40 protein-coding genes are annotated in these 41,167 nt (G+C 40.2%); 21 read left to right on the forward strand and 19 right to left on the reverse strand.

Annotated features, from left to right (window positions below; all coding sequences use genetic code 11):
* A partial coding sequence (locus QZ488_RS09005; protein ID WP_293747782.1) for a DUF1353 domain-containing protein occupies window positions 1–306 on the forward strand: 306 nt, incomplete at its 5' end.
* Between the two features lie 17 nt (window positions 307–323).
* On the opposite strand, the gene QZ488_RS09010 is transcribed toward QZ488_RS09005, so the two are convergent.
* Together QZ488_RS09010 and QZ488_RS09015 are read right to left on the reverse strand one after the other, a co-directional pair.
* Window positions 324–1,001 carry a hypothetical protein gene (locus QZ488_RS09010; protein WP_293747785.1) on the reverse strand — a complete coding sequence of 226 codons (678 nt, stop codon included), beginning with the start codon at window positions 999–1,001 and terminating at the stop codon, window positions 324–326.
* Window positions 998–1,417 (reverse strand): DUF2177 family protein, encoded by a 420-nt coding sequence (locus QZ488_RS09015; protein WP_293747787.1) that lies wholly within the window; start codon window positions 1,415–1,417, stop codon window positions 998–1,000. Before QZ488_RS09015 ends, QZ488_RS09010 begins: the two co-directional genes overlap by 4 nt.
* A 288-nt stretch (window positions 1,418–1,705) precedes the next feature.
* Here QZ488_RS09015 and QZ488_RS09020 point away from each other — a divergent pair, with 288 nt between their 5' ends.
* Window positions 1,706–2,437 (forward strand): glycosyltransferase, encoded by a 732-nt coding sequence (locus QZ488_RS09020; protein ID WP_293747788.1) that lies wholly within the window; start codon window positions 1,706–1,708, stop codon window positions 2,435–2,437.
* 265 nt (window positions 2,438–2,702) lie between these two features.
* Complete coding sequence (locus QZ488_RS09025) at window positions 2,703–4,580, forward strand: diguanylate cyclase (RefSeq protein ID WP_293747789.1); 1,878 nt, start codon at window positions 2,703–2,705, stop codon at window positions 4,578–4,580.
* Window positions 4,581–4,606: 26 nt separating this feature from the next.
* Here the strand turns inward: QZ488_RS09025 and QZ488_RS09030 are convergent, their stop codons facing one another.
* The 5 genes from QZ488_RS09030 to QZ488_RS09050 all read right to left on the reverse strand — a co-directional run bounded on the left by QZ488_RS09030 (window position 4,607) and on the right by QZ488_RS09050 (window position 7,637).
* A complete protein-coding gene (locus QZ488_RS09030) occupies window positions 4,607–4,981 on the reverse strand; it encodes a hypothetical protein (RefSeq protein WP_293747791.1) in 375 nt (124 codons plus the stop codon).
* A gap of 14 nt (window positions 4,982–4,995) precedes the next feature.
* Entirely contained in the window at window positions 4,996–5,331 is a 336-nt protein-coding gene (locus tag QZ488_RS09035) for a VOC family protein (protein ID WP_293747793.1), read from the reverse strand.
* Between the two features lie 24 nt (window positions 5,332–5,355).
* The gene (locus QZ488_RS09040; protein WP_293747795.1) at window positions 5,356–5,874 is read right to left on the reverse strand and encodes a DUF4199 domain-containing protein; all 519 of its coding nucleotides are present in this window, start codon (window positions 5,872–5,874) and stop codon (window positions 5,356–5,358) included.
* Window positions 5,875–6,028: 154 nt separating this feature from the next.
* Entirely contained in the window at window positions 6,029–7,237 is a 1,209-nt protein-coding gene (locus tag QZ488_RS09045; RefSeq protein WP_293747797.1) for an ammonium transporter, read from the reverse strand.
* Between the two features lie 61 nt (window positions 7,238–7,298).
* Window positions 7,299–7,637 carry a P-II family nitrogen regulator gene (locus tag QZ488_RS09050; protein WP_293747799.1) on the reverse strand — a complete coding sequence of 113 codons (339 nt, stop codon included), beginning with the start codon at window positions 7,635–7,637 and terminating at the stop codon, window positions 7,299–7,301.
* 292 nt (window positions 7,638–7,929) lie between these two features.
* On the opposite strand from QZ488_RS09050, the gene lspA reads away from it, so the two are divergent.
* Both lspA and QZ488_RS09060 read left to right on the forward strand, forming a co-directional pair.
* Window positions 7,930–8,427 carry a signal peptidase II gene (gene lspA / locus QZ488_RS09055; protein WP_293747801.1) on the forward strand — a complete coding sequence of 166 codons (498 nt, stop codon included), beginning with the start codon at window positions 7,930–7,932 and terminating at the stop codon, window positions 8,425–8,427.
* A 4-nt stretch (window positions 8,428–8,431) separates the two neighbouring features.
* Entirely contained in the window at window positions 8,432–8,611 is a 180-nt protein-coding gene (locus QZ488_RS09060) for a hypothetical protein (protein WP_293747803.1), read from the forward strand.
* 9 nt (window positions 8,612–8,620) lie between these two features.
* Here the strand turns inward: QZ488_RS09060 and QZ488_RS09065 are convergent, their stop codons facing one another.
* Window positions 8,621–8,977, reverse strand: a complete 357-nt coding sequence (locus QZ488_RS09065; RefSeq protein WP_293747806.1) for a HopJ type III effector protein — start codon at window positions 8,975–8,977, stop codon at window positions 8,621–8,623.
* Window positions 8,974–9,186: a hypothetical protein gene (locus QZ488_RS09070; protein ID WP_293747808.1), complete on the reverse strand. Its 213-nt coding sequence runs from the start codon at window positions 9,184–9,186 to the stop codon at window positions 8,974–8,976. The genes QZ488_RS09065 and QZ488_RS09070 overlap by 4 nt, the downstream gene beginning before the upstream one ends.
* 411 nt (window positions 9,187–9,597) lie before the next feature.
* On the opposite strand from QZ488_RS09070, the gene QZ488_RS09075 reads away from it, so the two are divergent.
* On the forward strand, window positions 9,598–11,976 hold the full coding sequence (locus QZ488_RS09075) for a M28 family peptidase (protein WP_293747810.1): 2,379 nt from the start codon (window positions 9,598–9,600) through the stop codon (window positions 11,974–11,976).
* A gap of 77 nt (window positions 11,977–12,053) precedes the next feature.
* On the forward strand, window positions 12,054–12,440 hold the full coding sequence (locus tag QZ488_RS09080) for a hypothetical protein (RefSeq protein WP_293747812.1): 387 nt from the start codon (window positions 12,054–12,056) through the stop codon (window positions 12,438–12,440).
* Window positions 12,441–12,474: 34 nt separating this feature from the next.
* Here the strand turns inward: QZ488_RS09080 and QZ488_RS09085 are convergent, their stop codons facing one another.
* From QZ488_RS09085 to typA (QZ488_RS09095), 3 genes are all read right to left on the reverse strand, one after another.
* A complete protein-coding gene (locus tag QZ488_RS09085; RefSeq protein ID WP_293747814.1) occupies window positions 12,475–13,062 on the reverse strand; it encodes a tetratricopeptide repeat protein in 588 nt (195 codons plus the stop codon).
* Between the two features lie 437 nt (window positions 13,063–13,499).
* Window positions 13,500–15,338 carry a translational GTPase TypA gene (typA, locus tag QZ488_RS09090; protein ID WP_293747816.1) on the reverse strand — a complete coding sequence of 613 codons (1,839 nt, stop codon included), beginning with the start codon at window positions 15,336–15,338 and terminating at the stop codon, window positions 13,500–13,502.
* A gap of 353 nt (window positions 15,339–15,691) precedes the next feature.
* Complete coding sequence (gene typA / locus QZ488_RS09095; protein WP_293747818.1) at window positions 15,692–17,536, reverse strand: translational GTPase TypA; 1,845 nt, start codon at window positions 17,534–17,536, stop codon at window positions 15,692–15,694.
* A 422-nt stretch (window positions 17,537–17,958) separates the two neighbouring features.
* Between typA (QZ488_RS09095) and glnA the strand changes: the two genes are divergently transcribed.
* The 4 genes from glnA to glnG all read left to right on the forward strand — a co-directional run bounded on the left by glnA (window position 17,959) and on the right by glnG (window position 22,622).
* Window positions 17,959–19,368 carry a glutamate--ammonia ligase gene (glnA, locus tag QZ488_RS09100; RefSeq protein ID WP_293747820.1) on the forward strand — a complete coding sequence of 470 codons (1,410 nt, stop codon included), beginning with the start codon at window positions 17,959–17,961 and terminating at the stop codon, window positions 19,366–19,368.
* Window positions 19,369–19,520: 152 nt separating this feature from the next.
* Window positions 19,521–20,048: a DUF4124 domain-containing protein gene (locus tag QZ488_RS09105; protein WP_293747822.1), complete on the forward strand. Its 528-nt coding sequence runs from the start codon at window positions 19,521–19,523 to the stop codon at window positions 20,046–20,048.
* Window positions 20,049–20,139: 91 nt separating this feature from the next.
* On the forward strand, window positions 20,140–21,219 hold the full coding sequence (gene glnL, locus QZ488_RS09110) for a nitrogen regulation protein NR(II) (protein WP_293747824.1): 1,080 nt from the start codon (window positions 20,140–20,142) through the stop codon (window positions 21,217–21,219).
* The gene (glnG, locus tag QZ488_RS09115; RefSeq protein ID WP_293747826.1) at window positions 21,216–22,622 is read left to right on the forward strand and encodes a nitrogen regulation protein NR(I); all 1,407 of its coding nucleotides are present in this window, start codon (window positions 21,216–21,218) and stop codon (window positions 22,620–22,622) included. The genes glnL and glnG overlap by 4 nt, the downstream gene beginning before the upstream one ends.
* Before the next feature lie 7 nt (window positions 22,623–22,629).
* Here glnG and QZ488_RS09120 read toward each other — a convergent pair whose 3' ends face one another.
* Together QZ488_RS09120 and QZ488_RS09125 are read right to left on the reverse strand one after the other, a co-directional pair.
* On the reverse strand, window positions 22,630–23,430 hold the full coding sequence (locus QZ488_RS09120; RefSeq protein WP_293747828.1) for an ABC transporter substrate-binding protein: 801 nt from the start codon (window positions 23,428–23,430) through the stop codon (window positions 22,630–22,632).
* A gap of 107 nt (window positions 23,431–23,537) precedes the next feature.
* Window positions 23,538–24,689, reverse strand: coding sequence for an HD domain-containing phosphohydrolase (locus QZ488_RS09125; protein WP_293747830.1), 1,152 nt, complete (start codon window positions 24,687–24,689; stop codon window positions 23,538–23,540).
* Between the two features lie 456 nt (window positions 24,690–25,145).
* Here QZ488_RS09125 and QZ488_RS09130 point away from each other — a divergent pair, with 456 nt between their 5' ends.
* From QZ488_RS09130 to QZ488_RS09170, 10 genes are all read left to right on the forward strand, one after another.
* The gene (locus tag QZ488_RS09130) at window positions 25,146–25,856 is read left to right on the forward strand and encodes a 1-acylglycerol-3-phosphate O-acyltransferase (RefSeq protein ID WP_293747832.1); all 711 of its coding nucleotides are present in this window, start codon (window positions 25,146–25,148) and stop codon (window positions 25,854–25,856) included.
* An 18-nt stretch (window positions 25,857–25,874) separates the two neighbouring features.
* A complete protein-coding gene (rraB, locus tag QZ488_RS09135) occupies window positions 25,875–26,252 on the forward strand; it encodes a ribonuclease E inhibitor RraB (protein ID WP_293747834.1) in 378 nt (125 codons plus the stop codon).
* A gap of 235 nt (window positions 26,253–26,487) precedes the next feature.
* Window positions 26,488–28,905 (forward strand): TonB-dependent receptor, encoded by a 2,418-nt coding sequence (locus QZ488_RS09140; protein ID WP_293747836.1) that lies wholly within the window; start codon window positions 26,488–26,490, stop codon window positions 28,903–28,905.
* Between the two features lie 139 nt (window positions 28,906–29,044).
* The gene (locus tag QZ488_RS09145) at window positions 29,045–31,024 is read left to right on the forward strand and encodes a tetratricopeptide repeat-containing sulfotransferase family protein (RefSeq protein ID WP_293747837.1); all 1,980 of its coding nucleotides are present in this window, start codon (window positions 29,045–29,047) and stop codon (window positions 31,022–31,024) included.
* Window positions 31,025–31,171: 147 nt separating this feature from the next.
* A complete protein-coding gene (locus QZ488_RS09150) occupies window positions 31,172–32,182 on the forward strand; it encodes an alkaline phosphatase D family protein (protein ID WP_293747847.1) in 1,011 nt (336 codons plus the stop codon).
* A 47-nt stretch (window positions 32,183–32,229) separates the two neighbouring features.
* Window positions 32,230–32,532, forward strand: a complete 303-nt coding sequence (locus QZ488_RS21495) for a hypothetical protein (protein ID WP_366509001.1) — start codon at window positions 32,230–32,232, stop codon at window positions 32,530–32,532.
* A 24-nt stretch (window positions 32,533–32,556) separates the two neighbouring features.
* A complete protein-coding gene (locus tag QZ488_RS09155; RefSeq protein ID WP_366509002.1) occupies window positions 32,557–33,318 on the forward strand; it encodes an alpha/beta hydrolase-fold protein in 762 nt (253 codons plus the stop codon).
* Window positions 33,319–33,501: 183 nt separating this feature from the next.
* Window positions 33,502–34,311 (forward strand): hypothetical protein, encoded by an 810-nt coding sequence (locus QZ488_RS09160; RefSeq protein WP_293747838.1) that lies wholly within the window; start codon window positions 33,502–33,504, stop codon window positions 34,309–34,311.
* A 215-nt stretch (window positions 34,312–34,526) separates the two neighbouring features.
* Window positions 34,527–35,450 carry an ABC transporter ATP-binding protein gene (locus QZ488_RS09165; protein ID WP_293747839.1) on the forward strand — a complete coding sequence of 308 codons (924 nt, stop codon included), beginning with the start codon at window positions 34,527–34,529 and terminating at the stop codon, window positions 35,448–35,450.
* A complete protein-coding gene (locus tag QZ488_RS09170) occupies window positions 35,447–36,208 on the forward strand; it encodes an ABC transporter permease (RefSeq protein WP_293747840.1) in 762 nt (253 codons plus the stop codon). The genes QZ488_RS09165 and QZ488_RS09170 overlap by 4 nt, the downstream gene beginning before the upstream one ends.
* Window positions 36,209–36,216: 8 nt before the next feature.
* Here the strand turns inward: QZ488_RS09170 and QZ488_RS09175 are convergent, their stop codons facing one another.
* The 5 genes from QZ488_RS09175 to QZ488_RS09195 all read right to left on the reverse strand — a co-directional run bounded on the left by QZ488_RS09175 (window position 36,217) and on the right by QZ488_RS09195 (window position 41,009).
* On the reverse strand, window positions 36,217–36,906 hold the full coding sequence (locus QZ488_RS09175) for a LamG-like jellyroll fold domain-containing protein (protein WP_293747841.1): 690 nt from the start codon (window positions 36,904–36,906) through the stop codon (window positions 36,217–36,219).
* Entirely contained in the window at window positions 36,899–38,521 is a 1,623-nt protein-coding gene (locus QZ488_RS09180; protein ID WP_293747842.1) for a pectate lyase, read from the reverse strand. The genes QZ488_RS09175 and QZ488_RS09180 overlap by 8 nt, the downstream gene beginning before the upstream one ends.
* A gap of 82 nt (window positions 38,522–38,603) precedes the next feature.
* Window positions 38,604–38,987 carry a VOC family protein gene (locus QZ488_RS09185; protein WP_293747843.1) on the reverse strand — a complete coding sequence of 128 codons (384 nt, stop codon included), beginning with the start codon at window positions 38,985–38,987 and terminating at the stop codon, window positions 38,604–38,606.
* A 185-nt stretch (window positions 38,988–39,172) separates the two neighbouring features.
* Window positions 39,173–40,069 carry a tetrahydrodipicolinate N-succinyltransferase N-terminal domain-containing protein gene (locus QZ488_RS09190; protein ID WP_293747844.1) on the reverse strand — a complete coding sequence of 299 codons (897 nt, stop codon included), beginning with the start codon at window positions 40,067–40,069 and terminating at the stop codon, window positions 39,173–39,175.
* A 103-nt stretch (window positions 40,070–40,172) separates the two neighbouring features.
* Window positions 40,173–41,009: a hypothetical protein gene (locus tag QZ488_RS09195; protein ID WP_293747845.1), complete on the reverse strand. Its 837-nt coding sequence runs from the start codon at window positions 41,007–41,009 to the stop codon at window positions 40,173–40,175.
* Between the last annotated feature and the right edge of the window lie 158 nt (window positions 41,010–41,167).

The following is a 41,167-nucleotide window of genomic DNA, read 5'->3' on the forward strand; positions in this document are numbered from 1 at the left end:
ACAATACAAGCGCTCACCGAGCAAGGTCAATTAGTAGACAAAAAGGTATTTTGGCAGTTATGTATGCACGCCAGTCTTGTACACGATGCCCTTTACCAATATTTAGATACTATACCGTTAACCAAAGTACAAGTAGATCAACTGTTTCACGATATGTTGCTTGAAGCTGGCATGCCTAAATTAATGGCTAAAGCTTACCATTGGTCAGTAGCTAAATTTGGTGCCAACGATGTCTACCCTGACGAAGCGCAAGCTAATAGTGACTTTAGTTGTGAAAACTTTAAACAACTAAACAAACCCAATTAGATTGTAAAAAAGGGGAGTTATACATCCTCATTTACGATAGCCAATATCAATACAAAAAAGCATAACACCAGATTAAACAACGGAATTTGTAAGTTGCTTGGCATCATATAAATAAGACTAACCGCGGGGATCCAAATAATCCATGTAGTCACCACAGTAGTGGGAATTTGTACTTTGATGAGATCAGCAAACTGCATTTTTGCTTTCTGCCAATTGAACTGCTGATCCTTCCATAAAAACGCCAGAGCAATAAAGGGCCCAGTCAAAAAAGTAGAAAATACAAACTGATCAAAAGCGTTTTTTTTGACTATGGTCAGCCAGTCATTTCCGTCGCCAAACAACACTACCTGAAAATTATAAAATGCATTTATTATACTGCCTAGTAAGGCCCAAATTAGCACATAAAAAATCAGTTGTTGAATAGGCAAAAATCGGATCTTGCCACTCAAATACATATAAATAAAAGGCAGCAGACCACCAAACAATGCAGTTGAAATTGCCGCATAGACCACACCGTACTCAGCCTTTAAATCGGCAAAAAATTGAAAAGTCGGTTGTGAAGCAGGCCAATAGAAATAACTTAAGCCAATCGTTAAGGCAAACAACTGTAAACATAGGCCTGGTAATAAATTAGCCCCTATCGCACTTTTTATATTACTGATCAAGCGAGCACTACTGGATGGCTTGGATGTCATTTAGTTTTTTCCTGAATAGATATTTTTAACCACACCCGTCCGCCTGTCCAAGCGCAGCATGACGTCAATATAACTCCCCAAAGCCAGTCTTTAACCGTAATTGAAAGAGGCCAATCAACTACCAATGCATAGTTGGTTAAGTTGTAAGTACCATACGCAGCAGCGCCTAAAACAACACCTCGCCAAATGAAATGAAAACCAGTTTGTGTAGGTAATTGAACCTTAATGGCTAAAACTAAAATCGCTATTGGGTACAACAGATAGAAAGTAATCCAAGGCCAAATGATCGGCTGCTCGCGCATAATGTGCCCCATTGCCAGCTGATAACCATCCTTTGCAACCAAACCTAACCAAATACCATCAAGGATCAGTAGGCTAAGTAATATAGTGAAATAAGTCATTAAATTGGTTTTCATCTAGTTCCTATTAAGGGCTATTGATCTTTCATATGTCACCGATATTTTCCTCAAAATGTGCTTAATCAAGGCGAAATCTGTGAAGTTTGGTCACCCAAATAAACAGGTTTCAACGCCGAGTAAGTGCGTTTTGAGGAAAACCCTCGGGCTGGGCCATTTATTCGCCTACCTTCGTTGTTTACCTCTCGTTTAGAATGACTAAACTTCAAGGCAAACGCCTCGGTATCCAAATAAATGACCTCAGTCTCGAGGACGTATGAAAGATCAACAGCCCCTAGAGGAGTAAGTTTGTTAACTATTGTTATTCCCACTTTGAATGAATCCAAATCAGGTTATCTAGCTAAGATCCTTAGTGCCTATAATGGCGTTGCAGGTATAGAAATTATCTGTGTGGATGGTGGTAGTGCTGATGACACTGAATCGTTAATCAAGCAGTCAAAAGCCAAGTTAATTTGCACTGACATTTGTTCGAGGGCAGGTCGATTGAATGAGGGTATCAAACAAGCCAAATTTGATATGGTGCTGCTTCATCACCCACGCAGTATTTTAGATGTTGAGGGGATTAAAGCCTTAACGAATGAAGCATCTAAAATACCCTGGGGGGCATTTACTCATCAGTTTAATATTCAACACTCATTGTTGAAATTTACTTCTTGGTATTCAAATCGAATACGCGGTGATAGACGTGGGATCTATTATTTGGACCATTGCTTGTTTGCTCAAAAACAGTTGTTGTTTGATGTAGGGCTTATTCCAGAAATTGATATTTTCGAAGATACAGAAATCTGCTTAAAGTTGAATAAGAAAGTTAAACCGATTAGGTTGCCATATATTAGTCAAACCTCTGCCATTAGGTTTCAAACTAATGGGGTATACAGTCAGGCACTTAAAAACCAAATTCTTAAATGTATGTACTACCTAAAGCGTTCTGACAAAGAGATGAACAAAACCTATGAACAGCAACTAGAGCTCAATAGCCACTACCCAGATAACAAGGTAGCTAAAAAGCCACAAGATTAATTTAGCAATAATTCGTTTGTCAGTAGTCATTTCTAGTAGAGGGCTACCGGGCAGATTAAACTGTAATATTGTTATTTCGGCAAACATCCAAAATGAATTCGATTAGAATTAGGCCGACTCACTAATCAGTGGTGTATGGGCAACTGCAATGCAAAGGTGTTTAATTTTTTATTACTAATAGAGTATTTATTGAGTATATTGCTCATAAATCGCCTTTGAAGACGAATTTTCCTCCTAATAAGTTAATAAGGATCGCATTCATTTCATGTCAATCTTAAATCAAAGTCGGATGACCTTGTTATCAAGGTTGATGGCTGTCTTGATGTTTTTGGTTTGTGTAGCCGTTTTTATGCCTATTATTATGCACTTTGGCAACGCATTAACGCCGGTAAAAAAATCAGCGGAAAATGGACAAGTATTCCTTCAATCGACAGATTTTTCTTCAGATAACAAAGTGGCTTTATCTGATGGCTGGCTATTTTTTGAAAGTAAACTTGTTCAGCCTCAAGATGTGCAAAAGTTGCTCAATGAAGCGCGTATTGTTCGAGGTATAAGTGGCTGGCAGTTAACTGCCCAAGATGGTAACCAAGTGAATGGTTTTGGCACCTATCATATCACTGTCAACTTGCCACTTGATAAGCTCGATTTAGCCATACAAATCCCACAAATTGAATCTGCTTATCGGCTGTATATTAATGACAATCTTGTGGCAACAGGTGGCGAAGTTTCAGAATCAAAGTCCACAGCCAAGCCCGGTTATAACGCCAAGATTGTGTTAGTCCCGAATGAGCAAAATAGTTTCACGTTAACGTTGCAGGTTTCAAGCTACCACACTGCCTGGGGCGGATTGTGGTCGCCTGTTGTGATTGGTGCGGCGGACGAGATTTTTGCGACACAACGCGATTTAGTAGCACTTAGCATGTTTATTCTTGGGGTATTAACTATTACCGCCGCGTTTTACTTAATTCAATTTTACTTACGGCCTAATGAAAAACTTCCTTTGGTGTTTGGTTGTTTATGTATGTTGTTATTTCTTAAGGAATTTACGAACGAACATATGTTGTTTGTTTTACAGTTTTTAGGCATTAATTTTAGTATAGGTCTGAAAATAAATTATTTAACCTTCTACCTAGGCGTACCTACGCTGTTGTATTTTATGCAGCTTTGTTTCCCACAAACATTCAAAGCAAAAATCACTAGGGTGTGTTATCTGATTGCTGCGGTGTATTCGGTATTTGTTTTAGTTAGCCCAACACAGATAATTGGTTATTCTCTGCTGAGTTATCAAATTTTTTGTTTAATAGTCACTCTTTATCTTATAACTTGTCTAGTCATTTCCAGTGTAAAAAAATTGCCAGCGGCAAAGATGATGATTCTTGGTTGCCTTATTCTGAGTATATTTGCCATAAACGATATTCTTTTTATGTTAGATGTTGTGTCTACTGGTCGCTTTTTTAGTTTAGGTATTGTGGGATTTATCATTTGCCAAGGTTATGTCATTAATAACCATTTTAACAACGTGCGAAGTCGCAATGAATCATTATCTTTGCAACTGCAACAACGTAACCTTGAGTTACAGGAGCTCGGAGCTGGCCTTGAAACAAAAGTCGAACAGCGCACCCAAGAGTTAGAACAAGTTAACCGCGAACTGCAGACGTTAGCCGAAGTTGATAAATTAACCGGGGCGCTTAATCGCCATGGATTGCAGAAATACTTACAAACTTCCTTTGAAAGACTGCGCCGCTCAGGTCAGCCAAGCAGTATAGTGTTATTCGACTTTGATAATTTTAAGAACATTAATGACTCTTATGGACATGATAGCGGTGACAAAATATTAATGTCTGTGGTTAAAATAGTGAACGATTTGATTCGAGAACAAGATAAAATAACAAGATGGGGGGGAGAAGAGTTTTTGCTGTTGTTACCTGATACTGAAATACAGGGCGCACTAGCCATCGCAGAAAAATTACGTTTGGCAGTGAGTGAACAACTGTCTAATACTGTCGCCCCTGAAGTACCCGTTACTATTACTGCTGGGGTGGCGCAATTTCAACAAGACGAAATATTTGAGATACTGTTTAAACGAGCAGACAACGCGCTGTATAGGGGTAAACGTATGGGCCGCAACTGTATTCAGAGCTAAAGGCAATTTTTGATGCTTTAGCTGAATTAGCCATTTAATAATTCTCTTAGTTTTTTTTCAGCTAGTTCTGCAGGTGTTAATCCTAGGTCGCTAGTATCGTCCTCTGGAATAGGATCACCAAATAGCTCAGCTAATTGAGCTTTTGCTTGAGCAGATTTTTGTTTATCAGTGGGTTTGAATTCGCCGTCACTGGGTTTGAAATAATCACAAAAGTTTGCACGCTCAGTATCGCTTATATGTTCTGCTCTTTCTTCTTCACAACGGCCCCTGACATAGTACACACACATTTTGCACACATGTTGATCGGTACCACATTTATCGCACTCCTCACGCCGTGACATAGGCATAATGACGTCGACTAATGTGCTGTTACATTTCCAGCAAGAAAACTCATTAGACATAGTGTTAAGTCCCTTTAAAATTGATCGAACATAATGGAATTGCCGTCTGGATCTTTTAATACACAATGGGTTGGGCCAGATTCACCTTTAGTAGGGGTATCTATAGCAACGCCATTGTTTTTCAAGTGTTTCTCAATGGTTCTGACATCAGTTGGATTAAAGGTAAGGATATTGGACTCGAACATACCTTCAAATAAACCAATTACAGTGCTGTCTTTTTGCAAAATAAGCCATTTATCTTTGATTGAACCACACTCAGGGTGAGCTTTAAAACCTAAGGTTTCATAAAAGGCTTTTGATTTAGCGATATCTTTTACTGTAAGACTGACCGAAAACTGACCTAAATCCACGTTACTCTCCTAAAAAAATCGTTGTTATGTTCGAGGTGTACGAAGCAGTAATGCACTAATTAATGAAAATAGAAATCCGATAGAAAAGACGGTAGCAAACATGACCATAGACTGAGTAAAGTTGTTACTCATTAAATCTGCGTAGTGGGCCAACTCCTTTAGCTGTTGCTCCATCACCATAGGTTCTAAGTTGCTTGAGCGAATTTTTTGTTCGGAATATTGCACGTAAGTAGCAGTAAATGTAGGGTTGATAAATTCTAAATAAAACCAATTATACAAAGCAAATATATGTGATGCGATCAAACTAATACCCAGCCCAACACCCAAAGCACCAACGAGGCCTAGAGGCGATGGGGCGCGTTTTTGCTTAAAGTCTTTTATACCCATAATCACCGCAAATGAGCTGATGATCATCATGCTGTATCCAACAATCTCACCTTTAGTGAAATTGTCTGGGTTAGTGCCTAAAACTAAATGGGACACATAAAAACTAGTCACTAACGCTAGGCCATATATACAGCCAAAGTGAAGTATAGAGTTCATTGGGTAATCATCCGAAATTTATTGAGATACTTACTTTATGTTATTTATTCGAAAAATAAAATTTTCAGGGGAAAAACGGGTGAGAGTAACGTTTTGAACCACCAACACTGAAAAAGAGACTTCATTCCTGAAGTCTCTTGAATGCTTAATTAAGTTAGTCGTGATTAACCGAACCAATACTATGAATACTCAAATCGGCGCCTTTAAACTCCTCTTCTTCAGTGAGTCGAATGGCGGTCACTTTACTGACAAGACCATACACAAGCACACCACCTACTAGCGCAACAAGTATACCTGCAACGGTACCTATTAATTGTGCGGTGAAAGATACGCCGCCCAATCCACCTAGCGACTCAAGACCAAATATACCAGCGGCAATTCCGCCCCAAGCGCCACATACGCCATGTAATGGCCAGACACCCAATACGTCATCAATTTTCTTGGTTTGCTGCATAATGGTAAACAGTTTGACAAAAATCCAACCGGCTATGAGTCCTACAAACAATGAACCTATGGGATGCATTACATCTGAACCCGCACACACCGCGACTAAACCTGCCAGTGGTCCATTATGAATAAAACCAGGGTCATTTTTGCCGAACCACAACGCTGCTAAAATACCGCCAACCATCGCCATCAGTGAATTCATTGCGACTAATCCGCTTATTCCGTCCATGCTTTGTGCGGACATAACATTAAAGCCGAACCAACCAATACATAGGATCCAAGTACCTAAGGCCAAAAAGGGGATGTTGGAAGGAGCGAAGGCAATCAGTCTGTTGTCTTTTTCGCGGCCTTTACGTAAACCCAAGAAATATACGGCAACTAAGGCTAACCACCCACCCATTCCGTGTACTACAACAGAGCCAGCAAAGTCATGGAAACTGGCGCCTGTGGTTTTTTCTAGCCATGCTTGAAAGCCATAGTTGCCGTTCCAAATAATCCCTTCAAAGAAGGGATATACCACTGCAACAATCAACGCTGATGCAATTAAGAATGGATAAAATTTGGCTCTTTCAGCAATACCTCCTGAGATGATGGCTGGGATGGCTGCAGCGAAAGTCATTAGAAAAAAGAATTTCACTAAATCATAACCATTATTGGACGCTAGCTCTTGTGCGGAGCTAAAAAAGGTAACGTCGTATGCTATCCAATAACCCACGAAAAAATAGGCGATACATGACACTGCAAAGTCAGTGATAATTTTGACCAGCGCATTCACTTGGTTTTTGTGCCTAACGGTGCCCACTTCTAAAAAGGCAAATCCTGCATGCATGGCAAACACCATGATCGCACCTATGAGTAAAAAGTAGGTGTTGGAGCTTTGCACCAATGTTTCAACGGCGCTGTTAATATCTTGCATTTTGACTCTCAGTTTAAAATTAGAATTATGCTAGGGAAATTTGTGGTTAACAGGTTATCTGTTAAACAGCATCATCGCCTTCTTCTGCGGTGCGGATTCGTATGGCGCGTTCAACTTCAAAGACAAATATTTTGCCATCACCAATTTTCCCGGTTTTAGCTTTGGCTGTGATAACTTCAATACAGCGTTCAACTTGATCATCTTTTAGTGCTATCTCAAGTTTTACTTTGGGTAAAAAGTCTATTTTGTATTCTGCCCCACGATAGGTTTCCGTATGACCCTTTTGACGTCCGTAACCTTTTACTTCAGATACGGTGAGTCCTGAAATGCCGGCATCAGTTAAGGCTTCTCTTACATCTTCGAGCTTAAAAGGTTTAATTATGGCTTCTATTTTTTTCAATTTGATATGCTCCTGACAGTAGTTTTTGACTTCATTTTACAGAAGCTTGAGGAGCAGGCGAGGAGAGTCTTTAGAACTAAACATGATAATTAAGTCTATTTTTTTAACGCTTGATTAACATTTGCTGAATGCCTATCGCTGAGTGTATTTTTGCTGACGTCTTTTCATATCTTGATTTTCTTTTATCCGAACGTATAAACCACACTGGTCAAGATAGACTGTCACTAGAGTACGTGGAATAATTGCCGCGTATTGATAATGGCGTTACAAAATAAAGGTCAAATAAAAATAGATGAGCATACTAAAACGAGTACAAATGTTGTTGGTTATTTGTTTAATCAGTGTCGGAATTGACCAAGGTACTAAGTGGTATGCCGCTGAATATCTTCCAAAGTTTGAGATGACCAGTTACTGGGGGGATTTGTTACGTATTGGTTACGCTGAAAATACCGGGGCATTTTTAGGTTTAGGCAGTGGTATGTCAGACTCTGCTAAATTTTGGATATTCGTTTGTGCGGTAGGTTTGATCCTTTCTGCTCTGTTTATTTACATCCTAAGAACTAAGACACAAACTGCATATGCATTAGCTTCTTTGGCGCTTATTTTTTCCGGTGGTATCAGTAATTTTTACGACAGAGCTACCAATAACGGCGCAGTGATCGACTTTCTAAATCTAGGTTTTGGCTCTTTACGCACAGGCATTTTTAACGTGGCTGATATGGCAATTATGTTAGGTGTGTTCTTATTGTTGTTTGCGAAAGAGCAAAAGGTCGACACCAAGGACGTTTGATCCTATGGCAAACAGTGATAAATCAGGTATCTATCAGTCACCTTTAAGTAAACTGTTTGCCCGGCAACAACCCAAAGTAAAAGCCAAAAAGGGTATGGCTAACTTGTTGCTTGTTTATGCAGAAAATGACAGTGAGCGAATTGCGCTTTTACTTAAAAAGTGGATTGAGGAAGAAACTCAATAACCTCATTATCTACTCGTTATTCTTTAATTTAGTTAGGGCTGCGCTATCAAATTTTATCCCCTTCCACCCGTGTAACATAAAATTTCTAATATTACCGTGGTCTGTGCCAGTAGGGTTTGCCAATACATCATTGCGGTAATAGCTGCCAAATAGACTAAGCGTTTCGGATTCACTTAATTGATGTAATTGAGCAAAGTAAAAAATCTTGCAGGAACCCCCATTACTGCCTGCATGGTTCAGTAATTTGCCATTGCTAAAATCAGTTGCTGTGTAAACATAAAATTGATTAATCACCTGCATCACTTGGTTAAAGTCAATGGCCTTTGGGTCGTGACGCAGAATGCTAAGCAAATCATCAATAATCATACTATTTCCTTTATTACGTCAAATGAAAACGTTATTTGGCAGTCAATATGTTTGAGTACTTTATTAACAAAGACTGGTGTTGTAATGGTATCGGCCATATTTTTTGATGTGGCTGAAATAAGAATGTCACAGTCTTGCAAAGGTATTTGTTGGCGCACACAAAATATATTCAGGTCGTCCAAATTATCTAAACTTTCATTCAAATGCACTGTACCAACAAAACAGGCTTTTTCTGGATGCTTATCGTATGTCGTACCTGCTACTTCCCTGTTTAGGGTGATGGCTTGGAATTTGTCTATTTGTAATAAACGAAAAGTGACTTCAATAGTGATGTGGGAAACTCCTAAATGGATGAAAATAGAAATAAAAAACTTAGTCAGAGAGACAACAAGCTAGGGCGCTTATCTTTATTCTATCTTTTTGCTGCTTTGGTTGTTAACTATTTATTCGTCTTTACGCCCTTCGAATAACCTAAGCTGAGTAATCTTGTTAAAGATGCAGGGCAAATGTTTGAAAGCTCTATTTCCACGTTTTTTAGGATTTATCTGCGCTCATTTATGATTGGCATTAACGCTTAGAAAATGTAGTGTGGGTGCCTAAAAATAATATCGAGATTTGAGATGCAGTCAAACAATTCAAGTGGTTCTTCAGAGCAAAATCCACAGTTTAATATTAAACCTTTGTTGCTCACCTTATTGGTACTTGGTGTTTTAGCCGTTTTTGTTAAGTTTCAATATTCAACGACTATTTCTCCTGTCAACGCTGATGCTCCTGTTGATGTATTTTCAAGTGAACGTGCCTTTAATTTTTTACAGAATCTTACTAAAGAACAAGTGCCGCATCCGGTTGATAGCCCTGCCAATCGAATTGTAGAACAGCGTATTGTTAGTTCATTAGAAAAGATGGGATATCAAGCTGAAATTCAAGCGACATTTATATGCCACGACTCAACACTTGGCTATGCTCGATGTACTTACGTAAGAAACATTATTGTGCATATTCAAGGTTCAAGTACAGATAAAGGCATTTTATTAGCGGCTCACTATGACTCGGTTCCTGCAGGTCCTGGGGGCAGTGATGCTGGCGCAGCCGTTGGCACCTTACTTGAAACGGCACGTTTGTTGTCGTTAACCAAGCAACCAGTAAACACTATTGTTTTACTATTCAATGAAGGTGAAGAATTCGGCTTATTTGGTGCACGAGCTTTTATGGAGCAACATCCCCTTGCCAAACAATTAAAGCTTGCGATCAATGTTGAAGCGCGAGGTAGTTCCGGTAAAAGTGTGATGTTTGAAACTGGCGAAGACAGTGGTTGGCTTGTTAGTTTATATAGCAACTCAACACCAGCACCTTTAAGTAGTTCTTTATTTTATGAGGTGTATAAGTTCTTACCTAACGACACCGACCTAACCGTTTTCAAACAACATGGCTTACAAGGTTTAAACTTTGCCCATGCCGATCGTTTGGCTCATTACCATACACCCTTAGACAACCTTAAAAATCTCGACCGTGGCAGCCTGCAGCATCATGGAGATAACGTGTGGGGTGTTGTTAAACAAATTAAAGATCTCAATTTGAGTCAGGTCAATTTAGGTAATATCGTTTACAGCGATATCTTAGGTTTATTTATTGTGCAGTGGAGTGAAAGTGGCAGTTTAGTCGCTTCCATATTTTCATTAGTGTTATTTGTTTTGTTGAGTTTCTATTTTCGAAAGTTGCCACAGCTAAATCTAAAACAACAAGTTAAGAGCTTTTTCGGTCTAATTTTCGTTTTAGTTACCTCAGCTGCCGCCGGTTTCTTGGTCTTACAAAGTGTGCAATATTTCAGCGGGCATGGTTCACCGTGGCACACAAACCCTGTACCAATGCAGTTTTCTGTGTGGTTTGGTGTTCTGTTACTGGGATTAATAGCAGGCAAGTGGTTAGTCAAAAACTTGTCCGCAACAAACGTTTTGAGTTCGGCTGTGTTGCTATCGGCATTGTTAAGTCTAGTGAGCAGTATTTGGCTTACTGGAGTCAGTTTTTTATTCTTAATACCAACTGGTTGTGGGCTTGTAGGACTAGCGGTTTTGACTCAATTAGCCGCGTCGTCTAAACAACCTTCTGGTCTAGTCTACAGCTCAATATTTATAATCAATGCCGTTGTTATGGCCATTATGTTTATGCCTATTGCCTACATTTTGGAACTAATGGTTGGCTTCGGCATGTCACTAGCAATAGGTTTGATGTTAGGTTTTGTGATGGTTGCGTTATTGCCCCTGTTAAGCATAAAAACAGAGCATGCGTTTCACTTTAAACAATTAGTTTTTGGCATAGGGATTCTAACCCTAGGAATGCTAATTTGGACTAGCTTGCTGCCTGCTTATAGCGCTTGGATGCCGCAAAGATTAAATGTAAATTATGTGCAAAATGAACAAAATAAAGCTTTTATTACTTCAGGCTACAGTAATAATAAATTATCAAAGTCGCAGATTGATTTTTTGCCAGAATCGACAGCAGATTTAACCGTTTTACCTTGGAGTAGAGCGTCATTTCGTACGACTAAGGTCGCTTCACAACAACAATTTACATCTGAAATTCAAGTGAAAAATAAGCAGCTAGTTAAAAGTGAAATGCAAATTAGTGCCCATATATCGACACCACAAGTTAACGTTGAAAACGCTCAACTAAGTGACGTAAAAGTATTTGTACCAATCGAACTAGGGTTAATTTCAATAAAAGTAGGCGATGAAAGTATTCAATACCAAAATGATGAAAGTAATCGTAATGGGTTTTATGAGTACCATTGCCGGGGTGTGAGTTGTAAAAGCATCGATATAACTATGAATTTCATCTCGTTACCCAAAGTTGACAATGATAGAGACAGAAGCATTATCGTCATGGCGGCTTATCCTGGCGTACCTAAAGAATTTGACAGGTTTTTGCTAGCACGAGGTGAAACATCGGTTCCATCTCAGTCTGGCGACCAATCGTTAATTTACGCAAAATTCGAACTTTAATAATGTGCAATTATGTACTCTGATGCCATGTAAAAAATGAACTATTATTGATTGAAGTTAGAGAATTAGGAGTATATATGAACGTTGTGATTGGAAAATTTAATAATGAACCTTTTCATGCATTATCAAAAAAGGAAATTAGCCTATTACTAAAATTGGTGCCTAGCGAGTGGGAAAGCCAAGTGTCTAGCGTGGTGCTTAGTTCGAAAATAGTGAAGAAAACGAAAGTAGCAAAGCCGGTTGAATATAATGCCACAAGCAAACAGTTGACTATTTTTTCAAGAGGTTTGGTTCGCGAAGATATCGCCAGAAAGTTTTTGCTCGAGTTAGCAAGTATTAATACAGAGGAGGCCGCAAACTCTGATTTAGATGGCGACTTAGATAAAGTGATTAAACCGTATCTGGATAAATTTTTGAAGGCGAGGGTTTATACTAAACGAAGTTTGCTCAGCATATACCAATAGTTAGCGTATGTGCTGAGCTTATGTACCAATACTTTCATTTTGTCCCAGTAGCTTGTATTCTGCCAGTCTGCCCAGTATTGAGAGTAGACATCAAGTTAGCGAAATGAGTGTTTCCTATTGGCGTATTCATTATCAATTTGACGCAGCTTGTACTACCACTGCCACATCCTTTTCCTCTAATTCGTGAGCCGGTATTATTTTTGCGTCCATATCCCATCGAACTTAAGTAATCTACCAAATCAGTTAAACTAAACTTTTCTCTGGTGATTGTTATGCGTTCCACATTTTCATCATTGGCAGGCCAGAATATTTTATTTTCTTCTTCTGTTATTTTACCTTCACTACGTAATAATGTAATCGCTGGTTTATACCCAGCTTTTGCAGATTTCTTTAACCATGACTCACTCTCAACTTGGTCTTCTTTAACTGTGTGGCCTAGTTTGTATAAAATCCCTAAATCATACTGAGCAAAAGGCAGGCTATTTTTGGCGGCTCTTTTCATATATTTAAGGCTAAGTTCATTGTCGACTTCGGTGCCGTAACCACTGCGATAAAAAAGAGCTAATGCTGCTTGTGCATGTGAGCTGGCATTTTTGGCAAACTTTTTAATCTTTTTAAACAATAGATCGCAAGAATTCTCCCCACAAGCAGCGGCAACTTCTTCTGGCAGTGAATTAGCGAAAACGATATTTACATTGAATTGTTAATAAAAAAAACAACAGATAATTTCTAACGGAATCCATGAATAACTCTCCTAGTCTGTATATTTAAACAAGCCACGATGGAATTGTTTATTTATTATTCAAATCTCAGCATAAGAGGGATCGTTTAGAAAGTAGACTGAAACTCATGCAAAGTCGATTGTGCTTCTGAAACTTTTTGAACTCTGCGAGTGATATAAAAATTGCGAAGTCACGGGGTGAATAAATCATCTCGTTGATGCGGACACTATGTAAATAGCGAATTTATCATTCGAAGTATTAATTGATAGCCGACTGCCGTGCGATAAAAAGCCGGCGTTAGCCGGCTTTTATGAAATGTTTTAAATGCTAGGAGCAATTAAGACTTGGGAGTTCTACCGGCTTGTTTACGTAAGTTTTCAGTTAATAACTTCTTACGAATACGTGTACTGATAGGAGTTACTTCAACCAATTCATCATTATCGATGAATTCAAGTGCTTGTTCTAACGACATAACAATGGGCGGAACCAAGCTTTGTGCTTCGTCTGTACCTGATGCACGTACGTTAGTTAATTGCTTACCTTTAAGGGCGTTAACCGTTAAGTCATTTTCACGGGTGTGAATACCGATAACCATGCCTTCATATATTTCAACACCGTGGCCGATAAATAAACGTCCACGTCCTTGTAAGTTAAACAATGCGTTAGTCAGTGCTTTACCAGTTGCGTTAGCAATCAATACACCGTTCTTACGCTGGCCGATTTCTCCGCCTTTGTGGGGTCCGTAATGATCGAAGGTGTGGTACATCAATCCAGAGCCAGACGTCATAGTCATAAAGTCTGTTTGGAAACCAATTAAGCCACGGCTAGGGATCATAAAGTCCATACGAATACGGCCTTTACCATCTGGCGACATATTAGTTAATTCACCTTTACGTGTACCAATCTGTTCCATGATAGAACCTTGATGCTGTTCTTCAACATCTATGGTCACAGTTTCGAAAGGTTCATGAGTCACACCATCAACTTGCTTCAAAATAACTTCTGGGCGAGAAACGGCTAGTTCGTATCCTTCTCGGCGCATATTTTCAATCAATATGCCTAAGTGAAGTTCACCACGACCTGATACACGGAACTTGTCCGGATCTTGCGTTTCTTCGACTTTCAGCGCCACATTGTGGATTAATTCTGTTTGCAATCGTTCATAGATGTTACGTGATGTGACGTATTTACCTTCTTTACCACAGAACGGTGAATTATTGACTTGAAAGGTCATGGTCACCGTTGGTTCATCAACAGAAAGAGGCGGTAATGCCACAACTGTATTTGGATCACAAATAGTATCGGAGATCTTAAGTTCACCCACACCTGTTACTGCAACAATGTCACCCGCGTCACCAGAATCTACTTCTAGGCGCTGTAGCCCTAAATAACCTTGCACTTGACCAACTTTAGCGTTGCGAGTTTTGCCATCAGCGCCAATTATCGTCACTTGTTGATTAGGTCTAACCGAACCACTGGTAATACGACCAATGCCGATTACTCCCACGTAAGAGTTGTAATCAAGTTGCGAAATTTGCATTTGTAATGGGCCGTGCATATCGGCAACCGGCGGCTTAACATGTTTTATGATTGTTTCAAACAAAGGCGTCATGTTATCGCTAGGTACATCCAAGTCGTTAGTTGCCCAACCATTTATGGCTGATGCGTAAACGACTTCAAAATCGAGTTGGTCGTCAGTTGCGCCTAAATTATCGAATAAATCAAAGACTTGATCCATAACCCAGCTAGGACGAGCGCCCGGCTTATCAATTTTGTTGATAACAACGATTGGTTTCAAACCTTGAGCAAAGGCTTTTTGTGTCACAAAACGTGTTTGTGGCATAGGGCCTTCTTGTGCATCAACCAATAACAATACTGAATCGGCCATAGACATAACACGCTCTACTTCACCACCGAAATCGGCGTGACCAGGAGTATCTACTATATTGATGCGGAATTCGTTCCATTTAATTGCAGTGTTTTTCGCAAGAATGGTAATACCACGTTCTTTTTCAATATCGTTTGAGTCCATCACACGTTCTTCGGCTACGCCGCGGCTTTCTAAGGTGCCAGACTGTTGTAATAACTTATCAACTAGGGTGGTTTTGCCGTGGTCAACGTGGGCTATAATAGCTATATTCCTCAAATTTTCGATTGAGGTATTGGGTGAACTCATTGTTTTTTACTCTCTTAGGGCCACACATGTGTCACTTAAGACTAGGGGCTGTTGATCTTTCATATATCCTCGACGACTTATGAAAAACCAACAGCCCCTTTTACTCGCTAAAGTAATACGTAGCTTAGTTGCTGAAATTTTGTGCGCGCGGATTATACATTTTAAAAGAGTAAAGGCGACAAATCATTTGAACATTAAAACGATATTAAAATTTTACTGGGATTTGTATCTTCGGGTAAATTTTAAAGGTTGCCCGTGTTAGTTGCTGATAATTCTTAACTTTAGCGTAGATAATAAAAAACCGGCGAAAGCCGGTTTTAATTTAATCTTTTAAAAGCTCGAAGCTCGAAAGTTTACCCTTTAGACGGACGTCCAGCTTGCTTACGCAGGTTTTCAGTCAATAACTTTTTGCGAAGGCGTATGCTGACAGGTGTCACTTCAACCAATTCATCATTGTCGATGAATTCAAGAGCTTGTTCTAACGTCATAACAATCGGTGGCACTAAGCTTTGCGCTTCGTCGGTACCTGATGAACGTACGTTAGTTAATTGCTTACCTTTTAGGGCGTTAACGGTTAAGTCATTTTCACGAGCATGAATACCAATAATCATGCCTTCGTATACTTCAAGACCGTGGCCGATAAATAAACGTCCGCGACTTTGTAAATTAAACAAGGCGTTAGTCAGTGCTTTACCGGTTGCGTTGGCAATCAATACACCATTTTTACGCTGACCAATTACACCACCTTTGTGTGGGCCGTAATGATCAAACGTGTGGTACATCAAACCAGATCCTGAGGTCATGGTCATAAAGTCAGTTTGGAAACCAATCAAGCCACGGCTAGGGATCATGAAGTCCATACGTATACGGCCTTTACCATCTGGTGCCATATTGGTTAACTCACCTTTACGTGTACCCAACTGCTCCATTACGGAGCCTTGATGTTCTTCTTCCACATCAATAGTCACTGACTCGTAAGGTTCGTGTGTCGCACCATCAACGTCTTTTAAAATCACTTCTGGGCGAGAAACGGCTAGTTCGTAGCCTTCACGGCGCATGTTTTCAATCAAGATGCCTAAGTGAAGTTCACCACGACCTGATACGCGGAATTTATCCGGGTCAGTAGGTATTTCTTCAACTTTCAGTGCCACGTTGTGGATCAGCTCGTGTTGCAAACGCTCAAGGATATTACGTGACGTAACAAACTTACCTTCTTTACCTGCAAAAGGAGAGTTATTAACTTGGAATGTCATGGTGACTGTTGGTTCATCAACAGATAGAGGCGGTAACGCTACCACTGTTGCCGGGTCACACACTGTATCTGAGATTTTAAGTTGGCCAACACCAGTAATTGCAACAATATCACCCGCGTCAGCAGAATCAACTTCGTGACGTTCTAAACCTAAGTAACCTTGTACTTGTCCAATTTTACCATTACGCGTGTTACCGTCAGCACCAATAATAGTCACTGCTTGGTTAGGCTTAACTGAACCACTAGTAATACGACCTATACCAATTACACCTACATAAGAGTTGTAATCAAGTTGCGAAATTTGCATTTGTAATGGGCTGTTCATGTCGGCAGCTGGTGGCTTAACGTGTTTGATGATTGTTTCAAACAAAGGCGTCATGCTATCGCTTTCTACTTCTAAATCGTTGGTAGCCCAACCATTTATGGCTGATGCGTAGACTACTTCAAAATCGAGTTGATCGTCAGTTGCGCCTAAGTTATCGAACAAATCAAATACTTGATCCATAACCCAATCAGGACGTGCACCTGGCTTATCAATTTTGTTGATAACAACGATTGGTTTCAAACCTTGAGCAAAGGCTTTTTGTGTCACAAAACGTGTTTGTGGCATAGGGCCTTCTTGTGCATCAACCAATAACAATACTGAATCGGCCATAGACATAACACGCTCTACTTCACCACCGAAATCGGCGTGCCCAGGAGTGTCAACTATATTGATGCGGAATTCATTCCATTTAATTGCCGTGTTTTTTGCAAGAATGGTAATGCCACGCTCTTTTTCGATGTCGTTTGAGTCCATCACACGTTCTTCGGCTTCGCCGCGACTTTCTTCTAATGTACCCGATTGTTGTAACAACTTATCAACTAGGGTGGTTTTGCCGTGGTCAACGTGGGCTATAATAGCTATATTCCTCAAGTTTTCGATTGAGGTGTTTGATGAACTCATTGTCTTTTCTCTGTTAGGGCCGCACATGCGTCACTTAAGACCATTACTCGCTAAAGTAACACGCAGCTTAGTTACTGAAATTTTATGGGCGCGGATTGTACAGTTTTATCCTACATTTAGCGAATTTCTAATGCATATAGGTGTAAAAAAAAGAAAGACTCTCAATTGGCTAACGTTGCATTAACATTATGGGCACTATTTGGAGTATTTAAGTGCGCCTGATCAATTTTGGTGCATAAATGCTCCGCATTGGTGCGTTCAATGATGTTTTTTTCGTTTACTCTATTCTAAAAAGACATAAACAAAAGGCATTCCAATCACTTAGGTATGTGGCATGATTATCGCTTTATATAGGCAAGTTTTAGAATTTGGAGTGAGTTGACTCCGACTAATATATTTATACTTTTAATCTGGAGGACACCATGTCAGCACAAAAGGCCTTAGACCTTATTAAAGAAAGCGAAGCTAAATTTGTTGATTTACGCTTTACCGATACCAAAGGTAAGGAACAACACGTTTCTATTCCTACTCATCAAGTGAATGAAGACTTCTTCGAAGAAGGCAAAATGTTTGATGGTTCTTCTATCCTAGGTTGGAAGGGTATTAATGAATCAGACATGATTTTGATGCCTGATGGTGAAACAGCAGTTCTTGATCCCTTTGCTGAAGAAACGCAAATCAATATCCGTTGCGACATTCTAGAACCTATGACGATGCAAGGTTATGATCGTGACCCACGATCAGTAGCCCGTCGTGCAGAAGAATATTTGATATCTACAGGTATCGGTGACACAGCATTGTTTGGTCCTGAGCCAGAGTTTTTCTTGTTTGACGACGTACGTTTCCACACAGATATGTCGGGTTCGATGTTTAAGATTGATTCAAGCGAAGCTAAATGGAATTCTGGTGCTGAATTCGAAGAAGGCAACATGGCTCACCGTCCTGGTGTTAAAGGCGGTTATTTCCCTGTTCCTCCTGTTGATTCATCTCATGATACCCGTGCTGCTATGTGTATGGTTATGGAAGAGATGGGTTTAACAGTTGAAGCCCATCACCATGAAGTTGCGACTGCTGGTCAAAACGAAATTGCATGTCTTTTCAATACTTTAGTTAAGAAAGCTGATGAAGTGCAAATTTATAAGTATGTAGTGCATAACGTTGCACATGCCTACGGACAGACTGCTACCTTTATGCCTAAGCCTTTAGTTGGCGATAACGGTTCAGGTATGCACGTTCACCAATCAATTTCTAAAGATGGTAAAAACATCTTTGCTGGTGACAAATATGCCGGAATGTCTGAAGAAGCCTTGTTCTACATTGGCGGTATCATCAAACATGCTCGCGCAATCAATGCTTTCACTAATGCTTCTACTAACTCGTACAAACGTTTAGTGCCTGGCTTTGAAGCGCCTGTTATGTTGGCATATTCTGCTCGTAACCGTTCTGCTTCTATCCGTATTCCTTTTGTAACTAGTGATAGGGCTCGTCGAATTGAAGTGCGTTTCCCTGACCCAACAGGTAACCCTTACCTAGCATTCACTGCTATGTTGATGGCTGGCCTTGATGGGATTAAAAACAAAATTCACCCTGGCGATTCAATGGACAAAGACTTGTATGACTTACCTGCAGAAGAAGCAGCAGCCATACCTCAAGTATGTAGTTCATTTGAGCAAGCACTAGAAGCTCTTAACAACGACCGTGAGTTCTTAACAGCCGGTGGCGTTATGTCTGATGAGTCTATTGATGCTTATATCGAGCTTAAGAGTCAGGAAGTTGAAACGCTTAACATGACAACTCACCCAGTTGAGTTTGACATGTACTACAGCGTTTAATATTTCAAGCTTTTAGCTGGCTATCTCGGATAGTTATTAAAATAAATAACAAGCCCGCATTTGCGGGCTTTTTTTTAGCTGTAATAAGGCTACACTTGATTTTACTGGTTCAGCGGCAATCGTGCCGATGATTTTTGGAGTGAAAACGAACAATGAAATTCAGCGCTGTTATTTGTTTATTGTTTCTGTGCATTAGTGTGTCAGCACAAGTGGTTTACAAAACGGTAAAGGCTGATGGCACTGCGGTTTACAGTGATGTTCGTAGCGATGGTGCTGTGCCGGTTAGCTTATCATCAATGAATAATGTTGTTGTACCTGCGTTAAATAATGCTTCAAGCCAGCCGAATAGTAAAAATAATCCAACAAAAAAATTAAAGCCTGAAGTGCAATATCTAGTGTCCATTCGTTCTCCGCAAGCTGAGCAAACATTGCGTGATAATTCTGGTTTAGTCACTATTAATGCGGATGTTTTACCTAAAAAGGCCGGTAAGTTTCAATTAGTCTTTGATAATCAAGTAGTTAAAACCCAATCAAATGGGCAGTTTAAGCTGGAAAGTGTCAATCGAGGCGCTCATTCCATTCAAATTCATTTTCTCGACAACTCAGGCAAGATCCTTGCATCGTCTAAGTTGCAGACCTTTTATCTGCAAAAAGCTTCTGCTCTGATCAATGTCAACTAGTACTAAATAAGCATATTGTATAAAAATTAGTATCTATATCTAAGCAGCTAAATAATACTTTGCACCATATGGGTGCGTGAATGTTGAGTTTATGTCTGAGTCTGTTACTACTGAAAATTTATTAGATAACCTGTCAACTGCTGTGCTTGTGTTGGATGACAACATGATCCTGCAATATGCTAATCATGCGGCACAAGCTGTATTTGAGCGTAGTTTAAATTTGTTAATCGGTTATTCATTCAATCAGTTTATTGCATCTTCGAGTCTTGATTTTGTGCGTTTTCAAAATTCCATGCAACATGGCGAAGTGTATTCTGATGGAGAAGTTACCTTTAAATTCACTGATGGTAGACATACGCAGGCTGATGTCTCAGTGACCAGAATGTTGGAAGACCAAAATAAACGATTATTGCTCGAAATTAGATTGGTAGAACAACAGAAAAAAATAAGCCAAGAAAATCACCAATGGGCTCAACAACAGGCCGCTCGAGAGCTTGTACGTGGATTAGCCCACGAAATTAAGAACCCTTTGGGCGGTATCAGAGGGGCAGCACAACTGCTTGCTAAACAATTGCCCAGCGAGGAATTACAAGAATTTACCCAAGTTATTATCGAACAATCCGACAGGTTAACTAATTTAGTTGATCGTTTGTTGGGACCAAATTTACGGCCAAATTTTGATTGGCAAAATATACACAAGGTACTCGAAAAAGTGTGTACTTTGGTGCAACTGGATCCAAGCCATAATATTCTCATTACAAGGGATTATGACCCGAGCATTCCAGATATATATCTGGACCAGGATATGTTGCAGCAAGCCACATTGAATATAGTGCGAAATAGTGTGCAAGTGTTATCAGACAATCGAGAAATCGCCGGTGAAATAACCATTGTCACTAGAATAGAGCGCCAAGTAATTATTCACGGGGCGTCTTTTCCGCTTTGTGTAAAAATTCAAATTATCGACAACGGACCTGGTATACCTAGCGAACTTAAAAACACACTTTTTTACCCAATGGTTACTAGCAAAAAAGAGGGCAGTGGTTTGGGGTTATCGATATCTCAAACATTGATTGGTCATCATCGAGGAAAAATTGAAGTTGATAGTTGGCCAGGCAGAACAGAATTTACATTATATTTACCGATTGATAAAAAGGATCCCCAGAAATGAGTGCAGAACCTGTATGGATAGTAGATGACGACAGCTCGATTCGCTGGGTATTACAAAAAGCATTACAGGCGGCAAATATACCTTGCTTCAGTTTTGAAAACCCTGAAGATTTATTATTACAATTAGAAACCGGACAACCACCTGAGGTGATAGTGTCGGATATTCGTATGCCACAAATGGATGGTATGGTTTTATTGGGTGAAGTGCATAAACGTTTTGAAAACATCCCTGTGATCATTATGACGGCACACTCTGATTTAGACAGTGCGGTAAATGCTTATCAAAGTGGTGCATTTGAATACCTACCCAAACCTTTCGATATTGATGAAGCTGTAAATTTGGTACAACGAGCCTTAACTCACTCACGGGAACAGTCTAGTAAAAACCAACCACCTGAACTGGTCAAGGCGACCGAAATTATTGGTGAAGCACCAGCCATGCAAGAGGTATTTAGGGCCGTTGGACGTCTGTCTCGTTCTAGTATCAGTGTCTTGATTAATGGTCAGTCTGGTACAGGTAAAGAATTGGTGGCCCATGCGTTACATCGTCACAGCCCTCGCTCGAACAATACGTTTATTGCTCTGAACATGGCTGCAATACCGGCAGATTTGATTGAGTCTGAATTATTTGGTCATGAAAAAGGTGCATTTACGGGTGCTCAAGCGGCAAGACAAGGACGATTTGAACAAGCTAATGGCGGCACATTATTTTTAGATGAAATAGGTGACATGCCACTAGATGTACAAACTAGATTGTTACGAGTTTTAGCTGACGGACAATTCTACCGAGTTGGCGGGCATAACCCGGTGACAGTCGATGTCAGAATTATTGCTGCAACTCACCAAAATCTGGAACTACGTGTGTCCGAAGGTAAATTTAGAGAGGATTTGTATCACAGATTAAATGTTATACGTATTCATATCCCCACACTCAGCGAAAGGCGTGAAGATATTCCCTTATTAGCCGGACATTTTTTACAGAAAGCCGCAGCAGAACTCGCTGTAGAGGTTAAATCTCTTAGCAAAGAAACCAAAAAAATTCTATCTAACTTACCTTGGCCAGGGAATGTACGTCAGCTGGAGAATATGTGTCGTTGGTTAACGGTAATGGCTAGCGGTCAAGAAGTATTGCCTCACGACTTACCACCAGAAATTCACCAACAACCTGTATCAATCGACAAAACGGCGACAACAGGTGATTGGCAAACGCTACTTGCTAACTGGGCAGATACGCAGTTGCAATCTGGGCATAACAATATCTTAGATGATGCGATTATGAGTTTTGAAAGGATTTTGTTAGAGCGTGCTTTACACTACACTCATGGACACAAACAAGATGCGGCTAAACGTTTAGGTTGGGGCAGAAATACCCTTACCAGAAAGTTAAAAGAGTTAAATATGTAGCTGGCTGTCAATGTGATTTAGGTTGGGCAAGGTTTTCCAAGCCGTATTTTTTCAGTAATGCTAGATAACGCCCATCATTGTGCATTTGAGTAATACAGCTATCTAAGGAAGTAAGAAACCCAGTAGTGTCAGTGATATTTTTGCTGTTTTTAGAAACTGTAACAAAGTAGTCTCTAAAAGAGACAGTAAATTTAGGGACTTTTATCTTATCGGCAACCCCCAAGGTTTTTGCTCGCCAATAAAATGTTTGTTTGCTATTAGGCATAATATCAAATCTAGGGTTACTACTTAATAACTGGGCAAACATAGCGTCAATACTATGTCCTTCGCTAATTTCACCTACAAGACGTTTCTTGTCTATCAATGCTAAAAGTTCAGGGGTGTAGGTTAAACCTGCCAAATGTCCAATTATTAGAGGGTGTAAATCCTCAATTTTATGAATATCTACCTTGCTGTCTGCGCGCATGGCAAAACCGTATTCAGTGGTAAATATGGGCACTTTGCCATATACCACGAATGCCTCACGCTCCTTTTTATAACTATATAGACTAATGTCCAACTCGCCACTTTGCATATATAGATGAGTTCGTTTGATTGGCAGTTTGCTGTAGGTGAGTGTGAAATTTTTCTTAGGCAAACATTCATTTAACACATCTTTTCCTAAACCAGATAAATTGTGTTTAGATTCAGAGAAGAGATAGGGAGGCCAATCAATATCATTTAATACTAGTTTATTGGCATAGACTAAGGGTGCAAGAACCCATAATATTAAGAATAATAATATGTTAAGTGAGTAATTTTTTTTCATAGGACTAGAGTATTATCAACACAGTGTCTATAACGTATAACATTATGTTTCTACATTTGACAGTTATGCAATAAGGTTAATGGTGAATTTTTGGGTTTCATACTTAATTATTTAGCACGCTCGTTCGTCAGCAGTGCTGCCATACCGCTATTAAATGCTTGCATCCATTTACTTGAAAATTGCCCTTTGGCGATACGATTAATTTCGATTACGGCTTTTTTCTTGGGTCGTTGTAAATGACTCTGATGTGCTCGAGCATGGGTGATAGCGTCAAAGGTGTCTAGTATGGCAAGTAATTTTGCACCTTCACAAATATCGTCTTCTTTGAGTCCCAGAGGGTAACCACTACCATCAATGCGCTCGTGATGCTGCATTACAATTTTACGTGCTTCATTCCATTGATTTAGATTTTCCAGCAAACGAGCACTTTTATATACATGGGAGCGCATCAGATTAAACTCGACTTCTTCTAGTTTTTCTTGTTTATGCAGTACAGCAACGGGCATAAAAGCCATGCCAAAATCATGCATATAACAGGCAACGGCAAGCTGGACTTCATTTACTGGGGAACCGGCTATTTTATTGATGTAACCCGCTAACTTAGCAATGCGATCACCTCTACCTTCCCAATACATTGAACGTTTTTCTATAGGCTTCATCAATTCTCTGAAAAAGACCAAGTCTTCGCGTTCTTCATTGTTGATTGTCTTTGGTATACCCGTTGTTGCTATACTGACGGGTGCTTCAGATGACGGAGTTTCACCTTCTTGCTCGTACTCTTGGCCTAAATCAAGACTGGGATCAAGCAACAATACTGCTTTGGCTAACAATTGTTCATGCTGAGCGCTGTTTTCTGGTGTGATGCGTTTAATGGCGATTACCAGTTGCTCAAACAACTCTTTATCATATTCCGCTTGCCCAGTTTGAATACAACTTTGAACGAAGACTTTGACTTTATCCATTATCAATAACACCAGATCACTCATATTACTGGTGTATTTAATTTGTCCCTTACGTAAATAATCGAGTAAGTCTTCGGCATACTGTAAAAGAGGGATGAGAGGTGAAAAGTTAACTAAGCCTAAGTCACCTTTGATGGTGTGGATTGAGCGAAATAATGAACGTTGTAATTCGTTGTCTTCTGGCTTCAATTCCAATTCAATTAAGGTTTGCTCGCTGGCTTCATATAGTTCGTTAATTTCTTCCAATAAGTCGGTGAGAATATCTTCATCGAGATCTTCATGTTTAAACGTTTGCATAGGATGAGTAGCCTTAATAATTGAAAGTGCTTTGTGCTTGGTTAAGTATCGGCTAATTAGAATTTTTATTCATTTATTTGTGCCGAAACAGAAAACGTTAAAATATATCTAATAAATGCTAGGGGCCGTTAATCTTTCATATGTCACCGAGATTTTCCTCAAAATGTGCTTGATCAAGGCGAAATCTGTGAAGTTTGGTCACCCAAACAAACAGGTTTCAACGCCGAGTAAGTGCGTTTTGAGGAAAACCCTTCGGGCTGGGCCATTTATTCGCCTACCTTCGTTGTTTACCTCTCGTTTAGAATGACTAAACGAGAGGTAAACGCCTCGGTATCCAAATAAATGACCTCAGTCTCGAGGAAGTATGAAAGATCAACAGCCCCTAGGAGTATAATTGTTTTAGCTAGTGGCTAAAATGAGTATACTCAGCGCCCACTTAATTGATAAGGGTGTGCTTTGTTAGCGCTTTTACGCATAGTAGCGATATTCTTTTATTTTTTGTTGATTAATCTAATACTAATATTAATTTGTTTGCTGCGACCTTTCCATAGGGATAACGTACATGCAGCGGGTATTTTATATAGTTCTGTATCGGCTTTGTTCGGATTGAAACTTGATATTCGCGTACCAGATAGCGTCAAACAAGGTGGCCCTTATGTGTTTATTGCTAACCATCAAAATAGTTATGACTTATTGACTATTTGCGCTGCTGCACAAAAAGGCACAGTGACAGTTGGCAAAAAAAGTCTGAAGTGGATCCCCTTGTTTGGCCAAGTTTACTGGTTAACAGGTAACATTATGATCGACCGGAAGAACTCAGGACGTGCTCATGATACGTTGCAAGGAACTGTTCAAAAAATTCAAAAAAAGCGTTTGTCAGTGTGGTTTTTCCCAGAAGGAACCCGCAGTTATGGTCGAGGCTTGTTACCTTTTAAAACAGGTGCATTTCGCATTGCTAAAGCAACCAATGAACCCATAGTTGTGGTAACAGCCAGCAGACTAAACAATAAAATAAAATTAAATAGGTGGAACAACGGCACGTTAATAATTGAACTGTCGGAGCCAGAGTTTATGGATGAAAATAAATCCATTAAACAAAATGCAGAATATTTTCATCAAAAAATGCAACAACAAATCAAAAATATAGACGCAGAATTAGATAATTAAACGCCAGAGGAAAAGTTTATGAATTCAGAAAGTACATCCGAATTGGCCGAATGGCATGAGTTCAATCAAGAAACAGTCGAAGCATTGATTGAAGACGGCAGTGATGCAAGTCAAGCACATACTATTGAATATCATTTTGCTAGCGCAGATTTTGACGCGTTAGAAAAAGCGGCTGTTGATGCGTTCAAAGCCGGTTTTGAAGTGGGTGATGCTGAAGAGTTAGAGTTGGAAGATGGTGAAGAAGTGTTTTGTTTTGATGCTGTGGTCGAACGTATGTTAGATGCCAATTTAATCAATCAAGACACCGATAAGCTTTTTGCAATTGCCGAGAAACATAAAGTGGATTACGACGGTTGGGGCACTTATTTCATCGATAAAGATCAGGACAATACTTAGATAGTGCTTTAATTGTTTTAGGCTACTCTTAGCGCTGTCACGATGAATACAGCGTTAGCATGATTAATTACGATTAGTTTTTAGACGGTAAAATATCAACCCGTGACACAAATGTGTTATTGGTTTGGTTAGAGTTATTACTGTAAAGTGCTATAAAAGTGTCACAAAACATACATTTAGTTTTCACACGATAAGTGCACAGTGAGCGCACAATAAAAAAGGTTGGGAGAAACCAATGAAGAGCACAATATTCAAGTCACAAACAAAACGACCCGTTAAAACAGCGCTAACCATGGCCATTGCCCTGGCATTGAGCAATGGTGCAGTACAAGCCCAAGAAAATACTAAGCTCGAAGAACAAGAAGCTCAGAGTGAACGTCAACTTGAAAAAATAATCATTACATCAACCCGCCGGTCAGAGAACCAACAAGTTGTGCCGATCGCTGTACAGGCGATAAGTGGCGAAAAACTTCAACAACTAGGCATTGATAGCTTTGAAGATTACATCGCATTGCTACCAGGTGTCACCTCTGATGGTCAAGGGCCAGGCAAACAGGAAACTTATATCCGTGGTGTCTCAGCAGGTCGTGCTGCTGTTAGAATTTCCGGTATAGGCGGTGAGCCAAGTGTAGCCTTTTATCTTGATGAAGCTCCGATTACCACTCCCGGTCGTAATATTGATTTATATGCAGCTGACTTGCAAAGGGTTGAAGTTTTAAAAGGTCCTCAAGGCACATTGTTTGGGGCCAGTTCGCAAGCAGGAACAGTACGTCTTATCACCAATAAACCAGATTTAGACCTATTCAGCGCAGGTGGTGAGATAGGTATGTCGTCCACTAAGAACGGCGGCATGAGCAATAAATCTGAAGGTTTTGTCAATATTCCAATTATAGAGGATACGTTTGCGTTACGTATTGCTGGCTACAATTCTACTGATGGCGGCTTCATTGATAACGTGCTTGCCACTGATAGCTTACCGCTGGACAATCCAGGATTGGGAGGGCGCGTTCCTGCCATTCGACAGGAAGTCAGTAACTCCACGTTTGTAGAAGATGATTATAATGAATCAACACATCGCGGCATGAGAATTAGCGCATTATGGCAAATCAATGACGACTGGGATGTGTTAGTACAGCATACAAGCCAACAGCTTGATACTGAAGGTGCGTTTGAATATGACCCGACTATCAGTGACGATGACGACTTAAATGTTGCGACCTTTTCACCCACTAATGGTGATGATAAGGTGAATCTCACGCAATGGACGGTCAATGGCATGCTTAGTGGGCTTGAAGTGATCTACAACGGCTCGTTTACAGACCGAACGTTTCAAGGTCAGAGCGACTATACCGGTTATGTGAATGTCGGTCCCTACGTCCCTTACTACATTTGTACCTACCCAGCTTATGATGAATGTTTTAGCCCTGTAATGACTACTTCAGAACAATTTTCAACGGAACGTAGTGTTCACGAAGTGCGTTTTGCAACCAATGCAGATGATCGTTTTCGGGCAATTGGTGGGGTGTTCTATGATGATCAGCAACTCAACTTTTTAACCGACTTCACCTACGCGGGTTCGATTAAAGCGGGTTTCTCACCTAACTTTCCAATACCGGGCGCGTTTACTAATACAGATGGCAGCGCTCGCCCACCTGGTGTTACATTCGTCAATGATTTCCAATCAGATCGTGAAGAGATTTCGATATTTGGTGAACTGGCTTACGATGTGACTGACGACGTTACCGTTACCGTTGGTGCACGTCGGTACGAGATCGATATAGGCTTAATGGGACAGTCGTCATTCGGACAAAGAGCTGCCGGACCGGAAGCTAATGGTGGATCAAATGTGGATGCAAGACTCGCAGGTTTAACTCCAGCTAAGTTGTCAGGCACCATTTTAAAAGGGAATATTCGCTGGCAAATGAATGCTGACGCGATGTTTTATGGGACTTATTCTGAAGGTTTCCGAGGCGGCGGATTCAACCGTGCAGCTGGCATCGGCGGTATTCCTGCGACCTTTGATACTGATGATGTGGTCAGTCTTGAATTTGGCTGGAAAACAACATTGCTGGATAACTCTTTACGCTTTAACGGCGCCATATATACTGTTGATTTCAGCGACCTTCAACAAGGGATCCTAGATTTCTCTATAGCCAACACCTCATTTTTTGACAATGTGGGTGAGGCCGAAATCAATGGTGTTGAATTTGAACTTGAATGGACTGCGAACGACTACTTAGATTTGTTCGGCTCATTTAGCTATATCGATTCAGAATTGACTGCTATCCCTGAAACGCTTGTGAATATTGCACCTATAGGATCAAACCTGCCTTACGCACCAGAGTTCGAAGCAGTTTTAGGGGCACGTTTCTTCCAACAGATTGGCGATTTCTCTGCTGTTTACCAAGGCGTATACAAGTGGGTGGATTCAAGGTTTAATAGTCTAGCTGCTGCTGGTCGTGTCGAGTTGCCGTCTTATAATCAGCTTAACCTGTCAGCTAGTATTTCCAAAGATGACTGGAGAGCAACGTTCTTTATTGACAATGCTACCGATTCTCTTGGGCAGGTTGCAGCCGGTTCGGCCGATAATGTTTTCAGAGTTTCTCCAACACGACCTCGCACTGTTGGTGTTAGAGTGAGCTTTGATTATTAGCATTTAAGTGGGTGCTTGTAAGTGATAATTAGTCATTTTAAAGCATAAAAGGGTCGGCGTTTAATCACGCCGACCCTTTTTATTTTTGGAGCTGTATATACAATATTAAGTATATCCTGATATTTACCGAGATATTATTTTGCCAGATCAAGTAGAAAATACCCAACCTGAACACGTTATCAAACAGTGTCAATTATTGATTAATAAAGGCCTCTTGAGCGAAGCATCTGAAAACCTTGAAAATATGCTTGCGCAAAATCCGGGGCATATTGAAGGTATTTATTGTCTGGCAGTTTGCCAGCGTAAACAGCAAAAACATACCCAAGCCATGGACAATCTTGACCAAGTCTTGGTAAAAGTACCTGATCACGGCAGGGCTCATCAAGAGCAAGGTTTTATTCTCAAAGCTTTAGGAGAAACTTCCAAAGCCATAACGGCATTTGAAACAGCTGTCGGCTTGAACCCAACATTATTTGGAAGTTGGCGTGTGTTAGCAGATGAGCCTAGCTATTTGAAGCGTCAGGAAGCTAAGCAACATGTTGATTGGCTCTCTAGTTTACCCCCAGCGTTGGTCTCGGTTTCGAGCCTTATATATCAAAAACAATTGCACCGCGCAGAACGGCTTTGCCGTCACTTTCTCAAAGAAAATCCCCATCAACCAGAAGCGATGCGGTTACTGGCTGAGTTAGGTAACAAGTTTCAAATTCTTGACGATGCTGAATTTTTATTAGCCAGTTGCCTTGAATTTGACCCTAACTATAAAAGAGCCCGTCTGGATTACGTGCATGTTTTACATAAGCGCCAAAAATATAACAAGGCACTGGCACAAGCAAAAATCCTGCTAGATTCCGATCCGAATAATTCAAATCTAAAAATTGGCCTCGGCAATGCTCAGCAAGCTACTGGGGATTTCGCAGCGGCTATCAAAACCTTTGAGAGTGTTTTGCATAACGATCCAGACAATTATTCAATATATCTGACACTTGGCCATGCTTTAAAAACAATGGGCCGTGTTGATGATGCTATTCAAGCGTATCGCAACAGTTATCGTATCAAACCTGATTTTGGGGATGCGTTCTGGAGTCTGGCAAATCTTAAAACTTATCGATTTTCATCCGAAGAACGCCAGCAAATGCGAGATCAAGAAGCAAGCCCAACAACAGCGATAAACGACAAAATACATTTCTGTTTTGCCCTTGGCAAAGACCTAGAGGACAGCGAGATTTTTGACGAAGCATTCTCTTTTTATCATCGTGGCAACACCTTAAAAAACCAGCAGGATCGGTACGATAGTCAACCTCTTGATATATCGTTTGATATTCAGAAAAGCAATTTTGATACTGCGTTTTTTGAACGTAATAAAAAGGCCGGTTGCCCTGCCCAAGACCCCATATTTATTGTTGGGTTGCCGAGAGCGGGCTCAACACTTTTGGAGCAAATTCTGTCTTCACACTCTCAGGTCGACGGGACCATGGAGCTGGCCAACATCATTGGCCTAGCGCATCACTTAAATGGTCGACAAGCCGTTCAAGAGACTCCGCGTTACCCTGGGATCCTAAATAAGATATCGGCTGATGAGCTGACTAAAATGGGTGAGCTTTATATTGAAGAGACCCAACATCATCGCCAGGGCGCCATGTTTTTCATCGACAAGATGCCGAACAACTTCCGACACATTGCACTAATCCAATTGATTTTGCCTAATGCTAAAATCATCGATGCGAGACGCGATCCTATGTCCTGTTGTTTTAGCGGTTTTAAACAACTATTCGGTGAGGGTCAGCAGTTTTCTTATGATCTTGCCGATATTGGACACTATTATCGCAGTTATGTTGAGATTATGGATCACTGGGACAAGGTATTACCGGACAAGATTTTACGGGTACAGTATGAAGAGGTGGTAGCGGATCTGGAGACTCAGGTTCGACGTATTTTAGACTATTGTGGCCTTCCTTTTGAGCAAGCCTGTATAGATTTTCATAGTAACAAACGAGCTGTTCGTACACCAAGCTCCGAGCAAGTTAGGCAACCTATTTATCAAAGTGGTCTTGAACAATGGCGTCATTATGAGTCACATCTAGCGCCACTGAAAGAAGCACTGAAAGAAGCACTGAAATAATGCATAAATAGGAACAGAGTTGTGTTAAGTCCTCTACCTTGAAACAGAGGGGCGATACTCAGAATTATATTATCCGTGGTTTGGTAACTACTTCAATTGTGTATAAAGGTAAATAGCATGAAATATCTGTCTACAACTTGGTTTTTGATGTTGTTAGCGTTTGCACCAATAGTCATTGCACAGCAGAGCTCATCAACAAAAGTGAAAATTTTATTTGGCTCTTGTTTACACCAAGATGAACCCCAGCCTATTTGGCAGGCAATGAACCAAGAGCAAGCTGATTTTTTTGTTTTACTTGGTGACAATATTTACGGTGATACCGAAAATATGACTGAACTGAAAGCCAAATATGCCAAGCAGTGGGCAACATCGGGTATGCAAACCATGTTAGCCAATACAACTACAATTGGTATGTGGGACGACCACGATTATGGTGAAAATGACGCGGGTGCAGAATACCCACAAAAAGAAGCGTCTAGGCAGATTATGCTCGATTATTTCAAGGAGCCTAAAAATAGCGCAAGGCGTACTAGACCTGATGGCATCTACACCAGTCATATTTTGACTCAAGCCAATACAAAAGTGCAGATTTTATTGCCTGACTTACGTTGGAATAGAGGCCCACTCGAGTCAGTGGGCCGACTTAAATATATGCTCAGCAAAGCGCCAAACAATTTGGGGCCTTATTTACCTAGCAAAGATAAATCAACCACTCTGTTGGGCGAAACTCAGTGGCAGTGGTTAGAACAGCAATTACAACAACCTGCTGATATACGTATTTTTGCGAGCAGTATTCAATTTTTACCAGAATTTTCTGGTTGGGAATCTTGGGCTAATTTACCCCATGAAAGACAACGTTTTTTAGCCTTACTGGATAAATATAAAATTGATAACTTAATCATTGTCAGCGGTGATACACACTGGAGTGAGCTAAGCCAAATAACCCGAAAAAACGGCCAAGCTTTATGGGAAATGACAACCTCTGGTTTAACCGAAGAATGGAAAAGTGTTAGCCCCAATGATCACCGAGTAGGGCAGAGTTATAGTAAGGCAAACTATGGCGTGATTGAGCTTACAGGCAAAAACATAAGTATGACGATTAAGGATGTGGCGGGTAATAAGATAATGACAAAAACACTCTCCTTGGACCAAGATTAGTCTGCAAGTGTAGACTGCAGAATCACTCTCTTTACATGGGAACCTTTATGAAAATATTTTGCTTAGGTTTGGTTTTATTGTTATTGCATGTTGGTAATGCGCAAGCTAAAGATAGCTTTGCTGAGATGACTATTGCTGGCTCACAAGTACGCACACTCCAGTCTGAAATTGTTGATCAGGAATACCAACTACTGATTCAAACGCCTGCCGGTTATCGGCAATCAAATAAAACCTACCCAGTTATCTATTTTCTTGATGCTCAGTGGGATTTTCCATTAATGATCTCTACCTTTGGTCAATCCTATTTCGATGGTTTTATTCCTGAGGCGATTTTAGTCGGTATTCAATAGGGTGGTGATAACCCTGATCCTAATGTGTTACGTGCCAGAGACTTTACGCCTAGTAACATGCCAAGGGTGCCTAATTCAGGTGGTGCTGAGAAGTTTTTACAGTTTATCAAACAAGAGCTTATTCCTTTTTTGGGAAAGGAATATCGAACTAACAATGAACGAGTATTGATGGGCAGCTCTTATGGTGGTTTATTTACCCTGTATGCTTTGTTTAAACAGCCTGATTTATTTAACGGTTATGTTCCCACGTCATCCGCATCAGCTTGGGACAATAATCTTTTATATTCCTACGCCAAAGGTTTTTCCGATAAAAAGCTGACCAGACCCATCAAGCTTTATTCTGCCATAGGTGAGTTTGATAGCTTAATGCCAGCATTTGATGACCTTGTTAGCTTTTTCGAGAAACAAAACTTCAAAGATGTGTCTTTCAAGTTTGAACGATTAGCCCGGTTAGGACATGCGAGTGTTAAAGGGGCTGCCAATACTTGGGGATTACACTACGTTTTTTCCAAACCCAAATTAGCTTTGAGCAATGAAAAACTTAGCCGCTTTGTTGGTCAATACCAAGATGAAACATCCAATTCCCTGATTAATGTGTCGCTAAAACAAAGGCAATTACACCTTGAAATTGCCGGTAGAATGCACCCAGTCGTCGCAGCCACTGAGTTTGATTTTTATCAGTATGGCGCATTTTTACAAGCCAGTTTTGATGTTATAGCCAAGCCACAAAAAATGACGATAGAGAGTTTTTCTGGCGTTGAGCATTACTTGCGAGTGCACAAGTAACATTCTTTATCTCATACTTTTCTAAAGAGAAAATAAAAGGAGGGGTAATCATGGGGCAAAAATGCTAACTTTATTTGATTAACTCATTGAGTCCTGACTCCTTTTGTTTATTTGAGTATTTAGCAGACTCTATTTATTTGGATGATTAGTTTTTTGCATAAAAATGCACTTCAAATGTGTTGTATGTCACTAGCATGGATATTTTTTCTATTGCTGTGTTCAAGCACTGTGCTCGCGGAAAACATTACTCAGCCGAATGACAGAAAAATTCTTTATCCGATCGCAAAAGTCACCACTCAATATCAAGTTCAAAATAATTACTATTTAGATGTGCTTAAGCTCATATTGGCCAGAACTGAAGTTAGTTATGAATTGGAAATTGTCGAAATTCCCGTCATGCCTCAAAGTCGTACTTCAATGAATATCCAACAAGGTATGTACGATATTCATTGGTTGTCTACCTCTGAAGAGAGAGAAACTTCGCTCAACCCAATTCGTATTCCATTATTAAAAGGGTTGCTGGGATTACGTATAGCCATAGTTAATTCCAAAAATCCCGATTTATTATCAGGTTTTTCAAGCGTTGATGGTCTGAAAAAACTTTATGCAGGGCAAGGTCATGATTGGCTAGATAGTAAGTTGTTGCGCCATCATGGCTTCAGAGTGCAAACATCTGCTAATACTAAATCGCTGTTTGACCTCTTAATAAAGGGGCGGTTGGATTACTTTCCGCGCTCGGTACTCGAAGTGTGGTTTGAACTCGAGTTTTTCAACGATATGCCACTAAGTGTTGATGAGCATATCGCCATCTATTATCCATTAGTTAACTATTTTTTTGTACGTAATGAAGAAGTAGAAATGCATGAACAAATACAGCTGGGATTACAACGAGCAATTATAGATGGCTCTTTCCAAAATAATTTTGATGCGTATTTTGCACAATACATAGAAAAAGCAAATTTACAGACTGCAAAATCCATTCATTCCAGTTAAAACGCCTATCGATGACCCAACACTTTGGTTTCAGTTACCTCTAGAATAGTTTGAAAAGTGCGGTTAGCTCTCGAGCAAAACACTTCGACCAATGGTGCCCACTTGTTTGGTGTTAAATGTTTTTTATCAAATGAATAATGATTGAAGGTAATGTGTAATAAAATCTGGTTATCAAAGACTACCTTCTCACTAGCTTTATTTTTAAGGACCGACTGATGTTAGCAGTGAAAGACCTGTGCAAGTCTTATGCAGGTGAATCTGCATTATCCAATGTATCTTTTAGCTTAAACCGCGGTGAAGTGGTGGCGTTATTAGGTGCCAATGGTTCAGGTAAAACCACCACCGTTCAATCCATATGTCGATTAATTGAATGGGACCAAGGTGATATTACAATTGATAATGTTGATACACGTACTTCGTCTACATTTCTCAAGCAGATTGGCGCGGTATTGGGCGGATGTAGGAATACCAATTGGCGTTTAACCGCCAAACAAAATGCTGATTATTTTGCGCGATTACGCGGGTTTTCAGGCACCTCTATTCAGCAAAATATTGAGCAATTACATTCTGCCCTTGGATTAGATGAACATGCCAAAAAAGAAGTAATGAAGCTGTCTACGGGTAACAAACAGAAAGCGGCGCTGCTAAGTGCCTTAAGTTACTCACCTGACTTTGTGTTATTGGACGAACCCACCCTAGGCTTAGATTTTAACACCGTTAACGATCTGCAACTGATCATTAAAGAACGGGCTCAAACGGCAGAGCAGGGTTTTTTAGTCACCAGTCACGACTTGGGTTTTATCGACAAAATTTGTGACCGAGTAGTGGTGTTAGATCACGGACAATTATTGTTTGAAGGGTCGCTCGATACCCTCAAAGCACGACTATTTAAATATGAACTTAACATCGAATTAAATCAGCCAATAGATGTGTCTATCTTAAATGATTTGTGGGCGGGGAGGTTTGATTTACAAACTGACCAGCAAACAATCAAAGTGAATTATGAGTCCCCTGAGCAAAGTTTAAAGATGCTGCACTACTTGCATGAAAAAAACATTCAGCCTTTGCTGCTGCAAATTGAAAGTCTATCTATGGAAAAAGCCTATCAGACCCTTGTACAACAAAAGGACTCAAAATGAATCTACACTTATTCGTTAATGAAATGAGGTTGCAGTGGTATGAGATGCGTCAATATTGGTTTGAAACCTTCAGTGGCTTAATTTTTATTACTTGTCTCTTTTTGGGCCTTTTTTATGGCATTAAAGGTTTTGCCTTAGAGCAAGGCGATGGTCAGTCTTTAGACGGCTTACTCTTCGGATTTTTACTTTGGACATTTGCCTCAGGAGCATATGGTTCAGTTACTAAGAGTGTGATTGAAGACACTCAAAAAGGCTATATAGAACAGTTATTTTTATGCCCAAATGGGTTTATCAGTTTGATGCTTTCCCGCTCTTTGTCAGAGAGTTTTGTTGGCCTTGTTTTACTTACCGCGATTGCCTATGTTGTTATGGCTATTACCGGAAACTGGTTAGACATTAATTTAGCCTACTTTTATGGGATATTGTTGCTATCAGCACCTTCGCTGGTGGGCTTTGGACTGATGATAAGTGGTTTGGCGTTGCTGTTTAAACGGGTTGAAACCATAGGCGCATTCCTAACCTTAGGTTTAATGGGCTTGGTGGCACTAGACGGTTTACCGTTAAATGTTTTCTCATTTTTACCTTTTGTTCCTGGCGCCTCTCTGGCTAGAGATATTGTATTAGAGCAAAGCCCATTGAGGTTAGATCATTTGATGATTGTGATAGCTAATTCATTTGTTTATTTAGTCGGTGGCATTTTTGTGTTCAGAGCATTTGAAAAACAAGCTAAAAAACGAAATTTGATTGGCCAGTATTAAACGGCACTTTATCTCGGTCGCGTTAAAAACTCAGCATGACTAAGCACTTTGTTACTGGCCCGAAGAGTTAATAATTCGCCATGAAAGTAATGCACTTTATTCATTCTAGCGCCAGCAGAGGTGTTGGCGTGTTTTGTCATAGGGGAAAAATCAAGCTGCGTTGATAATTCAGCATGACCATTGACGTAAGAAGTAAACCTACTATTGTCATTGTCGTAACTTAAGGCGATGTTCGCCCATTGGTTGAGTGGGTGGGAATACTTGGCGTCAATTAAGGTGTATTTGGAATCACCGTCCATTAAAAAGGCATCCAAATACCAGCGGTTTTGCTCGGTAAAACGCATCTCTAGGGTAATTCGGTGTTGACTATTGATTGGGTCTTCAATGTGAATAATACGAGGCTCTTGACCCTTAGGTGTGGGTCCATAAGGTTTTAATACTAATTCCAGAGTAAAAGTTCGCATGTTAGCCACAATGTTGCCCTGAATTTGTAGTCGGTCATTTTCACCATCAAATATTGTTGATGTGAGTTGACTCGCGTTTATTAATTTAGGTTGGCCCTCAATATCAATATGATGACCGGCAATTTTAGCTAATTGGTTAAAATGCCATGTTTTTTGTTCTAGCTGAGCGCTATTTGCGTTTACGGTTATGACCCAAAGTAAGAGTAATACGCTGCAAGAATTTAAGTTAGTCATTATGTTGCTCAATATAATTTACAAATGTGGCCATATTTTCTAGATATTTTTTCAAGGTGATGGCTGGAATAGCTTGCTTAGGTTTATAAGGGGAAGTATCGAATTTGTCACCCACTCTACTCGTACTGTAATCGACGCTGGTTTCGGTAGCTTGATCGCCGAGTTTTGCGCCGATGTAAGGGTTGGTAATTCGAGGTAAAGAGGATGGCCAATAACCTTGTTGGTTAAGTTGATTTATAAGATTAGCGACGGTTTTGTCGCTAATCTTATCTTGTTCGGTAACCTTTCCGGTTTTTGCATCTTCTGTTATGTACCAAGATGAAATAAAAAAACGTGGAAGAGGATGAGAGATCTTTTCTACCGGTACTAAATTATCCGCTTGGGTCTTCAATTCACTGTATTGTGTTCGTAGTGCTTCGATATCCACTCTACCTGTTGAGGGATAATGTGATACTTGTGATGTCGCTTCATAGTCTACGAAGTATTCACCGTTATTAACATTCGACCCCCGCCTGTGCACAAATAAGGGTTTATTACTGCCTATTTCAACCATGCGGGGGTGGGTTCTTCCATCGCGTATTAGTGCATCGGGTAAGCGTAAAGATGCCAACCAACCTAGTGTTTGTTCAATGCCATCAAGGTATTTCTTATCCCCTGTCGATTTATAAAAATGCATCAATAAACTCAGGTTATTAACTGTTGTGCCTACTGATACTGATACCGGTTCATAACTTCTTGCCGCTGCAGGTTTCAAATCAAGTGAATATTGCAACGCCCATCCAGGTTGTGGGGCAGGCAGCTTTAAGGTTATAAAAGCATTCATGCCACGCTCAATAGCGACATCGATTCTTTTGTGTAAGGCATTATCATCAAGTGCTTGTGCGCAGAATAACAAAAAGCGCATATTGGTATTGGCGACACCATCATTAAAGGTGATGAAGCGTGAATAATCCTGTTGTCCTTGCACTGAATGCGCTTCAGCTGGCGGATAACGTTGTGGCCAGCCGCCCATGTCGTATTGACTATCAAGTACGAAATTGATGACCTTGGTTAATGCAGGTAAATATTGTTTATCGTGTTTTTCTTTATACAAACGTAATAAGAAAATACCGGCTTCGAATGTACCTTCGTCATCAAAAGTAGCGTTACCGTAATGGTGATGAAATTCTTCTAATCGCCAGCCATTTTTACCGATTGTGTTGTACCAATTTTGTAAAGACTCTTCACCTGCTAAGTCGAACATGTAATTCCAGCCACCGCTTGAATGTTGTCCTTTAATGAGTGCGTCTGCTACCTGTTGCGCCGCTTGATAATAAAAAATGTCTTGGGTTGCATGGTAGGCGTCTAGGAATAGATGGCCCATAGTGGCTGTGCCTGGTGGTTGTACCCAGACCATAGTGAGCTTAGCTTCCATTTCACCCCATCGCCTAGAAAAGTCGGGTAAATAGGACCACACATATCCCCCTTCATAACTAACCGTGTCAGTCATAACGCGGGTGGCGCGTTTCATTGTTTCTTTTACTGGTTGCTGCATGGATGTGGCAAAACTGGTAAAGCTAAAAAGTGATAAAAGACACAATATCAAACCAAGCGTTTTATTCTTTTTATTCAACATAATGACGTTTCCTGATGGCCTATTTTGCTCAATTAATTTTCAATATTTGCAATGCATATTCCTGTGGTAACTGCCATCTGGTTTAAATCATGGGAGTACCACGTTTACATAACTGAATAGAAAACCCCCAAGGGTCTTTGAGCATTTTTAAATGTGAACCATCATTTAGTTTGACCACGTCTACCACTTTAGCTCCGGCTTCTACCAGTCTGTTTGCATCAAGATCGGGATCTTCTGAAACAAAGGCTAAATGCACAATTAGAGGATCTATATTGTGGTAGTCAGGCACTTGATCGCTGGGGTTATTATAAATCTCAATCATGACCTGACCTGTCTCATCGGCTAAAAAATGGGTGTCGGGTGCTTTATCAAACTTGTGTTTAACGGTAAAACCTAAGTGTTGGCAATACCAAGCGGCAATAGCGATAGGGTCAGAGACATTAAAAGCAAAATGTTCGATTTTCATAAATTTTCATCAGTGAAATTAATATATTTAAACCATACCAATAACTGACCAAGGTAAAAGGCCACCGGTGGCACTTTTTGTGAAATATATTTAAATTGTTGTTTTGTAGATATATTTTGAGTGTTTTCTTAAGCTGGTAGGAAAGGGTAAGCAACCCATGTTTTGGGTTGCTTAATGAACAATGTTTAATCGTTGCTATGTAAACTGGCGTTTAAACCGCCCCATTTAGATGAATCTGCAACAACGGCTTCAACAACACCCGTTTGGCTGTTGCGACGAAATAATAGTCCGTTCATGCCTGATAATTGACGAGCCGCCACTACTTCGCCGTCTGGCGTAGTAACTTTGCTACCAGCCGTTACATACAATCCAGCTTCAACGATACAATCATCGCCTAATGAAATCCCGATGCCAGCATTCGCACCAACCATACTGTTTTTACCAATAGCATTAATGGATTTTCCACCACCTGATAAGGTACCCATAGTAGAAGCACCGCCACCAATGTCTGAGCCATCACCGACCACTACACCTTGTGAAATACGCCCTTCAACCATTGAGCTACCTAAAGTACCCGCATTGAAGTTCACAAAACCTTCGTGCATCACGGTTGTTCCAGATGTTAAGTGAGCCCCCATACGTACACGGTCAGCATCACCAATACGCACGCCTTCTGGAATAACGTAATCGACCATTCTTGGAAATTTGTCAATTGAGGTGACCGCTAAGTGATGGTTTTCAGTGGCTATTAATTCTCTTAATTCTTCAACCTTACTGGGTAACACCGGACCAGCTGACGTCCAAGCGACGTTAGTTAATAAACCAAATACGCCTTCAAGGTTGATTTTGTTTGGTTGCACTGCGCATTCTGACAATAGGTGTAAACGCAAATAGGCGTCTTCAGCAGATTTTGGCGCGGCGTCTATATCTAGACTTATTTCAACAAACTCGCCTTTAATCAAACCGACTTTGCTGGCTAAGCAGTTACGCTCAATTTTTTTATTGCTACGTGGAAACCATACATCTAAAGTTTTGCCACTTTCGACATCAATGTATCTGTGGCCATTGCGTGTAATTGTCATTATTAGGTCCTAATTAGGGATTTGATTATTGGTTGATTATCGCGTGAATTACGCTAAACCGCAGCCAGTATTTGTTTATAGGTTATGCCAAATTAGACGCGGACTACAATGAGATATCTGGTTTGCTGTGAGGATTGCCAAGCTCTTTAATTATTTGCTTGACTGGAAAATCATGTAAGTCCAACTCTACACCTCTGCTGTTTGGGCTAGCGCCGGTTTTATCAAAAAAGCAAAAGGTGAGTATTTGCTTAAATGTATTGGAGTTCCATAAATAACAGCGGTCAAAACCACTATGCATAAGGGCATAATTTTGCTCCCCTTTAACCCATTTAGAACTTCTAGAAATATTACGTTTTTGTAAGTATTCGAGGGCTAAAGGATGTATCTGACTTTTATTTTGTAGTCCTTTAATAAACTTATCTAAATCTATGTCACCGGCTTTTATTCCACTGAAATCATGAACTTGTTGCATGGTCAAAGGTGGGCCAAATTTTTTCACTGCAGCGCTGAGGGTTTGTTCACGTATGGGCGTTATGCTGGAATATGCGTCTTGGAGCAAATAAGTAGCGGTGACTTGTTGAATAAAACCGTTGTGTTTATCAAAGTACAATTCAATTTTTTGCTCAAGGTTTGTATCTCCATATGGCTGATAAAAGCTAAATTTAATTTTGTCACTGCGGGTACCACCACGAATTCTTCCTATCTGCCCCCCTTGTTCTTCTAGTTTAATGGCTTGCTGCAAAACGTTGTCGCCGATTTTTACACCTTTAATTGTAAATAGGGAAGCGTTAGCATCTAATGAGTCAGGCAAAGATAAGGTATTTGATTTATTAAATCGTTCAAGGCCACGCAATGTTTCAAATGGATGTGACTGCGCCGATACAAAAGGTGAAATTAACACAGTCACCATACAACTTATTAACGCGAAACGTTTAACCACTTTTTAACTCCTACGAATAGATCAGATCTGATGCTGTTGTTATACCACTATATCGCAGATGACGACTTAGTTAACTTATAAGGATTAATGGTATGGACCCTCTCCTCCCATAACGGCTTCAAATGAGCCAAGATAGTGGTTGTTAAAATCGACTATCA

Source organism: uncultured Paraglaciecola sp. (genome assembly GCF_913020055.1).
GTDB lineage: Bacteria > Pseudomonadota > Gammaproteobacteria > Enterobacterales > Alteromonadaceae > Paraglaciecola.

Bases quoted from the DNA above. Each gene is read 5' to 3' on its own strand.
- QZ488_RS09075 (WP_293747810.1), top strand. From the start codon at position 9,598: ATGCAGTCAAACAATTCAAGTGGTTCTTCAGAGCAAAATCCACAGTTT.
- QZ488_RS09175 (WP_293747841.1), bottom strand. From the start codon at position 36,906: ATGACTAACTTAAATTCTTGCAGCGTATTACTCTTACTTTGGGTCATA.
- QZ488_RS09160 (WP_293747838.1), top strand. From the start codon at position 33,502: ATGTCACTAGCATGGATATTTTTTCTATTGCTGTGTTCAAGCACTGTG.
- QZ488_RS09190 (WP_293747844.1), bottom strand. From the start codon at position 40,069: ATGACAATTACACGCAATGGCCACAGATACATTGATGTCGAAAGTGGC.
- glnG (WP_293747826.1), top strand. From the start codon at position 21,216: ATGAGTGCAGAACCTGTATGGATAGTAGATGACGACAGCTCGATTCGC.
- QZ488_RS09105 (WP_293747822.1), top strand. From the start codon at position 19,521: ATGAAATTCAGCGCTGTTATTTGTTTATTGTTTCTGTGCATTAGTGTG.
- glnA (WP_293747820.1), top strand. From the start codon at position 17,959: ATGTCAGCACAAAAGGCCTTAGACCTTATTAAAGAAAGCGAAGCTAAA.
- QZ488_RS09180 (WP_293747842.1), bottom strand. From the start codon at position 38,521: ATGTTGAATAAAAAGAATAAAACGCTTGGTTTGATATTGTGTCTTTTA.
- QZ488_RS09065 (WP_293747806.1), bottom strand. From the start codon at position 8,977: ATGATTATTGATGATTTGCTTAGCATTCTGCGTCACGACCCAAAGGCC.
- QZ488_RS09080 (WP_293747812.1), top strand. From the start codon at position 12,054: ATGAACGTTGTGATTGGAAAATTTAATAATGAACCTTTTCATGCATTA.
- lspA (WP_293747801.1), top strand. From the start codon at position 7,930: ATGAGCATACTAAAACGAGTACAAATGTTGTTGGTTATTTGTTTAATC.
- QZ488_RS09170 (WP_293747840.1), top strand. From the start codon at position 35,447: ATGAATCTACACTTATTCGTTAATGAAATGAGGTTGCAGTGGTATGAG.
- rraB (WP_293747834.1), top strand. From the start codon at position 25,875: ATGAATTCAGAAAGTACATCCGAATTGGCCGAATGGCATGAGTTCAAT.
- QZ488_RS09015 (WP_293747787.1), bottom strand. From the start codon at position 1,417: ATGAAAACCAATTTAATGACTTATTTCACTATATTACTTAGCCTACTG.
- QZ488_RS09125 (WP_293747830.1), bottom strand. From the start codon at position 24,689: ATGCAAACGTTTAAACATGAAGATCTCGATGAAGATATTCTCACCGAC.
- QZ488_RS09165 (WP_293747839.1), top strand. From the start codon at position 34,527: ATGTTAGCAGTGAAAGACCTGTGCAAGTCTTATGCAGGTGAATCTGCA.
- QZ488_RS21495 (WP_366509001.1), top strand. From the start codon at position 32,230: ATGAAAATATTTTGCTTAGGTTTGGTTTTATTGTTATTGCATGTTGGT.
- QZ488_RS09150 (WP_293747847.1), top strand. From the start codon at position 31,172: ATGTTGTTAGCGTTTGCACCAATAGTCATTGCACAGCAGAGCTCATCA.
- QZ488_RS09140 (WP_293747836.1), top strand. From the start codon at position 26,488: ATGAAGAGCACAATATTCAAGTCACAAACAAAACGACCCGTTAAAACA.
- QZ488_RS09060 (WP_293747803.1), top strand. From the start codon at position 8,432: ATGGCAAACAGTGATAAATCAGGTATCTATCAGTCACCTTTAAGTAAA.
- QZ488_RS09010 (WP_293747785.1), bottom strand. From the start codon at position 1,001: ATGACATCCAAGCCATCCAGTAGTGCTCGCTTGATCAGTAATATAAAA.
- typA (WP_293747818.1), bottom strand. From the start codon at position 17,536: ATGAGTTCATCAAACACCTCAATCGAAAACTTGAGGAATATAGCTATT.
- QZ488_RS09045 (WP_293747797.1), bottom strand. From the start codon at position 7,237: ATGCAAGATATTAACAGCGCCGTTGAAACATTGGTGCAAAGCTCCAAC.
- QZ488_RS09120 (WP_293747828.1), bottom strand. From the start codon at position 23,430: ATGAAAAAAAATTACTCACTTAACATATTATTATTCTTAATATTATGG.
- QZ488_RS09040 (WP_293747795.1), bottom strand. From the start codon at position 5,874: ATGAACTCTATACTTCACTTTGGCTGTATATATGGCCTAGCGTTAGTG.
- QZ488_RS09025 (WP_293747789.1), top strand. From the start codon at position 2,703: ATGTCAATCTTAAATCAAAGTCGGATGACCTTGTTATCAAGGTTGATG.
- glnL (WP_293747824.1), top strand. From the start codon at position 20,140: ATGTCTGAGTCTGTTACTACTGAAAATTTATTAGATAACCTGTCAACT.
- QZ488_RS09185 (WP_293747843.1), bottom strand. From the start codon at position 38,987: ATGAAAATCGAACATTTTGCTTTTAATGTCTCTGACCCTATCGCTATT.
- typA (WP_293747816.1), bottom strand. From the start codon at position 15,338: ATGAGTTCACCCAATACCTCAATCGAAAATTTGAGGAATATAGCTATT.
- QZ488_RS09030 (WP_293747791.1), bottom strand. From the start codon at position 4,981: ATGTCTAATGAGTTTTCTTGCTGGAAATGTAACAGCACATTAGTCGAC.